Here is a 45,832-nt window from a genome sequence, read left to right as displayed (position 1 = left end):
TATCGTTCTTCGCAACCGGAGACTGGTAAATGGGTTGTTGCACCAAAATATTCAGGGTAGCCCCTGTACATTTATTGGCTGTGTTGCAGACCGTATAGGAGTAGCTGTCCGGACCCACATAGCCCGTGGCAGGCGTGTAGGTGTAGCTGCCGTTGGCGGCCACCACAATCGTCCCGTGCGCCGTCGTGTAGCTGCCTGCCGTGTAGGTCAAAGCCAGCGGAGGATTGTTCGGATCACTGTCATTCGTGGCCAGACTGCCTCCCTTCGGCGTGTTCACCTGCGTCAGCAGCGCATCATCTATCGCCACCGGCGCCAGCGTCGTGCCCACCGGTGGAGCCGGCAACACATTGACTGTTACCACCGCCGTCGCACACAACGGACCCGGATCGGTACCCTGGTCACAAATCCGGTACGGGAAGCTGGCAATCCCGGTAAAGCTGGCCGCAGGGGTAAACACCACCTGACCGTTTACGATCGTTGCACTACCGATGCTCGCACTCAGCAATGGCGCAATCAGGGCGGGTGAACCCAGTTGGCCCCTGCCCGAAGTCGCACTGTCGGGATCCGTGTCGTTGGCCGTCACGTTGATCGTCACCGGCACACCCTGGCGGGTTTGTGTATTATCATTGTTGGCAATCGGTGGATTGTTATACGCCACGATCGGTCCCGGATTCACGTTAATGTTTACTACAGCCGTTGCGCATTGATTATTGCTGTTGCACACCTGATAGCAGAAGCTCACGGATCCGACAAATCCGGTTGCCGGCGTATATGTATAGTCCCCATTGGTACTCATAACTACCGTTCCGCTCGATGGTACACAGCCTGGTGTTATGCTCACTGACAAAGGCAGCCCTTGCGGGTCTGTATCGTTGGTCAGCACGTTGCCCAATACCGGCGTGTTGACGTTTGTGTTATTAATGTCATTTCTGGCAATCGGTGCCTGCGGGCAAATGGTTAATGTCACCACAACAGCTGTTGTGGGGCCGTAGCAGGCGCTACCGCTGTTAACTCCTTTGAAGGCGGCATAATACGTACCTGCTGTCACGGAACTTACCGAGGAAATTTCGGTAGCCATACTTGCCGGTGTAGCCGAATGCCATGTCAATGTAGTACTGAGCGGCGTATTGCTGGCGGTAATCGTGCTCAGATCAGCGGTCAGTGCAGGGCATGTATTCTGTTTTGTTATTGCCGATAAAACTGGTGCCACATTTGCCGGACAGCTACATATCCGTACCCGGATCGCATTCGAAACGGCCTGACAGTTATCGTTATTCGTTGTAACAGCGAACAGCGAAGTACCCGGTGTCAGCGTCAGCGAACCAGTGTAATAAACGGCAGCAATCGCATAATCTCCCTGAGTTACCCCGGAGAAAGTCGGAGTCTGACTAGTTGCTACAATCAGGTTAGTAACATCATTTACTAAAACATACGTGGTCGTTACACCCGTTGTCGGACTCGGGCTCGTGGTGAACGTCAGGTTAGCCGGTGCAGAGGCATAATCACAGACATCACTACAAACTCTGACCTGTAGATAGTCCGAGTATTTCAGACAGCCGGTTTCACTTTCGTAAACCGTTGAAATCAGCTTGCCCGGCACAGCATTTACTAATGTGCCCTTATACCATGCCGCTGTGATCAGATAGGCACCCTGCCCAACTGCAGAGAATGATGCTGTTGCTGTACTGCTCTGGACAATAGCGCCCGTCACCCGATCGACCAGCAGGTAGTTGACACTGTATCCCACCGGCGCGTTGCTCACAGTAAACGTCACGTTTGCCGGAGCTGTGGCATAATCGCAAGCTGTAGTTGACGGCGGAACCGGCGGCAATACAGTATCGCAGTTGGTTACGCTGGCTACAACTGCGACTGTCGGACCGTAGCAATTTAATCCGCCATTGAGGGCAGCGTAATACGTACCCGCAGGCAGACCTGTTAAGGTTGTCAGTTGATTAGCAAACGTAGCAGTCGCACTGCTATGCCAGGTTAGCGTCGTATTGGCCGGCAAACTAATTCCTGTAATGCCCGCCAGGCTAATTGTTTTATCCGGACAGCTATTTGACACCGTTGCTGTAGAAAGTGTTGGCACAGTTGTTGCGCTACAAACTACAGTACACGTAGTGGATATCGCACTAAAAGCCGTTGTCGGGCCATAGCAGGCGCTGCCACTTTTTGTGCCTTCAAAAGCGGCATAATAGGCCCCGCCCGCAACAGCGCTGATAGATGCCAGTTTATTAGCGGCCGTTGCCGGTGTTGCTGAGTGCCAGCTCAGCGTAGAGCTTACCGGTGCATTGCTGGCCGTAATGGTACTCAGATCAACGGTCGTAGCCGGGCATACGTTGTTCTTACTGTTTGCCGATAAGGCCGGGGCTACCGTGGCTGAACAACACGGATTTAAGACCATGACGTTATACGGAATACTTGTTAGCCCACAACTACCGCCGTTAAACGTTAGGGAATATACTCCTTCCTCTATGACGTTGTATGTCGTAGAGGTAGCCCCCGAGATAGCGACGCCGTTTTTCAGCCATTGGTAGTCTGTTCCCCCACTGTTGTTGGTCTGCCCGTTGAGCGTAACATATTCTCCCTGCTGGATCAGCAAGAAAAAATAGGTCTGCTGGGCGTTACAAGTACCGGTGGTGCTGCTGTAGGTAGCATAGTAAAGGCCGGGGCTGTTTGCCGAGATACTTGTACTCGTCGAGCCGGATAAAGCCGTGCCGTCTTTATACCACTGCGCGCCCGTCACTGATTCGGCAATTGTCAGTTTCACATCTGTGAGACATCCCCCAGCGCCCCCACCGCCATTGCAGGTGGTTGAAGTAGCATTAACGGCCGTTGTCGGGCCGTAACAGGCGGTTCCGCTGTTGGTGCCTTGGAAGGCCGCATAATAGGTACCGGCAACCAGCGCTGTGACCGAACTCAGTTTATTAGCGGCCGTAGCTGGTGTCGCTGAATGCCAGCTCAGTGTGGTGCCACCGGGGCTGTTACTTGCCGTGATCGTGCTCAGATCAATTGTTGTGGCCGGGCATATATTCTGTTTCGTAGTTGCCGACAGTGCAGGCGCAACCGTAGCCGAGCATGGCACTGTCGTGGTCAGGACAAAGACCTGATAGGGCAACGTATTTACAGCACAACTCCCGTTACTATAGGTCAGCGAGTAGACCCCGCCGGTACTGGTAGCATACGTGGTGGAGGTAGCGCCGGAAATAGCGGCTCCGTTGCTGAGCCACTGATATCCCGTTCCCCCGCTGTTGTTGGTCTGCCCGTCGAGTGTTACTGTGGTACCACTGTTAATCAGGATAAAAAAATTGGTTTGTAGCCCCGTACAGGCACTGGTGGCGTCTGTATAGGTGGCATAGTAGGTACCGGTCGTACTGGCCAGATAGGTTGTACTGATTGCACCCGAAACGGCCGAGCCGTCTTTATACCACTGTATGCTACTAACTGATTCGGGTACCGAGAGCGTTATGGGTCCCGACCCGCTGTTTTGCCCATGTACATGATAGTGCAGGAGCAAGAACATCAAAAACAATAGTAGTCTATTCATATGTAATTATTTTAACTTTATTAGACCGGTAATTTCCACTCCGGTCACTCGTGTACCGGATGCAATATGATCCTCAATTTTGATGACAATTGAGGTAAAATCAGTTCTGGCAGTTGATTAGCTTATAGGGGCCATAATACTGAGGTTCATTATTATAAAAATTCCAGTCAGCCCCAAAAGCTATGCTCATAGAGGCCTGAGCACCGGAACCTGCTACATTGCCACTGCGATAGTTTGGCCTTACACCCGTTTCTATATTTGCTTTGATGCCATAACTATGCCCGGTATCAGCACTCTTCAAAATTGTAAACCCGCTGCCTGCTGTTGTCGACGACCATAGTTTACTGATTTTGAAATTTACACCTTGTGCTGGCCCAAATTCCATTACATCATACAATGTACCAGGAGTAGCCACTCCATTACCCATATCTCCTCCCCGCTTTGCAACAACTAACGGAGAGCCGCCAACTGGTACCAAATCCAACGCGTGTAACATCTGATCAAACATTGATATATTATTATCAAGATATCCTGGAGCATCAGTATTAAATTCATATGGATCCTTGACGATAAAATCTTGAAAGGTATAATTTCCCAGCGCAACTGATGTTGCTGGTGGCAACCCTTCCGCAAACCGATAAATTTTTCCGTCAGTCCCCAACACATAATCAATCGAAACCTCAGGCCCTCCAAAGTTACTTAATGGTGTCTGTGTTCTGTAATTATACACATGTCCACGCTGAATTTTGAGTGCCTTCACATTGCCTGGCAAAGGTATATTCTGAGAAGTAGCTCTTATAAATGTACCACTTGTGCGGGATGTGTAATCATACCGATACGTATAAATCAGGCTGTCAGTACCTATATAACTTAGGAACTCAACGCCATTACCACGGGACGAAACTGCACCCACTAACGTTTGTTGGTCATCACTTTGAGGAATGCGTGGCTGCCTTGGCAGAACGTCCATTTGAACAGGCGTATAGAACTTCGCATTTCCGATGTACCATGATTCAGACGTAGAGGGTAATGTCACTTGCGATGTTGGAAATGATGCTTTCGGCCCTTCGCCCCAACACCACCACTGTCCGGACTCATCACCAGCATACACAACACATGTGTACGCTTGCATAGATTTCCATTTTTTACCCTGCGGATGTACAACCTCCCGAAGCACTTCCAGCGTTGAACAATCCAAATTAGGAGCTAGCGTTTGAGAAGCAGGACCAGCAACTGCCCGCATATGTATACCATCTGCTGACACGGTTGGTCCCCAGTTATATATTTTCCCCTGATCACTTAAGATAAAGTAAGCATCTCTTACTTTTTGAATTGCCTTAAACGTTTGACCAGGCGCACCAATCAGCACATTTTTAGCCGGAAAACTTGTATACATGGCCCCATCATTGTTTTTTGAATAGGTTACAGTGGTTGATACCGGCCTTGCCTGCCCGCTTACACAACGCTCGAGAGTTCCCGCACCCACATTTGCAGCAAGGGCATCATAATTGTACCAACCAATATATACTATACCTTCTTTTGATATAAAACCCGAGCTGTAAATACCTGCCTTATTAGCGCTTTCAATCCCAACACCTGACGAAAAATCCCGGGCATCCTTTAACCCATCGCAGGGCGTTGGCTCACTAAACGGTGAGGTTGTCGTACTGTTCGGGCAGGTAGCACAGGCACTTTGCAGTGTTACAGTTGTTTGTGCTAGTGTTGCCATAGAAACCAGTAATAGCAACATTAGTATTATGTTCGTTTTAGTTGTTTTCATCATCATTTAGTTTAAACATTCGTTACGGCCATCAATAATGGTTGATACAAAATAAACTCATATTTATATTATATCATTTTTAGTTACATAATTTTGATCCGCAAATGTTTGTCTTTGCTTTAGTGATACTCATCTGTGCTATCGGTGAATGTCTATCATCAATAGCAGCGTTTCCCGCATATTCTGGTTTAGTTCTGACAGTTAATGAGTTTATACGGGCCGTAAAGATTGGGGTTGTCAGAACGAAATGTCCACTCAACTCCCGTAGCCAAGCCCATTGTTGGAGATCCCGTATTCACCATAAAAGATCCAAAAGGAGTTGTAGTAGGCCGGTTAAAGAAATCCGCGCAACCATCCAAAAGGTACGAATGATTCGTATCCGCACTTTTGAGAATTGTTGCCCCATAGCTTCCTCCATTACCATCACCAAGCTTCCAGTTCCACAGCTTGCTAACCTTAAAGTTTATCCCCTGTGCGGGTCCATATACAATCATGTCATAGGCTGTTGCGGCAGTAGTACTTTTTACCGTTGAGATAAAAGGCGCTCCTCCCTGTACAACCAGATCAAGACCATGATAGGCAAAATCTGTACTTAAAGCAGCATTGAAGGGTATAGTATTGTCAACTCGCTCTCTGGGATTTCTCACAATAAAATTCTGAAACTTATAAGTACCTAAGTCCAGCTTAGTGGTGACTGAGTCATTCTCGATAAATTTATAGATATTACCATCGGTCGCTAAGATGTAATCAATCGGTACCCCATAGGTGTTTCCCGAATTGGGATTTCCACCTATCTGTTTTTTTGACGGGACAAAACCTCGCTGTAGCTTTTTTGCCTTAACGCCGACAGGTAATTTAACTTTGGTAAACCGGCTTCGTATAAACGTGGCATCTAAATTGTTACTTGCATTGAGCCATTGAGCGTAATCGTACGTATAGGTATAGACAAGCGAATCGCTGCCGATGTAGCTAAGAAAGTTAGTAGTACCTACTCCCGTAAATATTCCCCGGGTTCCTCCGGCCAACGTCTGTTCGTCATCTTCATTCGTAAGCAGTGGCTGCACCGGCAGTAAATCCATCCTGACAGGAGTCCAGATTTGCGCATCTGCCTTTTGCAGTATTGTTTGGCTTGTTGTCGGCAGCCCTATAGCAGACGATGGCATGTGCGATTTTCGTCCATATCCCCAACACCACCATTGACCGGCTTCATCGCCCGCATACGCTACCTCATTGGTTATGTGCATGGATACCCATTTTTTACTTTCAGGGTGTGGAACCTCTCTTAACTTATGCAAAACAGAACATTCTGAATTGCCCAGAGTTGTTTGCCCCGCAGGACCAGCGATGGCATCCAGGGGAAGGCTCGACCCATCTGATCCTCCCCAATTGTATATTTTTCCCTGGTCGCTCAAAATAAAAAACAAGCCCCTGACTTTTTGGATAGCTTTGAAGGTTTGCCCGGGCGCATCAGCCAAAACATTCTGGGCAGGATATGCGGTAAACATATTTTGTCTGTTGCTGGCATATGCCAGCGTAGTTGCTGTCGAACGGGTTTGGCCAGTTAAACAGGGTTCAACGTCTGTACCAGGGGAAAGCTGGCTGACATACCATCCCACATATACTCTCCCCTCCCTGGAAATAAAACCGGAATAGGTATTCACCGGATTACCTACTATGTTTTCATAATTCGCACCAACAGCGGAAAAATCCCGCGCATTCAGTAGCCCGTTACAAGGAGTAGGTTCCCCTTGCACCGGTGAAGGTATTGTCGGGCAGGTTGCACAGACGCCTGGCAGGGTGACTTGTGTCTGTGCCATGGCCACTCCGGCGCTCAGGAGCAGTAAGGCAAGCAGGGCGTTATCAAAAAATATTTTCATGTGTTAAAATTTAAGTTAAAGATTACTAATTCTGGCAGTTGATGAGTTTGAATGGACCATAGGCACGTCTAACGTTATTTTTCCATTGATAATTTGTACCAAATGCCATATTAATTGCAGTCTGATCAACCTTACCAGTCACCCCTCCCATAGGCGCTTTTGTAACTGAGTTAAACCTTGTATCAATTCCGTAACTATGGTTATTATCGGCTCGTTTCACAATTGTAAACCCTACATTAGACATTGTGCTACACCACAATTTGCTCACTCTAAAATCAAAACCATAGTTTTGACCGAACTCAATGGCATCATACTGATTTGTAGGAGTAGCACCCGTTCCCGTCATAGTGAGTGTTCCCCGTTGCGCGACAATAAATCCGTTGCCACTAACTGGTACTAAGTTCAGCGAACACAGAATCTGATCTTTATAAGGTATATTCGGGTCTAGGTTAACAACACTTTGTATAAACTCCCAGGGATCTCTAACGATAAAATCCTGAAATTTGTAATTCCCCAGATCTACCTTAACAGCAGGGGGCAGGTTTTCTGCAAACCGATAAATATTACCATCGGTAGCTAAGATATAATCAATTGCCGCCATATATTGTCCGGGGTAAACTCCTGTTCGAGCATAGGTAGATACATAGCCTCTTTGTATCTTTTTGGCCTTGACTCCTGGTTGTGCTCCGGCTAATGGGATCGGGGTTACCTGAATAGATTGTATATTAGTAGCAATGTTACCATCATGAGTAGCATTGTACGTATAGACTAAGCTATCTGCACCAATATAACTAATAAACGGAGTACCAACAGCTGCTGGCTCATACTCCGCTACAAATGTTACCTGATCATCCGTTTGAGGTACAAGAGGCTGCACAGGAAGCAAATCAAGCTGTACTGGTGTCGGTGTAGTATATGTTTGCTAGCTCATATATGCCCAACTTTGGCCGACGGCAGGCTGCGGAACACTGGAAGATGGAAACAATATTCTGGCTCCTTGCCCCCATGCCCACCATTTTCCATCTTCATCTGCCGCATAACCTATGTATATTCCAATTTGCATGGCTTTCCACTTTTTCCCTTGTGGGTGGGGAATTTGTCTAAGTTTTTGTAATACAGAACAATCTACATTATTAATACTAGCGCTAATAGTTGTAGACGCCGGGCCACAAACTGCCCCGAGTGCCCCTCCGGGGCCACTATTTGTATAGCCCCAATTGTAAATCCTTCCCTGATCACTTAAGATGAAAAAACCTCCCGCATTTTTTTGTATTACTTTAAATGTTTCACCTGGAGCATCCAGCAATACATTTACTGCAGGAATGGCTGTATACATACTTTGAAGATCATCGCTTGAGACCGCTGCTGTTGTAGAAAAGGGTGGGGCTGTTCCTTGCAAACAATATTCCGTCCCTGCGGCAATACCTGTAACTGTATTATTATACTCAGTATTAAGCCATCCTACATAGACAGTCTCTGCTTTTGATATAAAACCAGAAATACGATGTCCAGGATTTCTGTTCCAGGCAGAGCCCAGTCCCGAAAAATCTTGGGCATCTTTTAATCCATCACAAGGCGCTGGTTCGCCTAATGGATTTGAGGGCGTTGTCGGGCAGGTCGCGCAGACGCCTGGCAGCACAATCTTCAGTTGCGCCATACTTACTTTACTAACCAACAATATCATTACTGCCAACAAATACCATTTTACTGCTTTCATTTTACTTTAGGTTTATGTAATAGTTAAGTTTTTTCTCTTTTCATCAATACAGAGAACGCTTTAAATCATTGGCATGAATATTGACAGAGCCAGCATAAAAACAGGCATAGCCTGTTTACAGACCGGACCCTAATCGCCTCATTTTTGGTAGGTTATGAGCCTAAACGGCCCCAACCGAACCTGATTGTTGGAGTACTCACGGAACATACCCAACGCAATGGTAACCGACTAGCCCGCTTCAATAGCCGAGCCGGGAAGCCCATTATCTCGTTTTGTATTCAGGGCATAACTGTGGTTATTCGCTGCACTTTTCAGGATGGTAAATCCGGTAAACCGGTCCATTTCAACGGGTGTAAACATAGCGGTGGCATCACTCATTACGTAATTTTCGCTGGTCACTGGCCATGCAATAGTACCTGATGGCAGATATGCCTTTGGCACGGAGGCATCTCCCCCCAACACCACCCCTGCCCGACATCATCGGCTGCATAACCGGCGCCCTTAGCAATCTGCATGGCCATCCACTTCTTTCTCTCAGAATGTGGCATTTCCTGAAGCTGGTGTAGTTTATCACCTGCATTACTCGACGTGACCGTTGTTACTGAGCAACCACCGAAAGCCGGTTGGTATTGCTTTACTCCGTTACCCCGGTTATCAATTTTACCCTGTCCACTCAGCACCAAAAAGTACCTTTTGACCAGCTGAATCGAGTTAAAAGCTTGCCTAGTTACTCCTACCAGTACATTCTGCGCTGTCAGGGCTGTATACATTGATGTACGTTGTCTACTATTCAGTACAGTTGCTGAAGCACGCGGGCTAAAACCAGTCTTGCAATCTTCAACGCATGCCGCGTTGTAGGGTGTAAATTCACCTGGTGCTGTTGGAGTGGTACTATTGGGGCAGTTGGCACAGACGGGTTGTAACATTATTGTTGTTTGTGCGATGGCCGCCATATATACCAATAATTGCAACAGTAACCTTGTTGTTATCATACTTTATATTGGTTTAAAACATTAGTTACGATTTTGACCATACAGTTACCTAACTTGCTCACTTAAAGGCGTTTAACTACTATTAACAGCAAATATTAAGCCCAAATTACATTAACAATATAATCATATTTTTATTTTTTATTTTATGTTTCATCATTATCATATATCACTTTTGCTCTTCGAGGGTTTACCCCTTATGCATTAACGAAGCGGCATACAAACGCTACGCATGTTTGAAAAGCCCGAAACGACAGTTACTAAATAAGATCACCGAATTGCAGAACAATTAATAAGCTTGAAAAAGCCAGTAGCGGGCAATCCTGTAGTCGATGTAGCGTTGAAGGGATCATTTATTGTATTACCTCCTAGCTGCCCTCCAATTGCTCTTATATAGCTCTCTTTCGCAGGAGTGCTAATATCAAACCCACCTCCGTAAAGTCTATATGGCTGTTTAGAAAAATCAATATTTTCACCACAAGAAACATATGTATGGCCAGTTTCAGCACTTTTTACTAGTACATATGTAGGCGTATTACCGTGAGCCCAGATTTTGCCCACTTTTGCCGGAACCCCATAGTCCTCAGCTAATTCTGCATAGCCATAGCTATAATTGGGTGAGGACAGGTTTATTGCACCATATATTAGTTTGTCCCGGTTTCTAGGTACACCAAAAAATGAAGGTTTTAAGCGTTCAATCGGTTCAGTAAAACCATAAGAACCTGGTATGCGTGTAGTTACAAAATCCACAAAAAAATACTGATCATTAGTCATTTGTGCTATTGTACCATCTTCCCAAAAGTAGTAGATCTTCCCATTTGTACTTAATACACAAAAAATATCCTTGCGAGAGTCCGTAGGTTGTTCCATATTCACTCGCTGCAGTTTAATAGCCTTACCACCAGGCAGGTTAATTTTCATAGTGGTATCACGCTGTACGAAAAGTTCTCCATTTGTTTGTTTAACAATTATGTATTTGTACACATACACACTACTATCTGCGCCAATATATGCCAAAGCCGGCATCAGTGTATAAGGATCAGAACCCAAAGCTGAGGATTTACTCACCAACACACATTGGTCGTCACTAGCCGGGATTATAGGCTGTACTTTTAATCGGTCCATCCTAACCGGGATATACGTTCTTGCATAGGAGTCAGCATTTTGACCATAGCTTACTCCTGCCGCTGGCAGACTAAAGCTCATGCTTGGCATATGATGCTTCATTGCCTGCCCCCAGCACCACCATTTTCCCTGATCATCAGCCGCATAGCCTTGCGAGTTGTAAACTTTCATCGCTTTCCATGCACGGCCCTCCGGATGCTTGATTTCTTTGGGCTTTGCTCTGTAGACGCTCAAAGTATTGTTAAAAACAGTTGTGTCCTGGCCTGTAATAGGGTACATTTTACCTGTGCTTTGATTAGCAGCGTTTCCCCAAGTATATATTTTCCCCTGATCACTCAGCACAAAAAATGAGCTTTCATTTCGCTGGATAGCCTTAAAAGTTTGTCCTGAAGCATAATACCAGAGGCTAATTGCAGGAAAAGCAGAAAAGTTATCAATATTTGTTGAATGATTTTTTACACCAGGAATATCCAGATAACGTCCTGTCATTAACCTGTCAAAACCACTAGATAGAGAGCCCTGAAAAGAATTCCAGCCCGTATAAACTGTTCCGTCCTGTGAAATAAAGCCCGTTGTTCTAAACATATCTATGTTGTACTCCTGGCTTCCGGAAATATCACGGATGTTAGTTAAACCCTCGCAGGGAACGGTTTCGCCGAATATATTGGGCGTTGTACTAGTCGGGCATGTCGCGCAGACGCCTGGCAGCACAACCTCCCGTTGCGCTATTGTTTCTCCGGCAATCAGCAGCTGCAGGGCAATCGGGAATGCATAGGTAAATTTTTTCATACACTTAAAAGGTCATAAACGTTTTTGGTAATCACTATTACTTGATATTGAAGCAATTAATGAGCTTAAAAAAGCCCGCACTTGGTATTCCATAGGAAGATTGTCCGGGTGGTGTATAACCAGGGGACATTTGAGCACCTACAGCTCGTACATATGTCTCGTATCTAGACATGTTGTTCAGGGTAAGCCCACCGTTTATTGTCTGGGGTTGCGTAGAAGTATCAACGCTTATATTTGTTTGTACGTAGCTATGCCCACTTTCCGTTTTTACCAATATGTTAGGGAATTGGCCGTGTATCCATATCTTTGAAATTTTAGACGTTAACTCATATTCTGCTCCTCCAGTCTCCGCATAGACATAGCCACTTCCATCGGCAGCCTTTTGCCAATGTACAAGCTTGTCACGGCTTCTAGGTACGCCCGCAAAACCAGGCCTGAAGGATTCAATCGGATCGGTTGTAGCCGTACTAAATATGGCCGACTTAGCTACAAAATCCACAAAAAAGTACTGATTATCAGATAACTGAGAGATAGTACCATCTGTAAAAAAGTAATAAATTTTTCCATCAGTAGCCAGTACCGTATAGACATCGCCATGCGTGCTATTAATACCTGGCCCCCATGGCCGGCAAACCTTTACCGCTTTATAATTACCAGGTATTACGATTTGCATAGTGGTATCTTTTATAAAATTTCTATTTACGCCATTATCAACGTATTTATAGACATATAGTAATGAGTCTACACCAATAAAAGCAATTGAAGGTCTAATCCCTTCCTCAGGAGTAGGATAGGCAGCAATTGTCTGTTGATCATCGCTATTGGGTACCAAAGGCTGTACCCTCAGGCGATCCATTCTTATAGGAGTAAAACGGCTTACAATATCTGCGAAATAATCCTGCCCGACGCCTGGAAGTAAAATCTGCGTACTTGGGAAAAGGGTTTTTCTTCCCTTGCCCCAACACCACCATTTCCCTAAGTCATCCGCTGCATAGGCAAAAGCATTATAGATTTTCATAGCCTTCCAGGCCCGGCCTTCCGGATGCTTTATTTCTCTGGGAATAGCAAAGTAAGCACAATCACTTGTTGTCGTTGTTGTATCTTTTCCTGCAACAAAACGATTATCACCCTGCCCTGTAGCTGCAGTATTATTAAAATATCCCCAATTGTATATCTTACCCTGATCACTCAGCGCGAAAAAAAGGTTTATATTTCGCTGGAGAGCTTTAAAGGTTTGTCCGGGGGTATAGTACAGCAGATTAAGCGCCGGAAAGGCCGTAAAAGCATCCGATTTGTTTGTGTAGGCCTTCATCCTACTAACCCCTGGAATTTTTATACCACGTCCCGTAAGACATTCGTCAAGGCCTGCTGAGTTATCTTGATTCTGAAATGAACCCCAGCCAACATATACAGTCCCTTCCTTAGAAATAAAGCCCCCCGTACCCATAAATTCCATGGAATATTCATTGGTTGCTGCAAAATCACGAACATTAGTCAGGCCATCGCAAGGTACAGCTTCGCCCAGCACATTGGGCGTTGTACTGTTCGGGCAGGTAGCACAAGCGCCTTGTAACGTTACGGTTGTCTGGGCCGTGACTTCTCCAACGCCCAGGAAGAGCAAGGTAATCAGAATGTAATTGATAAAAGGTTTCATATGTACATATTTTACGTTAAAGATTACTAGTTCTGGCAATTGATAAGCTTGAAAGGCCCCCACAGGGAGTTTTTGCTGCTGTAAGTATTCCAAACATACCCAGCGCAACCGCAAGTGAATAACTCGTCTCAATTGAGTGATAAGGCAACCCGGACGCTATATTCAGTCTTGTGTTAAGGGCATAACTATGGTTGTTCGCTGCACTTTTCAAGATGGTAAAACCGGTAGATGCAGAAGCACTAGCCCACAGTTTGCTCACCGTAAATGGCAAATCTGTCCAGGCATAACTATCATAATAGGATTCTCCAACAGTAGAAACGGGATCACTGTGTTGTGAGACACTGACCAGCGGCGGTCCGGAAACAGGGACTAAATCCAGCGCAAACAACATTTTACCGTTTCGGTCTGCATTCCCCGTTATCTGTTCCCAGGGATCCCTGACTATAAAATCCCGAAAGGTATAGGTACCCAATGAGACCTTAGCCACCGTTGGTTTGTTATCTACGAACTTGTAAATGTTGCCATCTGTCCCCAGCACATAATCGACACAACCAGGCGAGTAATTGGTTGAACCTATCGTATACGGAGGTAAATAGCCCCGCTGTATTTTTTTAGCTTTTACCCCTGCCGGCAACGGAATAGTAATGGTTGTATCCGACTGAAAGCCATTTTGGCTATCATAATTATGGACGTAAGCATATACCAATGAGTCGCTGCCTATGTAAGAGAGAAAATCTACTCCCTCGGTAGTATATGATGCGGCCGTCACAAGTGTTTGCTGATCATCGGTTTGTGCAACCAGCGGCTGTACCCGTAACCGATCCATTTTGATAGGGGTAAATGTAATTGGGGCGTAACTTGTAGCATAATTTGCACCCGTACCAGGCAACGGAATACTTTTTGAGGGCATAAGCGCCTTAGGAACCGCATTTCCGGAGTTCCCGCTTCCCCAACACCACCACTGCCCATCTTCATCGGCAGCATAGCCGATATGGTGAGATATCTGCATTGATACCCATTTTTTACCGCCTGGATGGGGAATTTCCCGAAGCTGCTGGTATTTGTCACAACCGTCACTCGCCGTAAGGGTTGTACCTGCAGGTCCGCTAAGACCCAATTGCTGGCTGGCATTACGCGAACCCCAGTTATAGATTTTTCCCTGATCACTCAGTACAAAGAAGTACCCCAATGCTCTCTGTATCGCTTTAAACGTTTGGCCAGGTGCTCCCATCAGTACATTCTGCGCCGGCAGAGCAGTATACATCGTTTCAAATGGCGAGCTATGTAACGCTGTCCCCGAAGCAGGCCGGTCAAAACCAGTCATACAAGTTTCCGGAACACTGGAAATAGCATAGTTATTAAACCATCCTACATATACAGTGCCTTCCCCGGAAATAAATCCAGATATAAACTGTCCAATGGCAACAGGCGTTCTTGCTGTAAATCCTGAAAAATCCTTTGCATTCAGCAAGCCATTGCAGGGCGTACGCTCTGCTTGTGGATTGGAGGGTGTAGTCGGGCAGTTGGCGCAGACCGATGGTAGCGTTACCGTTGTCTGCGCTATTGCTTCTCCAACACCCAGGAGCAGCAGGGCAAGCAAGATATAACCGATAAATAGCTTCATATATAAAAAGATGATGTGACGGATTGCTAGTTCTGGCAGTTAATGAGTTTGTAAGGGCCGTATGCGTTAGAAGCATTGTTATAGTAAAACCACAGGGTGCCCAGAGAGATGTTAATAGATTTATTATAGGTACTGCCAAGTGACCCATAGGGTTCAAGAGCATCAGATAATCTTGTATTTATGGCGTACGAATGATTATTGTCGGCACTCTTCAAAATGGTAAAACCAGTATCAGTGTCACTACAAGGCCAAATCTTGCTGATTTTGAAATCGACTGTTGGCCAAACATATAAAGTATACCGGGCCTGAGGAACACCGGAGAGCATTGCCCGGGTTGCCGATATGAACGGAGCTCCTCCTTGTACAACCAAATCCAGCGAGTATAGTAACTGATCACTCCGCGATAATGCCGAGTTAATAGGACCAACCGTTCCATTTGGGGCCAAAAACTGCCATGGATCCCGTACAATAAAATCCTGAAATTTATAGGTACCCAAATCCACTTTAACCGCTGGCGGCAATCCGTCCACAAACTTATAGATATTGCCATCGGTGCCCAGCACATAATCAATGGTACCATAGTCCCACGAGGGCGCATTGATTGTAGTGGCATAAGATCCTGCGTACCCCCGCTGAATCTTAACCGCTTTTACCGTATCGGGCAGTGTAATCTGAAGCGTTGTGTCCGACAAAAACCCTTTATTTTGGTCATATTTGTATTGATACGAATACACATTTCCGTCTACGCCTATGTAGCTGAGAAATTCGCTGCCACTCCCGGAAATTCTCTGCGCCAATCGTGGTACTACTATTGTTTGCTGATCATCGCTCTGCGGTACACGCGGCTGCACCCGTAACCGATCCATTTTCACGGGTGTATAGGTAGAAGCCGAAACCGCATACCAAGAAGAACCTACCGATGGTAATGGGATACTTCTGGATGGCATCACTACTTTTGCAGCAAAGCCTCCTCCCCAACACCACCAATTCCCGTCTTCGTCGGCGGCATAGCCAACGTCGTCGCCTACCTGCATTGCTTTCCAAAGTTTCCCATCCGGATGGGGTATTTCCCGGAGCTTCTGGTGGGCTGAACAATCTTGCTGAGCATTCAGGGTTGAACTTGCCGGCCCACCGATATAGACAGTTCCCCCCCCATAATTAAAAAACATTCTGCCCCAGTTATAGATTTTCCCCTGATCACTGAGAATAAAAAAACCATTAGTGATTTTTTGTATAGCCTTAAAGGTTTGGCTGGGAGCATCCACCAATACATTTCGCGCTGGTAAGGCCGTGTGCATTGAGGATCCGCTACCACTGTATAATCCCGTATTAGAAGACAGACGCTCCCAGCCATTTATACATATTTCATTTGTACTACTTGCCGGAAACCCCTCCTGGCTAAACCATCCTACATAGACCCTACCTTCATTAGAAATAAAGCCTGATATCATTGAACCAGCTGGATTGCCATATTTATAGCCAAACGCCGAGAAGTCACGTACGTTTGACAATCCGTTACAAGGAGCTAGCTCGCCCAATACATTGGGTGTTGAACTGTTCGGGCAGGTAGCGCAAGCGCCTGGCAAGGTTACGGTTATCTGGGCCGTGGCCAACAGGCTCTGGCAAAAAACGATGAAAAGCAGTATGCGTGTTTTCATGATAAAAGTTGCCCTAGCATTAAGTGTTTGTTACAATAGTAAAACCAGTGGTTGATCCGTCCCGGCCCGGCCACTTCCGGAAATAAAGGAAGCCGGGACGGCACTGCAATCCGGACAACAGCAGCCCCTACCACACGGTTAAAGCTACAGGACTGTCCGTTTTGAGTCAGGGTAAAGGTGGTGGTGCCACTGGTAGTAGCTACCCCGCTGGCGGTGAGCGTTACGGTTTGCGTGCCCGTGGTGGCAAAGGAATATTTACCTTTTTTACCTACCGATACCTGGATGGCTTGGGTTACGCCCGGCCCGATGACAGCATTGGCTTGAATCGTTCCTACAAACGCCACCGAGCAATTAATAAACGACGTAATTTCGGCGCTGCAGTCGGTGCAAGCACCCTGTAATACAACCCTTGTCTGGGCGTGCGTAATGCCACTCAGGGCAACAAGCAACAAAAAAAGTAAAGTACATTGTTTCATACATGTACGGTGATGTATATTATTCATACTTACTTTCACTTGCTAAGCGTCCCCGGCGTTATGGCCGTACAATTAGTGACGGTTAATACGTTCCGCAGGGTTGGTTTGCCTGTTACGGTCAGGTCGGCTGAGCAGGAACCGGCCGTGCCGATGGTAAACCGGAAATTATTGGTCAGGGCCGTGCCATCGTAATTCAGCGGGATATGGAACTGCTGGNGAGCAGGAACCGGCCGTGCCGATGGTAAACTGAAAGTTACTGGTCAGCGCCGTGCCGTCGTAATTCAGCGGGATATGGAACTGCTGAGTGCCGGTTCTGGTAGCCGTTAAGGTGGTAATGCCATTGGCCAGGCTCATACCCGAGCCCGTCACCGAGACGGGTGAGAAGGTACCCGTGGCCGAAACCGTAATGGTCACGATCAGGTCGGTTTGCCCGGCCGTACCGAGGATTGGTGCCGGTGCTAGCATCGTTTTGGAGCAGTCGATGGTACCGGTGGCTGAGTTGGGGGTAGTTGGCCCAAGAGGACCACCCGTGCCCGGGCTAGTGTTGCAATCTAACAGTTGTTCGTTGGCGATAGGAACAGGGAAAGGTGATGTATACAATCCACCACCCGTTTCATTTAGTATTCCTAATTTTCCGGCCCCGGTATGGCTTCCCATATCACCGACAAAGTACCCTCGGCGGCTCCGGGAGATAATAAAAAGGTTGTACCTGGAATATGTTTCAACCTGCGTACCAATCTCTCCTAAATAAGCTGCGCCCCGAAAATTGATAGCTTCAATATCCCATGCGGAAGGAGAGGTACCAACGATATTGAAATTATCTGCGCATTCGTCAGGTGATAAGTTAGGGTCGTTTGCAACTGACAAAAAGTTACCTGCTGAAATTCCCCACCCATTAATACCAACATTATTCAGGACCGCCCCGCTCCAGTAAACACGGTTTCTATCGTCTATGACCATTACATTCGGTACATATGTGCTACCTAACTGGTTCGGGCTGGCAATACCGATAAGTTTTGTTGCTCCTGCAGGTAAAGCAACTTCTACAAATTTTTTCAGGTAATATACGGTATCATAAACTGACGCATTCAGTTTCATTTTTTCCAGTTCGGTACCGGTTACCGGCGTATTTTTTAAAGGCGCAGAATAATAAGACATACGTTGTGCGCCGGGGAACCTTACTCCTTTCCAGGCTCCGGTGATATACCCCTTACCACTGGCGCTGAGTGCCAGATTACAGTTATTCCCAAATACTGATGTCACCTTTCCGAAGGAACGAATCATGACAATATCTTCACCAGCCGGAAACGGGACTTCAACAGGAACAAGGGTAGCTATATTCCCAAATATCTCGTCATTACTGGATGAAGAAATATTATACAAAGAGGGTACCCCTGTATAAGACATCTGATCTCGTACGCCGGTATAATATATTTTTCCATCATTTCCCTTCAGATAAGCCATTTTCTGATTACTTCCATTAGCGGGCAGCCATACATTCGTATATTTAAATGTTCCGCTTACCCCTGCTGGTTTTGGAATGGCAGCAAAACTCAATGCAAACCTGCCATCTATAAAATAAGCATTACCGGAACTCCCAACAGCCATCGCATAATTGTAGGTTCCGCTTCCGTTTGCATCAAAATCGACCAGGCTCGTTTCCGTTGAAACAGTCAGTAGCCGTGGTTTCCGAACGGCTGCTGTTGTATCTGTTGCCCCTCCTGTAAGAACCGGCCACGCAGGCGTTGAACCATATTCGGCTGAACTTAACAAACCGACACCTGCACCATCGGCAAGCTGTCCTCTGATTCCCCATGCATAAAGCTTACCGCTTTCAGTCATACAAAAGAACATAGGACCTTGCTGGTTACCGACCACCCGGACTTTTTTAACTGTTTCTCCCGCAGGCGATGGCAAATAGAATGGAGCCAACACCCTGACAGGAACACCTCCTGATGCTATTTTGGAAGTAATTGCCCAGTTTATGTTAGACCCCCATACATACATGCGTTTGTCCGTCGTAAGCCCGATACTATGCCCTCCTTTCCAAGGACTTATTGCCGAGATATGATCCCAGGCAAGGGTTGAAATTGCCGGAGCACCGAGATCGGATCCATACTGCGCCTGAGCGTTTGTGCTGATGAGCAGGGCCGTCAGCAGATACAGAAGACGTATGCTTGTGTATAGTTTTTTCATGGTTTTTATGGGTAATTGATAATTGCGACATTATAATAGTTAGTTGAGTAACTACTTACTCTGTACTGCCGGTGTAATGGATGTGCCGTTTTGCAGAGTGAAGACGCCTTTACATGTTGGTTCGCTCAACACATTAGACATTAAGCGATTAGAGCAGATAGCGCTAACGCCGGGGAAGGATATTGTTATCCCGGCAAAGGCTCCCATAAGCACCCCGTTTATCAAAAAAACAAATGCCTGTATTTTCATTATGTTAACATTTTTCAGCAAGTAAAAATAGGTATTAATATTTACATATTTATATATATTTAAACAAAATACACATTCTCCAATGTACATATCAAATACGTCTAAAGCTGTGGTAAAATACAAATACCCATTAAAGCCAAACCGGAAAAATCACGTGCATTCAGCACCTGAGGATATCATTACTTGATCCGGGCATGTCACACTTAGGTCAGGCAACCCTACCTGCTGTTGCGCGATCGCAAACAGGCTTTGACATAACAGCCATATAATCAAGATATGCACTCTCTCATATAACCGTTTTAGTTAAATAAACACACGTTTATGTTTTTTATAACAACTGTCTTAGTTATACTAAGTATGTTCTTTATTATATAATAAAACTATCATATACAATTCTCTGCACGGGACCTTTTGTCTATCTAAGTATGGCACCACATATTATTTCAGGTCATTTTGTAAGCGGATAGTACTGATTTGTGCAGCACTTCTTCCTTCTTCAAACGTTTTCTGTTTAAAGCCAAAGGGTATGGCATATACATCCCGCTCACTTTCATGTGATCAGACTGTTAGATTAATAGTTTTTTATTCGATTTCATATATTCTATAATACATTTCAGCACAAAGCCAATCTAACGGTATACCATATACGCATTTACTCTGTCCAGAAATTTTATATTCCGGCAGTAAATCAGACCTCTAACGAGAGAGGATAGCTGGCATCAGGAAAAGGTTACGTATTTCTACAAACTCATCATTTTCTTTTCAATTAGATCTTCGCTGGCACGTTTATTGCCAGTTACATCGATAGTACTTCACGATAAAAGCTATAGGTTATAAATACAGTAACCTGTATTCATTATATCAGTTATTTGACTGTAAATGATGCAAAAAGTCACAATACCTGTACATATGAGTTATTTTCTTTAGGATAAATAGCCTTCATATGTCTGATACCTGACAAGCTATTGCAAATGAACACGGTATACTAATGCGTTCCAATACTCATAATTAAGTACTCAATTATTATGATACCTGATAAATGGTATCTGACAAAGAACGGATCTTTACAAACCAGCCGTTTCTGATAGCTTTTGCCACAGCTTCGGTAATGCTGCTGGTGTTTGTTTTCATCAGGATACGCCGCCGGTGGGTATCAATCGTATTCGGACTGATGTTCAGCGAGTAGGCGGCCTGCTTACTGGTTTTACCGTCGGCCAACAGTTCCAGAATGGATAGCTCCCGAAAGGTCAGCGGTTCCTGTGACTTTGGTTCATTCGGATGAATGGTAAAGACAGGATGTGTAACATCAGTCATATCCAGGCTTGTTATGCTGGCAGGTGCATTGGCGGGTCGCAGATGGGATACATCAACCGTGATACACAACATGGCAGCAGGATACAGGCCGTCATTCATAAAAACCGGTTTCCGTAAATGCATAACCTGCATTTGCCGGCCATCCAGCGTGAGCTGTCTGAAATAAACGGTTTTTTGACGTTGCCGGGCTTTCAGGGCGGTCAGTGATTCCCTTTCGGACTGTAGAAATTGTAGCCAGACAGGAACGTCTTCCGGATAAACATGATTAACACCACGCTCTGCCAGATGTAACAGATTAAGTTCTTTTTCATCTGCGCCAAATACGTGTCTGAGTGCTCCTCCGGCGCCATACAAGCCATAAGGCTCATATAAACACAATTCATAACCATACAAGCCAAGCCAGACGAATTGCCGGAGTTGCTGCTCCACGTCGGCCATCATAGTCGGCCAATCAACATTCACTACATGATCGGGTATTTGAATGGACATAGTTATACAATTAAGTTACGGTTTGGCTTTCTGAAAAGCTATTACTATTTCTTCTGTGAATTGAGCAATTTCCTATCCATGCCTTAAGCTATACGATTACAAATGATACCAACTAAGGTTTATTGATCGTAAATGACTTTTTTAGCTGGTTGAATGTCACTTTCTTCCTCTGAATCGGGTTAACAGTCACAATCGCTATCAAATAATTCACGAATTAGCACTCAAACAAACTGAATTCAATATTTAATTAACCAAATCAGCCATTTTACAATATCAATACATAACAATTTTATGATATGTAGCACAATATTTGTACGGCTCTTATTTGAAAATCCAATGTCTTTTTTTGTACTATTCTACTTTGTCTCAGACATTTAACCGTTTCCTGTCTTTTTTGTATTTATTATATATGCTTTTGTATACAAAAGACCATTTTCTATTAAAAAAGACAGGTACTTTGGAAAAATGACTGTACACACCTTTTTTATAAAACTCATTCATATTTTAGTCAATTAATATAGTATCATGAACATATTGTTACATTTTCTCTATATTGCACCATCTAATTAATATTATTATTAAACCCAGTACCCTTTTTGGGTAACCACTTATACGTAACATGTACACTTGTATTATTATTGAAGATGAGCCGGTTTTCGTTGATCAGCTCACAGATTACATTAACCGAACAGAAATGTTCACCACTCCTGTCGTTTGCCATACAGCGATGGAGGCATTCAGTATAATGAGTCAGACTCAGTTTGATGTCGTATTCCTGGATTGCCATTTACCGGACATGAATGGCCTTGACCTAATCAGCCAATTCTCGAAAATCAGTAAAATCATCGTTACAACTGCGCATGTGAATCTGGCGGTAGTTTGTTTCGACATCGATGAGATTATTGATTATATAGTAAAACCGTTTGAATTTCCAAGGTTTTTACGGGCAGTTCGCCGGGCAATTTCAGACCTCACACCTATTCAAAAAGATGCGGAAGATAAAGAAGTTATCTATTTGAAAGCAGGACGGACATTTGCCCGCTTCATTGTAAGTGAAATTTTATACGTTGAAGCATTTGGTGCCTACGTAAAAGTTTATACAACCCAAGGCTTTACCGTAATTAATCAGCGGTTAGCACCTTTATTAAAAAATGAGCTTAAATCAAAACGCTTTATCCGGGTCCATAAATCTTTTATCATAAATTCAGATTATTTAGCCAAAATCGATGCGAATAAGCTATTTATAGGCTCAACCAAGATCCCGATTGGTATAACATACAGGACGGCTTTCACCAAATACCTACAGCAAGCCGGCATTATTGATAAAGATCAGAAACCAAAGAAATAATACCGACCATATCATTTAATGATACACTTAATTTTAATACCCGGCTGTAGACCGGCCCGTTTATGCTATCTGATCAGCTTTTAATTGCCTGGCTTCCTCTGGATACCCAAAAGGCATTCAGAAAGCTTTCTACTATTAATCAACTCAGGTTCATACTAATATGGATTATTAACGGCCTTTGCCTGCTATGCTTCCCGATTGTTATATGGCTAAACCTTCGGATTGGAAATACCGTTTTTGCCACTATTAACATAGTTTATTTACTGGTAGCTTCACTACCAACGTTATATGCTTGTTATCAACTAAGAATTAAGTTTGCTTTATACTATAGCCTTTTTACATTTTATATAGGTATTCTGGCGTATTATACGGCAAGTATTTTAAAAGGGTTTGATACACATTGTGAATTGTTATTTATTGCTCACGCTGCTTTTAGTATTATTTTCCTCAAAAAAAAGCAGTCAGTACGGGTTTTTCTTTTTCTGTTGGCCAATTTTATAGGCCTCAGGTATTATATAGAATCGCTGGATGTAAAACCACAACAGCAGGGTTTTCTGGTAAATAGTCTAAGCATATTTATCGCTCTTTTTGTGCTGATCTATTATGTGAAAATATTGGCTATTAAAAATAGTTATCATCAAACCCGTGAAAGACAATTACTGCGCAGGAACTATCAACGGCTAACTGAAATTAACCAGTTAAAAGACAAAACATTCGGCATGATTGGCCATGATCTTCGTAGTCCGATAGCTGTGTTAAAAACACAGCTAATGCTTTTGCGTAATAGTATTGATAACAATAAGGAGCTCACACAGCATAGCCAGGATTTAAGCACCCTTGTTGATACGATTCAGGTGCTACTTGACAATATCTATCACTGGTCAATGCTTCAGCAAGATGCGTTGATTAGCCGCAAAGTCAATGTTGATCTTGCTGATATCGCAGATGAAGCATTGCAGACTTATGTTCATTTATCAGCCAATAAACGGCTCAAGCTCGAAACCAGCTTTAAGTCTGCTTTTACAACCGGCGATGAATACCAACTGCTTGTTTTAGCGAGGAATCTGATCCAGAATGCCATTAAGTTTACACCAAACTCGGGCATAGTACGTGTTGAAACTGGTGTTGCCAACGATAAGGTCTTCCTTTTGGTTAAAGATACAGGTATTGGTTTTCCAGAACCGGTTTCGGATGACTGTAACGTTCATGTTTTGCAAAGATCCGGAACAATGGGTGAAAAGGGTTCAGGCATGGGGCTATCCATTATCCGCGGGCTTACAAAATTAAATGGTGGTTTTGTACACTACGAAAGCATACCTGGCCAAGGCACGAAAGCACGTATAATTTTCAACAAATCACTAACACAACTGTCAGATAAACGGTATTCACGTAAATTAGCGGGAGATGAGTAACTATGCTAAACGGCTCATCTCCCGACCAATCGTTTACTCTTTATAAAACACACGCTTTACGCGTTCACTAACCCCGGTAAGAATTTCATACGGTATGGTTCCAATGGCCCGGGCCATAGCTGAAATAGGCGCACCTTCACCAAATACAATTACTTCGTCGCCTTCATTAGCGCTGACACCTGTCAGATCAACCATGGCCATATCCATACAGACGTTGCCAATCGTGGGGCAAGGAGTTCCATTGACCAAGACAGAGCCTACACCCTTCCCCAGGCGCCGGTCAAACCCATCTGCATAACCAAGGGCGAGCGTTCCGATTCGTGCTTTATGAGCAAGCTCACCGGAACGACTGTAACCAACGGTTTCGCCGGCCGGTACGGTCTTAATTTGGCTGATAACGGTTTTCAGCGTACCCACTGTACGTAAAAGTTGCTGCTCCTGCTGTGTAGCCTCTACCCCATACAGACCGATTCCAAGCCGAACCATATCCAGTTTAAACTCCGGAAAGCGGACAATACCCGCAGAATTCAGCAAATGCCGGATCGGGCAGTACCCCAACACATTGGCTAACGTCTCAGTACCGGCGATGAACTGCTGATATTGTTCGCGGGAAAAGGCGTTGAACCGGGCCTCATCGGCTCCTGCCAAATGACTGAATACGCTGGCCACCCGTATTTGCGGTTGCGCTGCCAGCAGGGCTCCTGCCTCGCTCAGTTCATCCGGCCGAAAACCTAACCGGTGCATACCGGTATCTATCTTTATGTGTACCGACGATGTCTCCTGCGGCCGGGCCTCCAGAAAACCGATCCATTCGCGCAGAATACGAAAGCTGTAAATCTCGGGTTCGAGCCGGTATTCGAGCAGCGTAGCAAACGTTTCCGGCGATGGATTCATGACCATAACCGGCAACTCAATACCGTTCTGACGCAGCGTTACCCCTTCATCAGCATAGGCTACTGCCAGGTAATCTACCCGCTGGAACTGCAGCAACTGAGCGACTTCAGCGCTCCCGCTTCCGTAAGCAAACGCTTTTACCATGACCATCACCTTCGTTTCCGGTCCGGCTTTCCGGCGGTAATAATTCAGGTTATGGGTCAACGCATCCATATTGATTTCCAGCACCGTTCCATGAAACTTACGCTGCAGGCGCTGCACAATCCGTTCAAACGAAAACGCCCTGGCCCCTTTTACCAGGACCACACTATCCCGGTAACGATCCGGTGATTCTTCCGCTAAAAACGCCTCCGTTGAGGCATAAAACTGACTCCCGGCCGGAAAATAGTGTGTATTTCGGCTCAGTTCAGGACCAATTCCGATAAACCGGTTCAGGTGCTGCTCGCTGATCAGACGGCCAATATGTGCATACAGTTCCGCTTCCTTCTGACCGGATTGAAGCACATCCGATAAAATCACCACTTTGCGGTCACGGTTGACCTGCTGCTGCAAAAAGCTCAGTGCCAGCTGCAGACCTGCCACATCGTTATTGTACGAATCATCAATAAGAACGCACTGATTAATCCCCTCCTTCAGTTCGAGCCGCATCGATACAGGCCGGAGCCGGTTCAGACGGGCCTGCAGGTCCGCCGGATCGGTAATACCCATGATAATCAGAGTCACAACGCAATGAATCAGGTTTTCAACAGAGGCCGGGTCAGCAAAAGGGAGCTGTAAACTCCAGGCACCATGAGTCGGGTGCTGTAAATGAAGCCCGTGTTGAACAACCGATGCGCTGAACTCAGTAGCGGGGCCATCGCCCATATGCCAGCGAACCAGCCGGATCGACGGATTGACTGCTTTCAGCAGTAAGTTTACTTCTTCATCAATTTCCGGATAATCCTGACGATATACCAGCACTTCGGAACGGGTAAACAAGCGAAGCTTCTCGGCGACCTTCTGCTTCCGGCTCCGGAACCCTTCATCATGTGCCGTTCCGATATTGGTAAAAATGCCGATCGTCGGGCGGATGATTGGCTCAAGTACCTGCATTTCGTGGGGCTTTGAAATACCGGCTTCGAATATGCCGAGTGTATGCGTTTCATTCAGTTGCCTGACCGATAGCGGAACCCCGACCTGCGAATTGTAGCTTTTAGGACTACGGACAACGCCAAAGGTAGGGCTTAACAACTGCGTCAGCCATTCCTTGACGATTGTCTTTCCGTTACTACCCGTAATACCGATTACCGGAATCCGGAATTGCCTCCGGTGGGCAACCGCCTGCTCTTGTAATGCCTGCAGGCTATTAGGTACCTCATGAAACGTAGCATCGCAATAAGCTGCCCATGCAGCCCGGCGCTCCGGCGTTATGGCAGCACTTTCCACCACAAACTGCCTTACCCCTTTTTCATATAACTCATCAATAAACTGGTGGCCGTCATGCCGTTCGCCACGAATCGCAAAAAATATACTTTGCTCCGGCACCATCACCTGCCGGGAATCTGTAATCCAATTCATATGTAGAGCCGCAACATCCTGCGGCTATTTGGTATTTCAATGATACCCCAAAGATATTATCTTTGATCAGGTAAATGTATTCTTAATGCTTGCCTGCCCGTCTGATTAAACCAGAACAAACACCTTACATCCACCCCCGTTTCTTAAAATAAATCACCAGCGCAACCGTAACAACACCCATAATGCCCCAGACGGTATAATACCCATAATGCCAGCTCAGCTCCGGCATATGCTCAAAGTTCATTCCGTATACGCCTACAATAAAAGTCAGCGGCATGAATATAGCCGAGAAAATAGTCAGGGTTTTCATCACCGAATTCATGCGGTTACTTACCGTTGACAGGTGCAGATCCATCAGCCCCGGTATTAATTCCCGGTACGAATCCAGGGTTTCTATCACCTGCGAAACGTGGTCGTATAAATCGCGCAGATAGGGCTGCAGAGTTGCCTTAATCAGGACCGATTCTTCGCGCATCATCATCCCGATCATTTCACGGACCGGCCAGACAACACGGCGCATGAAGTTCAGTTCACGCTTCAGGGCATATAGCATCGTCAGTGTAGGCTGACCGGCCTGCTGTTGTACGATGTGATCTTCCAGAATATCCAGCCGTTCGCCAACGCGCTCAAGCACTGAAAAGTAATGGTCCACAATCACATCCAACAAGGCATAAAACAGATAATCAGCCCCGTTGCGCCGCGTTTTGCCGGCTGATGCCTTAATCCGGTTCAGGACAGGATCGAATATATCGTTGGTACGCTCTTCCTGAAAAGACACGACAAAGTTTTTACCCAATACCAGGCTAACGTGCTCACTATCAATTTCGGCCAGGCTATCATCGTAGTGAAGCATTTTAAGCGTGACAAACATGGTGGTGTCATCATACGGCTCCAGCTTTGGTTTCTGATGGGTATTAACCACATCTTCCAGTAATAGAGGATGGAGCTTATACTGATCCCCAATCGCTTCAATCACCTGCGACTGATGGATGCCATCAACATCCACCCAGGTCACAAACGGAGTATCGTCGGCCGGTAACCGGCAGGCACTCAGCCGGCCTGACTCATCGATCCGGTACGTTTCTGCGTTGTATTCGACCCGTCGTATATGTGTAGCGTGCTCAATCTCCTGCCCGACATACGTTACTGTACCGGGTGAAGTACCTAAATTTTTTTCCGAATACCGGTGTCGTCTTTTCGTCATAGATTAGCAAGAATCAGAACCAAATATAACAGGATGTTGTGTTACTTTGCAGGATGGACTTAACGATAGACCCGGCCCTTGCTCACCTCATGCAGGAGCCGGTAATGGCCCGCATCATTGCCGGGACTCCGCACCCCAAACCGGCCGTCGACTGGGCGGGTGACCTGTACCTGGCGTTACTGGAAAGTATCGTTTCCCAGCAAATTTCCATCAAGGCTGCTGATGCCATTTTCCGGCGCTTCCGGGACTTATTTCCTGACCAGTACCCGCATGCCGACGCACTGCTGGTCAAAACAACGGAGGAGCTGCGCAGCGCCGGTTTGTCGTTCCAGAAGATTTCATACCTGCAAAGCGTAGCCACGTTTACGCTGGAAAACCGGCTGGACCACGCCTTTGTCAATACGCTGGCTGACGAAGACATTGTGCAATACCTGTTACCGATCAAAGGTGTGGGCCGATGGACGGTAGAAATGCTGCTGATGTTTGTGCTGGACAGGCCTGATGTGTTTCCGGTTGATGACCTCGTTATTCGTCAGCGCATGATGCGCGCTTTTCCGGACGAAACAGCCGGTCTGACTGGTCGCGCGCTCATCAAAAAGCTACAGCATCTGGCCGAACCCTGGCGGCCTTACCGGACGTTAGCGTCGCGTTACCTCTGGCGCTGGACCACATAGATGATTCCGGTAACGTGTTTACTTTTTAAAGCTTTTTCACTTTAATCCGCACTTTAGACCGGATAATAATCAAAACCTGAATGCCTTCCGGACGGACGGCGATCTGTTTGGGAATAAAGATAAAATCACGCAGATCAAGATTAATTTTACGGCCGGTTTTACCCTGATCAATCGCCTGTTCAATTTTTCCGGGTATCTGATCAATCTGATTATCAAGCGGAATCTGTAAGACATGGCTCAGTGTGTCCCGTAAATGATCATGCAACAGCCAGTCGGCAGTACCCAACAACGTTTCCTGCGTGCGCACATCAAAATCGACATTCTTAACCTGCAATGTATTTGTTAATGTATCAAAAACAGGTTTTCCACGGAAATACAGCGTCCCTTTTATAGCCCCTCCTACCTCCGTCTTAACAATTAAGGATTGCTGCCCGCCATATACACTGGCACTCCTGATCTGGATTGCCCCGCCAGCCAACTGAATTTTGCGCTTCCGCATCGTCTTTTCGAGTACCGTATTGATATCGGCATACTTAACCTGACTCAGCACATGCAGGTCGGTGTCGGCGGGTAATTGCGTTACGCGCTCCAGGCGTGGCAGTCTCCGGACCGGTTTAAATGTTGGTTTGGGCCCGATGGCAATATCCGTCTCGAAACCGATACGAAGCGGTACGGTAATCGTCCTGATATTACCGGATAATGGTGCGGCCGCTACGCTCACTGGTTTAGGCACCAGCCAGATGGTATCTACTTTTTTATTTAGCAGGATCGGCTTTTGCAGATCGCGCCAGATATTTCCTAGTTCGCGTTCTAATCTTACTTCATTCTGTACGGACTGATCAATCGCCGCTTCAATTGTAGTCCGCTGTTTCTCCAGTACCTTGTTAACCAGATTCGTGACGTTCAGCGAAACCCCCAGCACCCGTAAGCGAGGGCGCTTAATCCACTTGTAACTCACAAATGCAGATTTAGTCGACAGCCGCCAACGGGAATTAACTTCTACCGGACTTTTGAAACGAACAAAGAGAACCCCTAACGGGCGTTTGGCTTGTGCCCGTTTTTTACGCATTGCCAGCGGATTTCCGACCCAGATACGCAACGGCGCTGAAAAGACAACCTGCTGACGCACATACCGCAACCTGACCGGCCCGACACGCTCGACCTTGAGGTGAAACTTTTCACTTTTAGTGCCTTTCAGCTGCTCTTCATCTACCAGAACAACCCCAAGTTTATCATTGATTTTTTTCTCCAGATCGGCCAGCTCAAACGTAACCCGACCCACCAAATAAGATTTGGGAGTAGGAATCGGCGGGTCAAATCCGACAGCAGCCGGCGGGTCAGGATTAACGCGGTTACAACCGGCAAATAGTAGTAAAACTATCGTAATGTTGACCCATAAAAAAAAGGTTCGTTCAGCACTCATGGCTATACGAACCTGCGACCCGGAAAAATGTTCTCAGGGTGTTTTATTTATTATCATGTGACGACACGGCAGGCTGGTTGCCGGCGCAACCACAGCCTTTTCCGCAACCCGTCTGTTTCGGTGACAGCAACCGGTATACCCGTTGACCGAGATATACCAGAGCGCCCAGAAACAATAGCAGAATAAGCAGTTCCTGTCCCATAGTGTACTGGTAACAGTAAAATCAGATCCACTGTTCCCGCTTAGCCAACTGATAAATATGCTGGTAATGATGTTCTGAATGCCAGGCATACAGCGCCATTACTTCGCCAAGCCTGAAGCTCCGCTGATAGCCCGGATGGTAGTAGGTCCGGTCAAAATCCGCTTCTGTTAAGCTTTCCAGAACAGTTACCCAACGCAAGTGCAGATTACTGATAATCACCAGCGAAGGCGCCACAGACAACGCCGAATCCGGCAATTTGGCCCATTCTGCTTCTTCATACCCCTTGATGGTCGGGTTCTCTTCCGTCAACGCGAGTTTTGTGCGTACATAGGCATTCAGGTGGCTATCCGCAATGTGATGCACCAGTTGCCGGACGGTCCAGCCTTCGGGGCGGTAAGGTGTATCGAGGCGGTCATCCCCCCATTTACCAACTAACTCGGTCAGGTTAAACGGCAATACCGCAATCGCTGCAATTGCCGCCTTAATGTCTTCAAATGAATAGGATTTTCCGTATTCAAAATCACCGATCGGATAACGCAGGTCCATTGTCTCTGTATTGGGTATGTGGTCAATTACGCCAGTGTTCGTCAATTAGTTTCAGCAATTCAGGCTGCATACCGCACCCGGCAATGATATCGCCCCGGAAAAGATACGCATTGCCCCCTTCAAAATCGGTCACGATACCGCCGGCTTCCTGAACAAGCAGCACACCGGCCGCCATATCCCACGAATTCAGATTAAACTCATAAAACGCCTCAAAACGGCCGCAGGCTACAGAAGCCAGATCAATCGCTGCTGATCCCATTCGCCGCATACCGTGCGTTTTTTGCATCAATAACTGAAGGATATGGAGGTATTTCTGAATCTGATCGAAAAAACGATAGGGGAACCCCGTAGCAATCATGCTTTCCTGTAGCGAGCGGGCCGGCGACACCTGAATTTTTTCATCCGTTCCGCCGTTTGTGCTGCACCATGCTCCCCCACCCTGCCAGGCCGTAAACGACTCATCGCGATTGATATCGAATACTACGCCCGCCAGCGGTGTACTGCCCTGCGCCAGTCCAACGCTTACGGAGTAAACCGGTACTTTATGGATGAAGTTTGCCGTTCCGTCCAGCGGATCAATAATCCAGTTCAGGCCCGACCGGTCAGCATCCAGCCCTGTTGTGCCTTCTTCGGTTATGAAACCGGCTTCCGGCAATAACCGGTGCAGGCGCTCAACCAGCAGTTTCTCCGCCTCCTTGTCGACATACGAAACCAGGTTGTTAAAATCTTTATACTCGATGGCGTCCCGGCTGAATGAGCGGGCCTCCTGCGCAATAAACGCACCGGCTTCACGGGCAATCTGACTCAGGTCGCGGGTTAATAAGCGAAGATCGTTTGTCATAGGAATGGTGGGTTAGCCTAGGTGGTCTGAATCAGATCATCGGACTGACCGGAAGTTCTCATCAGGGAGCGGTTCCGGCTCAGGCGCATGTTAACAAAACAACGGATCAGCAGTGTCAGGCCCAGCAGAATGTGCGCACCACCGGGTACTTTAGCCAATAGCAGGCCAAGAACAATCAGTATGGCCGTTGTGCCGAAATACGCATTGGCAAACCGCAGATTCTGCGGCTTCGTTACCCAGAAAATAAGGGGTAAATGAAATGGCATCAGGTACAGAATCGTTGGATTCCATGCCGTAACCCCATGATTTGTAGCGACCCAAAGCAACAGCAATATCCAGCCACAAAGACCGATAAAGGAAAACAGGACGCGGTCGATGCGGCGACTGACTTTGCCTGCCTTATACTGCCGGACAGTAACCAGCGCCAGCAATAAGCCCAGAATAGCAAACACCACATTCGGATCCATGAAAAACGGCAGTTCCTGTGGCAGCGTCTGTGCTGCCTGAAACAAAACCTGCTCACGTTGCACAAGCGGCATAACCTGTCCGTTCGGCATACGGATGGTTGCTTTCGCCAGCTGTGCAAACACGTTATTTGGCAGATACATTACCTGCCAGGCATTGGCCGTTTCATCCGACGGGTAGCCCAGAGCCAGATTCATACCCAGCTGCGCCCATGGCTGACGGCCCAGGTAATCGTTCATCCACTGCCGGAATGAGCGGGTCGTATCTACGGCGTTGTTGAAACGCAGGCTGTCGCCACAGGCCTTCACCAGCATCTCAACCGGACGGGTCGCGCAGTTGTCGTAGTAAAATTTATACTGATATTCCCGGTTTTCGGGCCGATAGTTCGTTTCCAGCGCATCAAATAACCGCTGTTTCTGGGCGGGAGACAGATTCAGGACCTGCTCGCGGGCGCTCCGGTTTTCATACTGCCAGTAAGCCATCTCGCGGTACAGATCGCCCACACTCAGCGTGTAAGGCAACGTCCCGCGCAGAAACTTAACGTAAAAATTATCGGTCCGAAAGTCAAAGGTTCCGTAATTGTAAGGGCGGTCCAGCCCCGTCACCGGATCGAAAACCCGCAGGATAATGTGCCCGAAGCTGGAATACAGGGCCTCGCCCGGGGCCACTGTGATGACACTAACCTGCGCTGACGGCGAGAGTGGCTGTGCACGCAGCGTTATGGCCAGCAACAACATGCCCAGTAAACTAACCCAGTTGCGCTTATTCATCGTCGTCGTCCTCATCTGCCTGCTGGTATTTATTACCCGATCTCCGTGCCGGCTTTCCGGCGCCCTGAATACAAATAACAATTTCACCTTTTACCGTTTTTTCGGCAAAATACGCAATTATTTCCGGCAACGTACCCCGCACGGTTTCTTCATAAACTTTTGTTAACTCCCGCGACACACTGCCCTGCCGGTCAGCGCCGAAAACCTCCTGAAACTGCTGCAATGTTTTCAGCAAGCGGTGCGGCGACTCATAGAAAATCATGGTCCGCTCTTCGGTAGCCAGCTCCTGTAAACGCGTCTGACGGCCTTTTTTGTGCGGCAGAAAACCCTCAAATGTAAAACGGTCGGCCGGGAAACCGGAATTCACCAAAGCCGGCACAAAGGCCGTTGGCCCGGGCAGACACTCAACCTGAATATCGTGTTTCAGGCATTCGCGCACCAGCAGAAAGCCGGGGTCCGAAATACCGGGCGTACCCGCATCCGACACCAGCGCCAGCTGCTTTCCGCTCTTCAACTGACCAATTACCCGCTGCACCGTCTGATGTTCATTGAAAATATGATAACTGTGCAGTGGCTTGCTAATGCCAAGATGTTTCAGCAACACCCCGGATGTACGCGTATCCTCGGCCAGAATTGCGTCAACGCTTTTCAGCACGTTAATGGCACGCAGGGTAATGTCTTCTAAATTCCCGATCGGTGTCGGTACAAGATATAGCTTCAAGATGATAGCTGATTTTATACTTTTTCTGGTTTATGCTGAAAACAGACGCAATCGTCAAGATGCCGATTCTTGCGCCCCCTTTGTTTCAGCACACCAAACTTCCTAAAGTTTCGACTTTCCTCCAATTAAAAACTGAACAGCTTCAGTCAGAGCACGATCAAATTATGAACTATTCAATAAATAACTTGTCTTTTCTCCGAACAATATCAGTTTAAGACAATTATTTATTGTAATGTTGCCATAAATATTGAATGAGCTTTTTTAATTGCCTACAGTAGTGACACGCATAGTTGTATTTTTCATAGTCCTGGTTTCCATGCTCAGCTTTGTGCCGGCAGGCGTAAGAGCCGAACGTTTACAGACAAAACACTGGAAGCAGGGCAAAGTTATTCTACAGGATGGTACGGTCCTGAAAGGTGGTATCCGCTACGACTGGCGCAGTGAGGTAGTCCGATTCAAAGGAGCAGACCAACAGCAGTGGGCAGGCTCTGTAAGGCAGATTCAGGAATTTAGTTACTTTGATCAGGAAGAAGCCCGCATCCGCCGGTTTGTTGCCATGAACTTTCCGGTAAGTCCTGTTTCTGGACGGCAGCTTTTTATGGAAGTCATTCTGGACGGTACGCTGTCGGTTTACCGTCGGCCGCATGCTCATTTATATCCCCGGCCGTTTCATTCAGTTGCCGGTTATCTCTTCAGAGGGTGGCTGGCTAACGACTACCGGAATTTTGACTATTATGTCTATCGGAACGCATCTTTTACCCGGCTAGACGTGTTTAGCCGGGAATTTTGGCCTAAATTGCATCAAGAAATGAACGAAGAGTCCTGGATGTTTCTGACGGTGAACAACCTGATTGCCCCGAAAACGATTCCCGGCCAGCTTCGGCTCATTGCCCGATATAATGAGATTCCTCGTTTGGCAGAACCGGTTCATGCCGAATAAAACATAAATCGGCTCAGGGCCGATCCAATGCATTTTCTAAACAGTGGTTTTTAATTCCTGCTCCAGGTTGAGGGCAGGAATTTTTTTATACACCCAACAACTGATCAACCGCCTGTGCAAACTGCCGGTCCTTTTCGGTAACCGTATTCCCGGCATCGTGGGTTGTCAGTTCAATCGTTACTTTGTTGTAGACATTTGTCCAGAACGGATGGTGGTCCATTTTCTCGGCAATCAGCGCCACGCGGGTCATGAAGGCAAAAGCCTCACTGAAATCGGTAAAGCTGAAGGAGCGGGTCAGTTTGTTGTCAGTTTCCTGCCACATAGATGCGTTGGTTTACTGTTGCTGAAGTTTATTCCTTAATTCGGTCAGGCTCCGGACAGCGTCTTTCTGAATACTGCTATTCGGCGATTGCAACCGGTTCAGGCAGCCCTCCACAAATAGTTTCACATTAGTTGCCGTTTCGTAATGATTTAACTCCATTCTGGTTTCCGGCAGGTCAATACGCTTAAAATAATTGATCAGTTCTTCGTGCTCACCCATTTTTTAAAATGTATCATGTAAACTGGATAATGATCGGCTTGCACTGCGTGGTCCCATTATTCATTTTACATTGTTCATTATTCATTTTACATTAACTCTGGCAAAGTTACGGTAAAAAAAGAGGCCCGGCACCAGTTTGGTGCGGGCCTCCCGAAAGTGACCGGAAATCTTATTTACGATCAGCCATCGGTACAAAATCACGCAGGGTTTCACCCACATAGATCTGACGCGGACGGCCGATTGGTTCTTTCGTTTCGCGCATTTCTTTCCACTGAGCAATCCAGCCCGGCAGACGGCCAATGGCAAACATAACCGTAAACATGTTTGTCGGAATACCCAGAGCACGATAGATGATACCTGAGTAAAAGTCGACGTTCGGATACAGTTTCCGCTGTACGAAGTAAGGATCATTCAGGGCCAGTTCTTCGAGTTGTTTCGCAATCTCGAGCACGGGATCATTGACGCCCAGTTTGCTTAGCACGTCATCAGCCGCTTTCTTGATGATCTTGGCCCGCGGGTCGAAGTTTTTGTAAACACGGTGACCGAAACCAAACAGACGGAATCCGGTTGTTTTCGCGTTTTTAGCCATGTCAACGTATTTCGCGACATCCCCTCCATCGGCTTTGATGGCTTCCAGCATCTCAATAACTTCCTGGTTAGCACCGCCGTGGAGTGGTCCCCAGAGTGCGCTGATACCGGCAGAGATTGACGAATACAGGTTTGCCTGTGATGAACCGACCAGACGTACGGTTGATGTTGAGCAATTCTGCTCGTGGTCAGCGTGCAGAATGAGCAATACATTCAGCGCTTCGGCAACGACCGGGTCAATTTTATAATCTTCAACCGGCAGCGCAAACATCATGTGCAGGAAGTTTGAGCAATAGTCGAGGCTGTTTTTCGGATAGTTAACCGGGTGGCCCTGTGATTTTTTATAAGACCAGGTAGCAATTGTTGGCAACTTTGCCAGCAAACGCAGAATGTGTAATTCTGTTTTGTCTTCACCCTTGCCGTCGTATGAATCCGGGTAGAAGGCGCTCATGGCACTTACCAGCGACGACAGCACACCCATCGGATGGGCATTGACCGGAAAACCTTCAAAGATTTTCCGCATGTCTTCGTTGACGATGGTATGCCGGCGAATTGAGTTTTCGAATTTCGAATATTGCTCCTGTGTTGGCAATTCTCCATAAATCAGCAAATACGCTACTTCCAGAAAAGTTGCCTTTGCTGCTAATTCTTCAATTGAGTACCCCCGATAACGCAAAATGCCTTCTTCACCATCCAGAAAGGTGATAGCACTCTTTGTAGCACCGGTGTTTTTGTAACCTTTATCTAAGGTAACATAACCTGTTTGATCACGGAGGTTCGAAATATCGATTGCTGGTTCATTTTCACTACCAACCAGGGTTGGGAACTGATAGGTTTTGCCATCGACAGATAATTCAGCAATGTTTGCCATAGAGCTATATCGGGTAGAGTATTCAAATAATAAAAATCACAATACTAAGATTATACTTAGTGACGTGCATCAAACTAACGGGGCGAAATTAGCCAAAAAGCTAAAACGGCGAATGATATTTTTGCAAAATTGCCATAGACGGGAGAGAATCTACGCTGATTTCTCAAAGACTTCTCATAAAGTATGGCACATGAGTCATAAGATCTTAACAGAAAAGCGGTATTGAGAGTTCTCAATACCGCTTTCATATAAATTAAATCGATGTTAATGTTAAGAGTCAGAGGACAATATAAGGCCTGAAAATTATTAATCTTCCAGCAATACGTCGTCTTCTTCTTTCAGATCGTTTTCCGGATCAAGCAGTGCCTCCTGATCTTCTTTAATTTTCGAGCGGATTTTATGTTCCAGCTCGGCCATCAGTTCCGGATTATCCAGCAGTAACTCTTTAACGGCATCACGGCCTTGTGCCAGCCGGTTGCCATCGTAAGAGAACCACGAACCTGATTTCTTCACGATTTCCATCTCAACGGACAGGTCAAGAATTTCACCGACTTTCGAAATACCCTGTCCGTACATGATGTCAAACTCAACCACTTTAAACGGTGCGGCCAGTTTGTTTTTCACCACTTTCACTTTTGTACGGTTACCAAGCACCTGATCGGCACCTTCTTTAATCTGACCGGTACGGCGGATATCCAGACGCACAGAGGCGTAGAATTTAAGCGCGTTACCACCCGTTGTTGTCTCAGGGTTACCAAACATTACCCCGATTTTTTCACGCAGCTGGTTAATGAAAATACAGCAGCACTGGGTTTTGTTGATAATACCCGTCATTTTACGCAGCGCCTGTGACATCAGACGAGCCTGAAGTCCCATTTTGCTTTCACCCATCTCGCCTTCAATTTCGGCTTTCGGGACAAGGGCGGCGACGGAGTCAATAACCAGAATATCAATCGCACCCGAGCTGATCAGGTGTTCGGCGATTTCAAGAGCCTGCTCCCCATTGTCTGGCTGAGCAATCAACAGATTGTTGGTATCGATCCCTAATTTCTCGGCATAAGTCCGGTCAAAAGCGTGTTCCGCATCAATGAATGCGGCCAAACCACCAGCCTTCTGCGCTTCAGCGATGGCATGCATGGTCAGGGTTGTTTTACCCGATGATTCCGGACCATAAATTTCTACAATCCGGCCACGGGGAACCCCGCCAATGCCCAGCGCAAGATCGAGGCCAAGCGAACCGGTTGAAATCACCGGAACATCCATAACCTTCGTTTCGCTTAAGCGCATAACCGTACCTTTACCAAACGCTTTGTCGAGCTTCTCAATGGTGGTTTGCAGGGCTTTCAGCTTCTTTTCCGCTTCACTTGCAGGGGCTTGTGCCGTGTCAGTTTTTGCCATGTTTTACAGTTTGTTTTACTGTATAAATTTACAACAATCCGGTCAGTTTACCAAACCTTTTTTTGAAAAGAAAAAGGGCCGGCAACGATCGTTTACCAGCCCTTTTTACCTAAGGAAACTATTCCAATTATTCGCTGATTTACAGTAACTTACAAGGCCGAATCAGGAACAGCCTGCGGCTGTGCAGGTGCTTGTTGCTGCCCCGGAAAACCATAGGGCTGCGGATAGGCCGGCCCAACAAATTCTACCTCAGTAATATAGTACTTTGTATCACCGTTCCAGGGCAAACGCAGGATTCTTTCTTCATAATGTAAGGTTACGCGCTGGCCCGTTTTTACGGCCTCTGTGATCTTTTTGGCGATCTCATCGTCCTTCACCGAAAAATCAAAAAACTGTGGAGTCAGTGAGCCTGTTTCTCCTGAAAAACCGCCTACGTTCAGCACGCCTTCGTAGGTTTTAAACACGTAGCCGCGGCGGCTGAATTTCGATATAGTCCCTGCCCGTTCGCCGTCACTGTAACTCCAGCCGGTGAGAATATACATGATACCGGTAACAACAAGCAGGAAGATAAGTACATACAGAATGCCTCTCATGGTTGATAAGATGGTTAGTTAACTTGTTACATCCGCAAATGAACAAAAACAATAGGATATCGTACAAGGATTCCGGATACCGTTCAGGCGCTTTATTTCGAACGGATCGCAACCACCGGATCCATACGGGCAGCCGAAATCGCCGGCATAATCCCGGATACGACCCCAATGATACTGGAAACCCCTAACCCCAGAATAATGTTGCCGACCGACAGAATAATGTCCAGACTGCCCAGCGACATAAACGACAACAGATATACCAGCAATACCCCGACCCCTCCGCCAACCAGGCTCAGCATAATGGCTTCAAACAGAAACTGAAACAGAATAACGTAGTTTTTAGCACCCAGTGACTTCTGAATCCCGATGATGTTGGTTCGTTCTTTTACCGATACGAACATGATGTTGGCAATTCCGAAGCCGCCAACCAGAATAGAAAAGCTGCCGATCACCCACCCTGCCAGTGTCAGAACCGCAAAGAGGCTGCTGATCGCCTGTGCGGCGGCATCGAGCCGGTTAATGGCAAAATTATCATCCTGAGCCGGTTTGAGGCTACGACGCGCCCGCATCAGCCCCCTGATTTCGCCTTCCAGATTCTGTAGCCCTTCATCCTGGGGGTAGGCCTTGATGGCAATATCGATACTTGGGTTGATGGCATGATACATGCGGGCAAAGGCGCCGATCGGTATCAGGCATTTCGTATCGGGGTTACCGCCGAAATTGACCAGGCTGGCTCCTTTCTTCTCCTGAACACCGATCACGGTGAATTTCGACCCGCCGATTTTAATTGTCTTACCTACCGGCGACACCATGCCAAACACCTTCTCGGCTACTTCGGCACCGATAATGACAATGTTCCGCGAAGCGTCCATTTCCTGCTGGGAAAAATAACGTCCGTCTTCGACCGGCACATCCGAAATTTTGTTGTAGTCAATAGAAACGCCCTGCACGAGGGCTTTCATGCTGTTGCTGCCCTGTTCTACCGTGACGTTGCCCTTAAAGTCCATTGCCACAACCGCTTCGGCCGTTTCCATCCGCTCCGACAGAAACTTAAATTCGGCCATCGACGGCTCGGGGCGCTGGAAGTATTTCCACCACTGGTATTCGCCCCCGAAAATCCACGGCCATTTCTGGACATAAACCACCCGGTCGCCGATACCTGACAGGCTATCCTTTATGTTTTTTTCCAGTGAGTCGACAATGGTAAAAACGGCAATAATCGAAAAAATGCCGACGGTTACGCCCAGCAGCGAGAGCGTCGTACGGAGCAGGTTTGAACGCAGTGCCTGCCAGGCAAAGCGGAAACTTTCCAGTGTCTGACGAAGAAATTTCATTCCAATGGAGATGAGCGACCGGCAGACCACCGGCGCGATGAATGAATAAACTTACGTGATTCTGCTGGTTCGGGGCAACCCGTTTCGGATAGAGCCCGCCTTTCGGCGGATGGGCGGTTTTTACTCGACAACAACCGCCGTGCCATTGGCCGATACCATCAGCATGGCACCGTTGCCGATTGTTTCGTAATCGAGGTCAACCCCAATGATGGCGTTGCCGCCCAACCGGTGTGCCTGATCGATCATTTCCTTGATCGCGATGCTTTTGGCTTCCCGTAGCCCCTGTTCGTAAGCCCCCGAACGACTGCTTACCACATCGCGGATATTTGAGAAAAAGTCTTTGACCACATTGGAGCCGATAATGGCCTCGCCGTTAACCAGCCCAATGTACTTTGTGATGCGTTTACCTTCAATGTTAGATGTAGTAGTTACCAGCATTTGTTGATTGCAGACTTGTTATTCATGTGTTAGAAAGCCCGTAAAGTTGGGAAGATTTTGGGGAACTCAATATGATTCAGTGACTAAAGCTGCATTAAAATTAATGAACAGGCACCTGTCTGAATGACACATACCCAAAATACATCATTGTTAATGCCTATTTCAGTAGACAACTTAACGCCTCAGTCCTGACAAGCCCTATTCCCGGTTCAGGTGTAAAAACAGCCGGTTTATAAACCCGAATACGCAGATGAGACACATTCGGGCTGGTTTCCCGCTTTACTGAGCAGACCTTTGCGCTGTCAAACAACAAAAAATAATAGCGATGAACACCTTACTCTCATTCAATCGTCTGCGCTCACTCGTCCTGATGGCCCTGGTTATGACCGTCTTTGCCGTTGGCTGTAAACAATCTGCACCGGAAATCAATCCGAATAATTCGCCCGTTGAAGGGAATTGGCACATAAAAGCCATGAAAGTGAATCCGGCCATTAATCTGGGCGCACCATTCGGAACCGTTTCAGATTTGATGCCATTGCTGCTTGAGCTATCGGGCAGTACCTGCTTAACCGACCTGACCATTAAATTTAAAGGCGATGGCTCAATCTCGTCCGACAATCCGACCTCGTGCAAAGACCTTGATCCCGAAGAAACAACGGGAGTTGACACAAACGGCCGCTGGGCACTGAATGGCGATCAGATTACGCTGACAGACAGCGACGGTGCTAAAACAATTTACAAAGCAACATTCAGCGGCAATACCATGAACTGGTCGTACCAGGAGCAAATGGAAGATGAATCGGGTAAAACCGGTACGTATACCATCACACTTGTTTTCACAAAAGCCTGAGTAAAGTCACGGATAACTGAGTTGATCTGATCCCGGAAGCAGCCTCCTTCCGGGATTTTTTATGGCTGGTCGAAATACGTAAAACAGTGCAGTGCAAGGTCACCAATAATCTGCTCGGCCTTTTCGGTCGTTGTTCCCCGCACCAGTACCGACATCACAAACGGGCGGCGGGCGTAGACGATTCCGGCATCCCCGCGCACGTAGGTCAGTGTTCCGGTTTTGTGCGCAATGGCAACAGGTCCTGCCGAGCCGGTTTCTGGAATCAGGCGCGGAATCGTCAGCGTATCGGTATTCTGCTTCAGTATGCCGAGCATCTGCGTGCACAGGGCCGGTGTCGCTATCGTTTGCCGGTAAATGGCCGTCAGCAGTGTATTCATTTCGCGGGCAGTCACGTAGTTTTCGATACCCCGCCGGACAGCCGCAGTGTCCATCATGATCCGGTTCAGCTGCGTCTGTGGCAGCCCCAACGCCTTGATCCGCCGGTTAATGGCGTCTTTCCCCAGTTTATGAATCAGTATGTTGGTGGCCGTGTTATCGCTGTGGGTTATCATCAGCGTTACCAGTTCCAGATTGGTTACAGGGCTACCGGCAGCATAGGTCTGTAAAACGCCTGAGCCACCGGCCTTCTCTGCTTCCGTCAGCAGATGTTTTTCCGTCAGGGCAAAAGTTCCGGCTTTCACCTGCTCCATGGCCTCCACCATCACCGGCAGCTTAATAATGCTTGCCGACGGGCTGCGGTCATCTGCCTGGTGATAAAACGACGTTTGGTCTGCCAGCGACTGTACGGCCAGGCTAACCGTCACCGACGATGGCAGCGTGTTCAGGGAGGCCGTCAGTTTTTCCGGCAACGACTGTGCATGCATCAACGCAGGCATAAGCAACAACAGCAAGTATTTGACCATGAATTGATACGCTATACAGCTTCTTTTACACCACGCGGCGTCTACCACTCAATCACTAATCCGCTCAATCACTCAATAGCTACCAGCTGCCGCACCAGTACCTCATTGATCCGCACATAGCTTTCGTGCGTCCAGCCGGCGATGTGTGGCGTCAGAATGGTTTTCGGCGACTGACGCAGGTAATCAAACGCCGCCTGCTGTTCAGGTGTCAGTTTACTGAGTTTTTCATTTTCAAGTACATCCAGGCAAGCCCCCCGCAGCTTACCGCTTTCGAGCCCCTGAACGACGGCCGATAACGAAGCCACCTCCCCGCGCGATGCATTGACCAGATAAAACGGGTTGGCAAACTGACCGATAAACTGGTTGTTGACCAGGTTTTTTGTTTCAGGAGTCAGGGGAATATGCAGGCTCAGCACATCGGCTTCGGCCATGATCTGCGCCATTGTGGCCTCCTGCGCCCAGGCATCGCTGTAATCAGTCCGGTATTTATCGTAGGCAAGCACTTGACAGCCAAACCCGCTGAGGCGACGGGCCGTTGCCTGCCCGTTGTTCCCGTATCCGATGAGGCCAACGGTCATACTGCCCAGTTCAAACCCACGGTTGCCTTCACGGTCCCAGATTCCCTGCCGGACTTCCCGATCTGCTTTCAGGATATTTGCCAGCAGGCACAGCAGCATCCCCACGACCTGCTCTCCGACCGCATCACGATTGCCCGCTCCGGCATGAAACACCTGAATATGACGCTTCTCGGTTGCCGATAAATCAATTAAGTCCAGCCCGGCACCGGCGCGGCCGATAAATTGCAGGGCCGGCGCCTGCTCCAGTACCTCTTCATCGATACGGGTTTTACTGCGGATAAATAGTCCGTCGTAGGCCGCTATAGCGGTCAACAGCTCAGCACGGGTGATTTGTGGTTGATAATCATAGGCAAACCCTGCGCCATCAAGCATGGCAAAAATTGAAGGGTGCATGTCATCGGCAATGAGAATGGTACGCTTACTCTGGGACATCCGTTCGCTTTTCGTAACTTGCAATGGATTTTATGAATGATGTATACTTTATTGGAACGGTACACCGGAATGAATAATTCCCGCAACACGTATTGAGGTCAGGCAAAGCCGATACTTTATTCATTCCCGACTGAGCTTGCAGTCCTGTACTGCTTCTGAATTTATGTATGGAACAGCGTCAAAACAATAAAGATAACCGGGGAGAACGGCCTGCTGATGCCGGACAACGGAACGAAACACCCCGTCAGGGGAATCCCCGTGGCGATGAGCAACGGCATTCGCGCGAAGGCAATCCACGCAACGAAGGGCAACGGCAACAAGGTAACCGTGAAAACAGTCCCCGTGAAAACAGCCAGCGTGAAGGTGGTCCCCGCGAAAACGGTCCCCGTGAAAACGGACACAATAACCGCCATGACCGGCACCGGCACCACAACGACCAGCGCCAGCAGGGCAACAAGGACGGGCAGACGCGGGAAGACCGGCAGCAACAACGCCAGCCACGGGAAGACCGGCAACCCGCCGAAGATCGCCTGCCGCAGGAGCGCCAGCGTCCTCCCCGCGAAGAACGGGTACAGGCTGAAGAGCGAGCCGAAAAACCGGGTCAACAGGAGCGCCTGCCGCAGGAACGCCTGCCGCAGGAGCGCCAGTCACGCGAAGACCGTCAGCAGCAGAAACAGGCCCGCGAAGATCGCCAGCCGTCTGAGGAGCGCCAGCAGCAGAAACAGGCCCGTGAAGAACGTCAGTCAGCCGACGAACGGCAACCACGGGAAGATCGTCAGCAGGCACCGGCCATGCGGGAACCTTCGCTGCGGGACATGCCTAACGTTGAGCCACAGCGTCAGGCCAGTGCGCTGACAAAAGATCAGCCAGCTAACCAGGATCGCCTGGTTATCGGTATTACCCTTGGCGACTACAACGGCATTGGCCCGGAAGTTATCCTGAAAGCCTTGCAGCACAACCGGATGCAACGGCTGTGTACGCCGGTAATCTATGGATCGATGCGGGTACTGAACCGCTACCGCAACGTGCTGAACCTGAAAGACTGGAACCTGAATGGTATTCAGCACATCGGACAGGCCAGCCATAAACTAACCAACGTCATTACCTGCTGGAGTGATCAGGCCGGTACGCAACCGGGACAACCTCCTCAGGAGATTCAGCCGGGCAAGGTGACACCGGAGGCCGGCCAGGCCGCATTTGCGTGTTTACAGCGCGGTGTCGAAGACCTCAAAGCCGGCAAACTTGATGCCCTCATCACGGCTCCGATCAATAAATACAACATCCAGTCCGACGACTTTACGTTCCCGGGGCATACCGAATACCTCGCCGAGGCAGCCGGGGCAGCTGATAGTCTGATGTTCCTCGTGAGTGATTACCTGCGCGTTGGCGTCGTAACCGGTCATATTCCGCTCGGCAGTGTAAAGCAGGCCGTTACGCGGGAAAAAATCCAGCAGAAACTCAGCCTGATGATGCAGTCGCTCACGCTCGATTTCGGGATTGCCAAACCAAAAATTGCGGTGCTGGGCCTGAACCCGCACGCCGGGGAAGAAGGTTTGCTGGGCAACGAAGAAAATGAGATCATTAAACCACTGATCAATGACCTGCGCCAGAAAGGGCAACTGGTCTACGGCCCGTTTGCCGCCGACGGCTTCTTTGGCACCCGCTCCTACAAGAAATTCGACGCAGTGCTGGCCATGTATCACGATCAGGGGCTTATTCCGTTTAAAACCATTGCCTTCGACGAAGGAGTGAATTTTACGGCGGGTCTGCCGTTTATCCGTACGTCGCCCGACCATGGTACGGCCTACGACATTGCCGGTAAGGGGATTGCCGACGAAACGTCGATGGTACAGGCCATTTATCTGGCCTGTGATGTAGCCCGTAAACGGAAAGAACATCAGGAGATTGAGGCGAATAAACTCCAGAAACAAACCATTGAAAAATAGATTTACGATTCGTGGCTGAGGGCCGCACATTGTAAATCGTAAATCGAAACCACGTATGTTAAAATCAATGACGGGCTTTGGCAGCGGTACTGTCGAAGCCAACGGGCTGACGGTTACGATCGAGATCAAAACCCTGAACTCGAAGTTTCTCGACATTTTCTGCCGGATTCCGAAAAGCTTTTCCGACAAGGAAATTGAGATCCGCAACCGGGTAACCCAGCAGCTCGAACGCGGGAAGGTGGAGTTGAATCTGAACATTGCCCGTACGGTTGATGTGCGTCCGAGCCTGACAATCAACCGGCCGCTGGTAGCAGCCTACGTTGCCGACATCAAGGAAACGGCCAATATGATGCTGATGAGTGTGAATGACACCGACGTGCTGAAAATGGCCCTGCAACAGCCAAACGCCTATGTTACCGAAGCCACGACCGATCCGGAAGCAAACGCCAATGACTGGCAGGTGATTCAGGAAGCCCTCACGCTCGCTCTGCAACGCTGCAACGAATTCCGGCACCAGGAAGGGGCAACGCTGGAGATTGCCTTGCGCGAATATATCCAGACGATCAGCAACCGGCTGACCGACATTGAGCAACAGGACGTCCTGCGGATCCCGGCCGTACGGGAACGGATGCGGGCTGCTGTAACCGAATTGCTGGGCAACGAAGAATTTGATCAAAACCGTTTTGAGCAGGAACTGGTTTACTATATCGAGAAGTTTGACATCTCGGAAGAGAAAGTCCGCTTACGCAACCACCTGGTTTACTTTCTTGAAGTACTGGAGTCGACAGACGCCAACGGTAAAAAGCTGAATTTCATTTCGCAGGAAATCGGCCGCGAGATCAACACCATCGGTTCGAAGGCCAATGATGCCGTGATTCAG

Annotated in this window: 37 protein-coding genes (1 of these 37 cut by a window edge); 7 read left to right on the top strand and 30 right to left on the bottom strand. The window is 47.5% G+C overall.

Annotated features, from left to right (window positions below):
- From BLX24_RS14505 to BLX24_RS14440, 13 genes are all read right to left on the bottom strand, one after another.
- A partial coding sequence (locus tag BLX24_RS14505; protein ID WP_143092682.1) for an Ig-like domain-containing protein occupies positions 1-3,547 on the bottom strand: 3,547 nt, incomplete at its 3' end.
- A gap of 100 nt (positions 3,548-3,647) precedes the next feature.
- Positions 3,648-5,327, bottom strand: coding sequence for a hypothetical protein (locus BLX24_RS14500; RefSeq protein WP_143092681.1), 1,680 nt, complete (start codon positions 5,325-5,327; stop codon positions 3,648-3,650).
- A gap of 188 nt (positions 5,328-5,515) precedes the next feature.
- Positions 5,516-7,204, bottom strand: coding sequence for a hypothetical protein (locus tag BLX24_RS14495; RefSeq protein ID WP_071503858.1), 1,689 nt, complete (start codon positions 7,202-7,204; stop codon positions 5,516-5,518).
- Between the two features lie 25 nt (positions 7,205-7,229).
- Complete coding sequence (locus BLX24_RS14490) at positions 7,230-8,081, bottom strand: hypothetical protein (RefSeq protein WP_143092680.1); 852 nt, start codon at positions 8,079-8,081, stop codon at positions 7,230-7,232.
- Between the two features lie 45 nt (positions 8,082-8,126).
- The gene (locus tag BLX24_RS14485; protein ID WP_071503856.1) at positions 8,127-8,921 is read right to left on the bottom strand and encodes a hypothetical protein; all 795 of its coding nucleotides are present in this window, start codon (positions 8,919-8,921) and stop codon (positions 8,127-8,129) included.
- Positions 8,922-9,149: 228 nt separating this feature from the next.
- Entirely contained in the window at positions 9,150-9,299 is a 150-nt protein-coding gene (locus BLX24_RS32715) for a hypothetical protein (protein WP_177225841.1), read from the bottom strand.
- A gap of 17 nt (positions 9,300-9,316) precedes the next feature.
- On the bottom strand, positions 9,317-9,913 hold the full coding sequence (locus tag BLX24_RS32150; protein WP_143092679.1) for a hypothetical protein: 597 nt from the start codon (positions 9,911-9,913) through the stop codon (positions 9,317-9,319).
- A gap of 267 nt (positions 9,914-10,180) precedes the next feature.
- The gene (locus tag BLX24_RS14475; RefSeq protein ID WP_071503854.1) at positions 10,181-11,824 is read right to left on the bottom strand and encodes a hypothetical protein; all 1,644 of its coding nucleotides are present in this window, start codon (positions 11,822-11,824) and stop codon (positions 10,181-10,183) included.
- Positions 11,825-11,861: 37 nt separating this feature from the next.
- Positions 11,862-13,478 carry a hypothetical protein gene (locus BLX24_RS14470; protein ID WP_071503853.1) on the bottom strand — a complete coding sequence of 539 codons (1,617 nt, stop codon included), beginning with the start codon at positions 13,476-13,478 and terminating at the stop codon, positions 11,862-11,864.
- A gap of 16 nt (positions 13,479-13,494) precedes the next feature.
- Positions 13,495-15,102: an RCC1 domain-containing protein gene (locus BLX24_RS14465; protein ID WP_143092678.1), complete on the bottom strand. Its 1,608-nt coding sequence runs from the start codon at positions 15,100-15,102 to the stop codon at positions 13,495-13,497.
- Positions 15,103-15,128: 26 nt separating this feature from the next.
- A complete protein-coding gene (locus BLX24_RS32145) occupies positions 15,129-16,760 on the bottom strand; it encodes a hypothetical protein (RefSeq protein WP_143092677.1) in 1,632 nt (543 codons plus the stop codon).
- Positions 16,757-17,236: a hypothetical protein gene (locus tag BLX24_RS14455; protein ID WP_071503850.1), complete on the bottom strand. Its 480-nt coding sequence runs from the start codon at positions 17,234-17,236 to the stop codon at positions 16,757-16,759. The genes BLX24_RS32145 and BLX24_RS14455 overlap by 4 nt, the downstream gene beginning before the upstream one ends.
- Positions 17,237-20,704: 3,468 nt before the next feature.
- On the bottom strand, positions 20,705-21,484 hold the full coding sequence (locus tag BLX24_RS14440) for a helix-turn-helix transcriptional regulator (protein ID WP_083421984.1): 780 nt from the start codon (positions 21,482-21,484) through the stop codon (positions 20,705-20,707).
- A 619-nt stretch (positions 21,485-22,103) separates the two neighbouring features.
- Here BLX24_RS14440 and BLX24_RS14435 point away from each other — a divergent pair.
- Positions 22,104-22,832, top strand: a complete 729-nt coding sequence (locus BLX24_RS14435; RefSeq protein WP_083421983.1) for a LytR/AlgR family response regulator transcription factor — start codon at positions 22,104-22,106, stop codon at positions 22,830-22,832.
- A gap of 62 nt (positions 22,833-22,894) precedes the next feature.
- The gene (locus tag BLX24_RS14430) at positions 22,895-24,244 is read left to right on the top strand and encodes a sensor histidine kinase (RefSeq protein WP_071503845.1); all 1,350 of its coding nucleotides are present in this window, start codon (positions 22,895-22,897) and stop codon (positions 24,242-24,244) included.
- Between the two features lie 33 nt (positions 24,245-24,277).
- On the opposite strand, the gene BLX24_RS14425 is transcribed toward BLX24_RS14430, so the two are convergent.
- A complete protein-coding gene (locus BLX24_RS14425; protein WP_071503844.1) occupies positions 24,278-26,695 on the bottom strand; it encodes a bifunctional UDP-N-acetylmuramoyl-tripeptide:D-alanyl-D-alanine ligase/alanine racemase in 2,418 nt (805 codons plus the stop codon).
- A gap of 124 nt (positions 26,696-26,819) precedes the next feature.
- Positions 26,820-27,899, bottom strand: coding sequence for a magnesium/cobalt transporter CorA (corA, locus tag BLX24_RS14420; protein ID WP_071503843.1), 1,080 nt, complete (start codon positions 27,897-27,899; stop codon positions 26,820-26,822).
- Between the two features lie 53 nt (positions 27,900-27,952).
- Here corA and BLX24_RS14415 point away from each other — a divergent pair, with 53 nt between their 5' ends.
- On the top strand, positions 27,953-28,573 hold the full coding sequence (locus tag BLX24_RS14415; protein ID WP_071503842.1) for a DNA-3-methyladenine glycosylase family protein: 621 nt from the start codon (positions 27,953-27,955) through the stop codon (positions 28,571-28,573).
- Between the two features lie 25 nt (positions 28,574-28,598).
- On the opposite strand, the gene BLX24_RS14410 is transcribed toward BLX24_RS14415, so the two are convergent.
- Genes BLX24_RS14410 through rsmI form a run of 6 tightly spaced genes read right to left on the bottom strand, consistent with a single transcriptional unit; the run spans position 28,599 to position 33,541 of the window.
- On the bottom strand, positions 28,599-29,996 hold the full coding sequence (locus BLX24_RS14410) for a DUF4403 family protein (RefSeq protein WP_071503841.1): 1,398 nt from the start codon (positions 29,994-29,996) through the stop codon (positions 28,599-28,601).
- A 43-nt stretch (positions 29,997-30,039) separates the two neighbouring features.
- Positions 30,040-30,198, bottom strand: a complete 159-nt coding sequence (locus BLX24_RS32140) for a FeoB-associated Cys-rich membrane protein (protein WP_143092675.1) — start codon at positions 30,196-30,198, stop codon at positions 30,040-30,042.
- A gap of 21 nt (positions 30,199-30,219) precedes the next feature.
- Entirely contained in the window at positions 30,220-30,744 is a 525-nt protein-coding gene (locus BLX24_RS14405; protein ID WP_071503840.1) for a YfiT family bacillithiol transferase, read from the bottom strand.
- Positions 30,745-30,766: 22 nt separating this feature from the next.
- Positions 30,767-31,585: an inositol monophosphatase family protein gene (locus tag BLX24_RS14400; RefSeq protein WP_071503839.1), complete on the bottom strand. Its 819-nt coding sequence runs from the start codon at positions 31,583-31,585 to the stop codon at positions 30,767-30,769.
- Positions 31,586-31,602: 17 nt separating this feature from the next.
- Complete coding sequence (locus tag BLX24_RS14395) at positions 31,603-32,835, bottom strand: Lnb N-terminal periplasmic domain-containing protein (RefSeq protein WP_071503838.1); 1,233 nt, start codon at positions 32,833-32,835, stop codon at positions 31,603-31,605.
- On the bottom strand, positions 32,813-33,541 hold the full coding sequence (gene rsmI / locus BLX24_RS14390; RefSeq protein ID WP_071503837.1) for a 16S rRNA (cytidine(1402)-2'-O)-methyltransferase: 729 nt from the start codon (positions 33,539-33,541) through the stop codon (positions 32,813-32,815). The genes BLX24_RS14395 and rsmI overlap by 23 nt, the downstream gene beginning before the upstream one ends.
- Positions 33,542-33,857: 316 nt before the next feature.
- On the opposite strand from rsmI, the gene BLX24_RS14385 reads away from it, so the two are divergent.
- Positions 33,858-34,481 carry a hypothetical protein gene (locus BLX24_RS14385; protein ID WP_071503836.1) on the top strand — a complete coding sequence of 208 codons (624 nt, stop codon included), beginning with the start codon at positions 33,858-33,860 and terminating at the stop codon, positions 34,479-34,481.
- An 85-nt stretch (positions 34,482-34,566) separates the two neighbouring features.
- Here BLX24_RS14385 and BLX24_RS14380 read toward each other — a convergent pair whose 3' ends face one another.
- The 7 genes from BLX24_RS14380 to BLX24_RS14350 all read right to left on the bottom strand — a co-directional run bounded on the left by BLX24_RS14380 (position 34,567) and on the right by BLX24_RS14350 (position 40,244).
- Entirely contained in the window at positions 34,567-34,803 is a 237-nt protein-coding gene (locus BLX24_RS14380; RefSeq protein ID WP_071503835.1) for a 4a-hydroxytetrahydrobiopterin dehydratase, read from the bottom strand.
- A gap of 12 nt (positions 34,804-34,815) precedes the next feature.
- Positions 34,816-35,022 (bottom strand): DUF6965 family protein, encoded by a 207-nt coding sequence (locus tag BLX24_RS14375; RefSeq protein WP_071503834.1) that lies wholly within the window; start codon positions 35,020-35,022, stop codon positions 34,816-34,818.
- Positions 35,023-35,191: 169 nt separating this feature from the next.
- Entirely contained in the window at positions 35,192-36,481 is a 1,290-nt protein-coding gene (locus tag BLX24_RS14370) for a citrate synthase (RefSeq protein ID WP_071503833.1), read from the bottom strand.
- Positions 36,482-36,787: 306 nt separating this feature from the next.
- The gene (gene recA, locus BLX24_RS14365) at positions 36,788-37,879 is read right to left on the bottom strand and encodes a recombinase RecA (RefSeq protein WP_071503832.1); all 1,092 of its coding nucleotides are present in this window, start codon (positions 37,877-37,879) and stop codon (positions 36,788-36,790) included.
- 149 nt (positions 37,880-38,028) lie between these two features.
- Entirely contained in the window at positions 38,029-38,472 is a 444-nt protein-coding gene (locus BLX24_RS14360) for a DUF8785 domain-containing protein (RefSeq protein ID WP_071503831.1), read from the bottom strand.
- Positions 38,473-38,564: 92 nt separating this feature from the next.
- The gene (locus BLX24_RS14355; protein WP_071503830.1) at positions 38,565-39,806 is read right to left on the bottom strand and encodes an ABC transporter permease; all 1,242 of its coding nucleotides are present in this window, start codon (positions 39,804-39,806) and stop codon (positions 38,565-38,567) included.
- 120 nt (positions 39,807-39,926) lie between these two features.
- Complete coding sequence (locus BLX24_RS14350) at positions 39,927-40,244, bottom strand: heavy metal-binding domain-containing protein (RefSeq protein ID WP_071503829.1); 318 nt, start codon at positions 40,242-40,244, stop codon at positions 39,927-39,929.
- A gap of 325 nt (positions 40,245-40,569) precedes the next feature.
- Here BLX24_RS14350 and BLX24_RS14345 point away from each other — a divergent pair, with 325 nt between their 5' ends.
- Complete coding sequence (locus tag BLX24_RS14345; protein ID WP_071503828.1) at positions 40,570-41,094, top strand: lipocalin-like domain-containing protein; 525 nt, start codon at positions 40,570-40,572, stop codon at positions 41,092-41,094.
- 59 nt (positions 41,095-41,153) lie between these two features.
- Here BLX24_RS14345 and BLX24_RS14340 read toward each other — a convergent pair whose 3' ends face one another.
- Together BLX24_RS14340 and BLX24_RS14335 are read right to left on the bottom strand one after the other, a co-directional pair.
- Entirely contained in the window at positions 41,154-41,996 is an 843-nt protein-coding gene (locus BLX24_RS14340) for a serine hydrolase (protein ID WP_083421982.1), read from the bottom strand.
- A 68-nt stretch (positions 41,997-42,064) separates the two neighbouring features.
- Complete coding sequence (locus BLX24_RS14335; RefSeq protein WP_071503827.1) at positions 42,065-43,006, bottom strand: 2-hydroxyacid dehydrogenase; 942 nt, start codon at positions 43,004-43,006, stop codon at positions 42,065-42,067.
- 167 nt (positions 43,007-43,173) lie between these two features.
- Here BLX24_RS14335 and pdxA point away from each other — a divergent pair, with 167 nt between their 5' ends.
- Together pdxA and BLX24_RS14325 are read left to right on the top strand one after the other, a co-directional pair.
- Positions 43,174-44,952: a 4-hydroxythreonine-4-phosphate dehydrogenase PdxA gene (gene pdxA, locus BLX24_RS31705; protein ID WP_083421981.1), complete on the top strand. Its 1,779-nt coding sequence runs from the start codon at positions 43,174-43,176 to the stop codon at positions 44,950-44,952.
- A gap of 55 nt (positions 44,953-45,007) precedes the next feature.
- Positions 45,008-45,832: the 5' portion of a YicC/YloC family endoribonuclease gene (locus BLX24_RS14325; protein WP_071503826.1), read on the top strand. 66 nt of this gene lie beyond the right edge of the window; 825 of the gene's 891 nt are visible here — the first part of the coding sequence; it begins with the start codon at positions 45,008-45,010; its stop codon lies off the right edge, out of view.

This window comes from Arsenicibacter rosenii (assembly GCF_001870735.1).
GTDB lineage: Bacteria > Bacteroidota > Bacteroidia > Cytophagales > Spirosomataceae > Arsenicibacter > Arsenicibacter rosenii.
The sequence above is the reverse complement of the archived record's forward strand: the minus strand, read 5'-3'. Positions and strand labels throughout refer to the sequence as shown.

What these genes read in the sequence shown, in the direction of transcription:
- pdxA (WP_083421981.1), top strand. Translation starts at nt 43,174, where the DNA reads ATGGAACAGCGTCAAAACAATAAAGATAACCGGGGAGAACGGCCTGCT.
- BLX24_RS14350 (WP_071503829.1), bottom strand. Translation starts at nt 40,244, where the DNA reads ATGCTGGTAACTACTACATCTAACATTGAAGGTAAACGCATCACAAAG.
- BLX24_RS32715 (WP_177225841.1), bottom strand. Translation starts at nt 9,299, where the DNA reads ATGAGTGATGCCACCGCTATGTTTACACCCGTTGAAATGGACCGGTTT.
- BLX24_RS14400 (WP_071503839.1), bottom strand. Translation starts at nt 31,585, where the DNA reads ATGACAAACGATCTTCGCTTATTAACCCGCGACCTGAGTCAGATTGCC.
- BLX24_RS14435 (WP_083421983.1), top strand. Translation starts at nt 22,104, where the DNA reads ATGTACACTTGTATTATTATTGAAGATGAGCCGGTTTTCGTTGATCAG.
- BLX24_RS14385 (WP_071503836.1), top strand. Translation starts at nt 33,858, where the DNA reads ATGCTCAGCTTTGTGCCGGCAGGCGTAAGAGCCGAACGTTTACAGACA.
- BLX24_RS32150 (WP_143092679.1), bottom strand. Translation starts at nt 9,913, where the DNA reads ATGATAACAACAAGGTTACTGTTGCAATTATTGGTATATATGGCGGCC.
- BLX24_RS32145 (WP_143092677.1), bottom strand. Translation starts at nt 16,760, where the DNA reads ATGAAAACACGCATACTGCTTTTCATCGTTTTTTGCCAGAGCCTGTTG.
- BLX24_RS14470 (WP_071503853.1), bottom strand. Translation starts at nt 13,478, where the DNA reads ATGAAACCTTTTATCAATTACATTCTGATTACCTTGCTCTTCCTGGGC.
- BLX24_RS14500 (WP_143092681.1), bottom strand. Translation starts at nt 5,327, where the DNA reads ATGAAAACAACTAAAACGAACATAATACTAATGTTGCTATTACTGGTT.
- BLX24_RS14425 (WP_071503844.1), bottom strand. Translation starts at nt 26,695, where the DNA reads ATGAATTGGATTACAGATTCCCGGCAGGTGATGGTGCCGGAGCAAAGT.
- BLX24_RS14465 (WP_143092678.1), bottom strand. Translation starts at nt 15,102, where the DNA reads ATGAAGCTATTTATCGGTTATATCTTGCTTGCCCTGCTGCTCCTGGGT.
- BLX24_RS14440 (WP_083421984.1), bottom strand. Translation starts at nt 21,484, where the DNA reads ATGTCCATTCAAATACCCGATCATGTAGTGAATGTTGATTGGCCGACT.
- BLX24_RS14410 (WP_071503841.1), bottom strand. Translation starts at nt 29,996, where the DNA reads ATGAGTGCTGAACGAACCTTTTTTTTATGGGTCAACATTACGATAGTT.
- BLX24_RS14405 (WP_071503840.1), bottom strand. Translation starts at nt 30,744, where the DNA reads ATGGACCTGCGTTATCCGATCGGTGATTTTGAATACGGAAAATCCTAT.
- BLX24_RS14430 (WP_071503845.1), top strand. Translation starts at nt 22,895, where the DNA reads ATGCTATCTGATCAGCTTTTAATTGCCTGGCTTCCTCTGGATACCCAA.
- BLX24_RS14495 (WP_071503858.1), bottom strand. Translation starts at nt 7,204, where the DNA reads ATGAAAATATTTTTTGATAACGCCCTGCTTGCCTTACTGCTCCTGAGC.
- BLX24_RS32140 (WP_143092675.1), bottom strand. Translation starts at nt 30,198, where the DNA reads ATGGGACAGGAACTGCTTATTCTGCTATTGTTTCTGGGCGCTCTGGTA.
- BLX24_RS14485 (WP_071503856.1), bottom strand. Translation starts at nt 8,921, where the DNA reads ATGAAAGCAGTAAAATGGTATTTGTTGGCAGTAATGATATTGTTGGTT.
- corA (WP_071503843.1), bottom strand. Translation starts at nt 27,899, where the DNA reads ATGACGAAAAGACGACACCGGTATTCGGAAAAAAATTTAGGTACTTCA.
- BLX24_RS14360 (WP_071503831.1), bottom strand. Translation starts at nt 38,472, where the DNA reads ATGAGAGGCATTCTGTATGTACTTATCTTCCTGCTTGTTGTTACCGGT.
- BLX24_RS14415 (WP_071503842.1), top strand. Translation starts at nt 27,953, where the DNA reads ATGGACTTAACGATAGACCCGGCCCTTGCTCACCTCATGCAGGAGCCG.
- BLX24_RS14475 (WP_071503854.1), bottom strand. Translation starts at nt 11,824, where the DNA reads ATGAAAAAATTTACCTATGCATTCCCGATTGCCCTGCAGCTGCTGATT.
- BLX24_RS14380 (WP_071503835.1), bottom strand. Translation starts at nt 34,803, where the DNA reads ATGTGGCAGGAAACTGACAACAAACTGACCCGCTCCTTCAGCTTTACC.
- BLX24_RS14340 (WP_083421982.1), bottom strand. Translation starts at nt 41,996, where the DNA reads ATGGTCAAATACTTGCTGTTGTTGCTTATGCCTGCGTTGATGCATGCA.
- BLX24_RS14345 (WP_071503828.1), top strand. Translation starts at nt 40,570, where the DNA reads ATGAACACCTTACTCTCATTCAATCGTCTGCGCTCACTCGTCCTGATG.
- BLX24_RS14375 (WP_071503834.1), bottom strand. Translation starts at nt 35,022, where the DNA reads ATGGGTGAGCACGAAGAACTGATCAATTATTTTAAGCGTATTGACCTG.
- BLX24_RS14355 (WP_071503830.1), bottom strand. Translation starts at nt 39,806, where the DNA reads ATGAAATTTCTTCGTCAGACACTGGAAAGTTTCCGCTTTGCCTGGCAG.
- BLX24_RS14395 (WP_071503838.1), bottom strand. Translation starts at nt 32,835, where the DNA reads ATGAGGACGACGACGATGAATAAGCGCAACTGGGTTAGTTTACTGGGC.
- BLX24_RS14335 (WP_071503827.1), bottom strand. Translation starts at nt 43,006, where the DNA reads ATGTCCCAGAGTAAGCGTACCATTCTCATTGCCGATGACATGCACCCT.
- BLX24_RS14370 (WP_071503833.1), bottom strand. Translation starts at nt 36,481, where the DNA reads ATGGCAAACATTGCTGAATTATCTGTCGATGGCAAAACCTATCAGTTC.
- BLX24_RS14455 (WP_071503850.1), bottom strand. Translation starts at nt 17,236, where the DNA reads ATGAAACAATGTACTTTACTTTTTTTGTTGCTTGTTGCCCTGAGTGGC.
- recA (WP_071503832.1), bottom strand. Translation starts at nt 37,879, where the DNA reads ATGGCAAAAACTGACACGGCACAAGCCCCTGCAAGTGAAGCGGAAAAG.